Annotated in this window: 53 protein-coding genes; 39 read left to right on the top strand and 14 right to left on the bottom strand. The window is 56.8% G+C overall.

The genetic code is table 11. The features are described 5' to 3' along the window. Nucleotides 1-177 precede the first annotated feature (177 nt). Together ACR0JE_RS12960 and ACR0JE_RS12955 are read left to right on the top strand one after the other, a co-directional pair. Entirely contained in the window at nt 178-1,902 is a 1,725-nt protein-coding gene (locus ACR0JE_RS12960) for a type I secretion system permease/ATPase (protein ID WP_480864446.1), read from the top strand. Continuing rightward, nucleotides 1,899-3,215, top strand: a complete 1,317-nt coding sequence (locus ACR0JE_RS12955) for an HlyD family type I secretion periplasmic adaptor subunit (protein ID WP_480827056.1) — start codon at nt 1,899-1,901, stop codon at nt 3,213-3,215. The genes ACR0JE_RS12960 and ACR0JE_RS12955 overlap by 4 nt, the downstream gene beginning before the upstream one ends. Here the strand turns inward: ACR0JE_RS12955 and ACR0JE_RS12950 are convergent, their stop codons facing one another. Continuing rightward, nucleotides 3,216-3,932 (bottom strand): glutathione S-transferase family protein, encoded by a 717-nt coding sequence (locus ACR0JE_RS12950; RefSeq protein ID WP_480864445.1) that lies wholly within the window; start codon nt 3,930-3,932, stop codon nt 3,216-3,218. 137 nt (nt 3,933-4,069) lie between these two features. Here ACR0JE_RS12950 and ACR0JE_RS12945 point away from each other — a divergent pair, with 137 nt between their 5' ends. Continuing rightward, a complete protein-coding gene (locus tag ACR0JE_RS12945; RefSeq protein ID WP_480864444.1) occupies nt 4,070-4,456 on the top strand; it encodes a winged helix-turn-helix transcriptional regulator in 387 nt (128 codons plus the stop codon). 67 nt (nt 4,457-4,523) lie between these two features. On the opposite strand, the gene ACR0JE_RS12940 is transcribed toward ACR0JE_RS12945, so the two are convergent. Then, complete coding sequence (locus tag ACR0JE_RS12940; protein ID WP_480864443.1) at nt 4,524-6,215, bottom strand: thiamine pyrophosphate-binding protein; 1,692 nt, start codon at nt 6,213-6,215, stop codon at nt 4,524-4,526. 240 nt (nt 6,216-6,455) lie between these two features. On the opposite strand from ACR0JE_RS12940, the gene ACR0JE_RS12935 reads away from it, so the two are divergent. Further along, nucleotides 6,456-8,102: a sulfatase-like hydrolase/transferase gene (locus tag ACR0JE_RS12935; RefSeq protein WP_480864520.1), complete on the top strand. Its 1,647-nt coding sequence runs from the start codon at nt 6,456-6,458 to the stop codon at nt 8,100-8,102. A 12-nt stretch (nt 8,103-8,114) separates the two neighbouring features. On the opposite strand, the gene ACR0JE_RS12930 is transcribed toward ACR0JE_RS12935, so the two are convergent. After that, nucleotides 8,115-9,305 (bottom strand): sterol desaturase family protein, encoded by a 1,191-nt coding sequence (locus ACR0JE_RS12930; RefSeq protein ID WP_480864442.1) that lies wholly within the window; start codon nt 9,303-9,305, stop codon nt 8,115-8,117. A gap of 172 nt (nt 9,306-9,477) precedes the next feature. Here ACR0JE_RS12930 and ACR0JE_RS12925 point away from each other — a divergent pair, with 172 nt between their 5' ends. From ACR0JE_RS12925 to ACR0JE_RS12860, 14 genes are all read left to right on the top strand, one after another. After that, nucleotides 9,478-10,518: a helix-turn-helix domain-containing protein gene (locus ACR0JE_RS12925; RefSeq protein WP_480864441.1), complete on the top strand. Its 1,041-nt coding sequence runs from the start codon at nt 9,478-9,480 to the stop codon at nt 10,516-10,518. Nucleotides 10,519-10,752: 234 nt separating this feature from the next. Continuing rightward, entirely contained in the window at nt 10,753-11,841 is a 1,089-nt protein-coding gene (locus tag ACR0JE_RS12920; RefSeq protein ID WP_480544121.1) for an ABC transporter ATP-binding protein, read from the top strand. Nucleotides 11,842-11,943: 102 nt separating this feature from the next. Then, the gene (locus ACR0JE_RS12915) at nt 11,944-13,035 is read left to right on the top strand and encodes an extracellular solute-binding protein (RefSeq protein ID WP_480543909.1); all 1,092 of its coding nucleotides are present in this window, start codon (nt 11,944-11,946) and stop codon (nt 13,033-13,035) included. A 72-nt stretch (nt 13,036-13,107) separates the two neighbouring features. Further along, nucleotides 13,108-14,382 carry an ABC transporter permease gene (locus ACR0JE_RS12910; RefSeq protein WP_480864440.1) on the top strand — a complete coding sequence of 425 codons (1,275 nt, stop codon included), beginning with the start codon at nt 13,108-13,110 and terminating at the stop codon, nt 14,380-14,382. A 5-nt stretch (nt 14,383-14,387) separates the two neighbouring features. Further along, nucleotides 14,388-15,599, top strand: a complete 1,212-nt coding sequence (locus ACR0JE_RS12905) for an ABC transporter permease (protein WP_480864439.1) — start codon at nt 14,388-14,390, stop codon at nt 15,597-15,599. 165 nt (nt 15,600-15,764) lie between these two features. Next, nucleotides 15,765-16,985, top strand: coding sequence for an aminopeptidase P family protein (locus ACR0JE_RS12900; protein ID WP_480864438.1), 1,221 nt, complete (start codon nt 15,765-15,767; stop codon nt 16,983-16,985). Between the two features lie 290 nt (nt 16,986-17,275). Continuing rightward, nucleotides 17,276-17,989 carry a DNA helicase gene (locus ACR0JE_RS12895; protein ID WP_480864437.1) on the top strand — a complete coding sequence of 238 codons (714 nt, stop codon included), beginning with the start codon at nt 17,276-17,278 and terminating at the stop codon, nt 17,987-17,989. A gap of 357 nt (nt 17,990-18,346) precedes the next feature. Further along, nucleotides 18,347-19,537 carry an L-aspartate--glyoxylate aminotransferase BhcA gene (bhcA, locus tag ACR0JE_RS12890; RefSeq protein ID WP_480864436.1) on the top strand — a complete coding sequence of 397 codons (1,191 nt, stop codon included), beginning with the start codon at nt 18,347-18,349 and terminating at the stop codon, nt 19,535-19,537. Between the two features lie 11 nt (nt 19,538-19,548). Further along, a complete protein-coding gene (gene bhcB / locus ACR0JE_RS12885) occupies nt 19,549-20,523 on the top strand; it encodes a beta-hydroxyaspartate dehydratase BhcB (RefSeq protein WP_480543905.1) in 975 nt (324 codons plus the stop codon). A 10-nt stretch (nt 20,524-20,533) separates the two neighbouring features. Next, a complete protein-coding gene (gene bhcC / locus ACR0JE_RS12880; protein WP_480864435.1) occupies nt 20,534-21,697 on the top strand; it encodes a 3-hydroxy-D-aspartate aldolase BhcC in 1,164 nt (387 codons plus the stop codon). 15 nt (nt 21,698-21,712) lie between these two features. Continuing rightward, complete coding sequence (bhcD, locus tag ACR0JE_RS12875) at nt 21,713-22,702, top strand: iminosuccinate reductase BhcD (protein ID WP_480864434.1); 990 nt, start codon at nt 21,713-21,715, stop codon at nt 22,700-22,702. A gap of 83 nt (nt 22,703-22,785) precedes the next feature. After that, on the top strand, nt 22,786-23,682 hold the full coding sequence (locus ACR0JE_RS12870) for a LysR family transcriptional regulator (protein ID WP_480864433.1): 897 nt from the start codon (nt 22,786-22,788) through the stop codon (nt 23,680-23,682). Beyond that, the gene (locus tag ACR0JE_RS12865; protein WP_480864432.1) at nt 23,672-24,415 is read left to right on the top strand and encodes a sulfite exporter TauE/SafE family protein; all 744 of its coding nucleotides are present in this window, start codon (nt 23,672-23,674) and stop codon (nt 24,413-24,415) included. The genes ACR0JE_RS12870 and ACR0JE_RS12865 overlap by 11 nt, the downstream gene beginning before the upstream one ends. Before the next feature lie 35 nt (nt 24,416-24,450). Continuing rightward, nucleotides 24,451-25,071: a glutathione S-transferase family protein gene (locus tag ACR0JE_RS12860; RefSeq protein WP_480864431.1), complete on the top strand. Its 621-nt coding sequence runs from the start codon at nt 24,451-24,453 to the stop codon at nt 25,069-25,071. Nucleotides 25,072-25,078: 7 nt separating this feature from the next. Here the strand turns inward: ACR0JE_RS12860 and ACR0JE_RS12855 are convergent, their stop codons facing one another. From ACR0JE_RS12855 to ACR0JE_RS12820, 8 genes are read right to left on the bottom strand one after another with little or no spacing between them, the layout of a single operon-like run. Beyond that, complete coding sequence (locus tag ACR0JE_RS12855; RefSeq protein WP_480864430.1) at nt 25,079-25,774, bottom strand: fumarate hydratase C-terminal domain-containing protein; 696 nt, start codon at nt 25,772-25,774, stop codon at nt 25,079-25,081. Then, on the bottom strand, nt 25,741-25,965 hold the full coding sequence (locus tag ACR0JE_RS12850) for a DUF6434 domain-containing protein (protein ID WP_480864429.1): 225 nt from the start codon (nt 25,963-25,965) through the stop codon (nt 25,741-25,743). Before ACR0JE_RS12850 ends, ACR0JE_RS12855 begins: the two co-directional genes overlap by 34 nt. After that, on the bottom strand, nt 25,962-26,918 hold the full coding sequence (locus ACR0JE_RS12845; protein WP_480864428.1) for a fumarate hydratase: 957 nt from the start codon (nt 26,916-26,918) through the stop codon (nt 25,962-25,964). The genes ACR0JE_RS12850 and ACR0JE_RS12845 overlap by 4 nt, the downstream gene beginning before the upstream one ends. After that, a complete protein-coding gene (locus ACR0JE_RS12840) occupies nt 26,915-27,319 on the bottom strand; it encodes a hypothetical protein (RefSeq protein WP_480864427.1) in 405 nt (134 codons plus the stop codon). Before ACR0JE_RS12840 ends, ACR0JE_RS12845 begins: the two co-directional genes overlap by 4 nt. Nucleotides 27,320-27,333: 14 nt before the next feature. Next, nucleotides 27,334-29,088, bottom strand: a complete 1,755-nt coding sequence (locus tag ACR0JE_RS12835) for an L-aspartate oxidase (protein WP_480864426.1) — start codon at nt 29,086-29,088, stop codon at nt 27,334-27,336. 2 nt (nt 29,089-29,090) lie between these two features. Further along, nucleotides 29,091-29,444 carry a succinate dehydrogenase, cytochrome b556 subunit gene (gene sdhC / locus ACR0JE_RS12830; protein ID WP_480864425.1) on the bottom strand — a complete coding sequence of 118 codons (354 nt, stop codon included), beginning with the start codon at nt 29,442-29,444 and terminating at the stop codon, nt 29,091-29,093. Beyond that, complete coding sequence (locus ACR0JE_RS12825) at nt 29,444-29,788, bottom strand: succinate dehydrogenase (RefSeq protein ID WP_480864424.1); 345 nt, start codon at nt 29,786-29,788, stop codon at nt 29,444-29,446. Before ACR0JE_RS12825 ends, sdhC begins: the two co-directional genes overlap by 1 nt. Then, a complete protein-coding gene (locus ACR0JE_RS12820; protein WP_480864423.1) occupies nt 29,788-30,504 on the bottom strand; it encodes a succinate dehydrogenase/fumarate reductase iron-sulfur subunit in 717 nt (238 codons plus the stop codon). Before ACR0JE_RS12820 ends, ACR0JE_RS12825 begins: the two co-directional genes overlap by 1 nt. Nucleotides 30,505-30,621: 117 nt before the next feature. Between ACR0JE_RS12820 and ACR0JE_RS12815 the strand changes: the two genes are divergently transcribed. The 3 genes from ACR0JE_RS12815 to ACR0JE_RS12805 all read left to right on the top strand — a co-directional run bounded on the left by ACR0JE_RS12815 (nt 30,622) and on the right by ACR0JE_RS12805 (nt 35,037). Next, nucleotides 30,622-31,458 carry a nitroreductase family protein gene (locus ACR0JE_RS12815; RefSeq protein ID WP_480864422.1) on the top strand — a complete coding sequence of 279 codons (837 nt, stop codon included), beginning with the start codon at nt 30,622-30,624 and terminating at the stop codon, nt 31,456-31,458. Nucleotides 31,459-31,699: 241 nt separating this feature from the next. Beyond that, nucleotides 31,700-33,331 (top strand): alpha-D-glucose phosphate-specific phosphoglucomutase, encoded by a 1,632-nt coding sequence (locus ACR0JE_RS12810; protein WP_480864421.1) that lies wholly within the window; start codon nt 31,700-31,702, stop codon nt 33,329-33,331. Nucleotides 33,332-33,570: 239 nt separating this feature from the next. Continuing rightward, nucleotides 33,571-35,037: a uracil-xanthine permease family protein gene (locus ACR0JE_RS12805; protein WP_480864420.1), complete on the top strand. Its 1,467-nt coding sequence runs from the start codon at nt 33,571-33,573 to the stop codon at nt 35,035-35,037. Between the two features lie 96 nt (nt 35,038-35,133). Here the strand turns inward: ACR0JE_RS12805 and ACR0JE_RS12800 are convergent, their stop codons facing one another. Then, nucleotides 35,134-35,817 (bottom strand): DnaA N-terminal domain-containing protein, encoded by a 684-nt coding sequence (locus ACR0JE_RS12800; protein ID WP_480864419.1) that lies wholly within the window; start codon nt 35,815-35,817, stop codon nt 35,134-35,136. Nucleotides 35,818-36,284: 467 nt separating this feature from the next. Between ACR0JE_RS12800 and ACR0JE_RS12795 the strand changes: the two genes are divergently transcribed. The 13 genes from ACR0JE_RS12795 (at nt 36,285) to ACR0JE_RS12735 (ending at nt 49,779) form a co-directional block, all read left to right on the top strand. Beyond that, a complete protein-coding gene (locus ACR0JE_RS12795; protein WP_480501703.1) occupies nt 36,285-37,592 on the top strand; it encodes an AAA family ATPase in 1,308 nt (435 codons plus the stop codon). Next, a complete protein-coding gene (locus ACR0JE_RS12790; RefSeq protein ID WP_480864418.1) occupies nt 37,589-38,695 on the top strand; it encodes a ParB/RepB/Spo0J family partition protein in 1,107 nt (368 codons plus the stop codon). The genes ACR0JE_RS12795 and ACR0JE_RS12790 overlap by 4 nt, the downstream gene beginning before the upstream one ends. A 760-nt stretch (nt 38,696-39,455) precedes the next feature. Beyond that, nucleotides 39,456-40,133 carry an IS6 family transposase gene (locus ACR0JE_RS12785; RefSeq protein ID WP_480864519.1) on the top strand — a complete coding sequence of 226 codons (678 nt, stop codon included), beginning with the start codon at nt 39,456-39,458 and terminating at the stop codon, nt 40,131-40,133. Between the two features lie 418 nt (nt 40,134-40,551). Further along, nucleotides 40,552-40,836 carry a CopG family ribbon-helix-helix protein gene (locus tag ACR0JE_RS12780; protein ID WP_480864417.1) on the top strand — a complete coding sequence of 95 codons (285 nt, stop codon included), beginning with the start codon at nt 40,552-40,554 and terminating at the stop codon, nt 40,834-40,836. Further along, entirely contained in the window at nt 40,833-41,114 is a 282-nt protein-coding gene (locus ACR0JE_RS12775) for a type II toxin-antitoxin system RelE/ParE family toxin (protein WP_480864416.1), read from the top strand. Before ACR0JE_RS12780 ends, ACR0JE_RS12775 begins: the two co-directional genes overlap by 4 nt. A 526-nt stretch (nt 41,115-41,640) precedes the next feature. After that, entirely contained in the window at nt 41,641-42,948 is a 1,308-nt protein-coding gene (locus ACR0JE_RS12770) for an ABC transporter substrate-binding protein (RefSeq protein ID WP_480864415.1), read from the top strand. Between the two features lie 113 nt (nt 42,949-43,061). Then, complete coding sequence (locus ACR0JE_RS12765) at nt 43,062-43,949, top strand: carbohydrate ABC transporter permease (protein WP_480864414.1); 888 nt, start codon at nt 43,062-43,064, stop codon at nt 43,947-43,949. Nucleotide 43,950: 1 nt separating this feature from the next. After that, the gene (locus tag ACR0JE_RS12760; RefSeq protein ID WP_480864413.1) at nt 43,951-44,763 is read left to right on the top strand and encodes a carbohydrate ABC transporter permease; all 813 of its coding nucleotides are present in this window, start codon (nt 43,951-43,953) and stop codon (nt 44,761-44,763) included. 104 nt (nt 44,764-44,867) lie between these two features. After that, entirely contained in the window at nt 44,868-45,785 is a 918-nt protein-coding gene (locus ACR0JE_RS12755) for an NAD(P)-dependent oxidoreductase (RefSeq protein WP_480864412.1), read from the top strand. Nucleotides 45,786-45,796: 11 nt separating this feature from the next. Then, nucleotides 45,797-46,801, top strand: a complete 1,005-nt coding sequence (locus ACR0JE_RS12750; RefSeq protein ID WP_480864411.1) for an ABC transporter ATP-binding protein — start codon at nt 45,797-45,799, stop codon at nt 46,799-46,801. 19 nt (nt 46,802-46,820) lie between these two features. Beyond that, nucleotides 46,821-47,867 (top strand): LacI family DNA-binding transcriptional regulator, encoded by a 1,047-nt coding sequence (locus ACR0JE_RS12745; protein ID WP_480864410.1) that lies wholly within the window; start codon nt 46,821-46,823, stop codon nt 47,865-47,867. Between the two features lie 4 nt (nt 47,868-47,871). Then, nucleotides 47,872-48,651 (top strand): ThuA domain-containing protein, encoded by a 780-nt coding sequence (locus tag ACR0JE_RS12740; RefSeq protein WP_480864409.1) that lies wholly within the window; start codon nt 47,872-47,874, stop codon nt 48,649-48,651. Then, complete coding sequence (locus ACR0JE_RS12735; protein WP_480864408.1) at nt 48,652-49,779, top strand: Gfo/Idh/MocA family protein; 1,128 nt, start codon at nt 48,652-48,654, stop codon at nt 49,777-49,779. It abuts the gene before it with no gap. A gap of 240 nt (nt 49,780-50,019) precedes the next feature. Here ACR0JE_RS12735 and ACR0JE_RS12730 read toward each other — a convergent pair whose 3' ends face one another. Then, complete coding sequence (locus tag ACR0JE_RS12730) at nt 50,020-50,700, bottom strand: IS6 family transposase (protein ID WP_480864518.1); 681 nt, start codon at nt 50,698-50,700, stop codon at nt 50,020-50,022. A 90-nt stretch (nt 50,701-50,790) separates the two neighbouring features. Between ACR0JE_RS12730 and ACR0JE_RS12725 the strand changes: the two genes are divergently transcribed. From ACR0JE_RS12725 to ACR0JE_RS12710, 4 genes are all read left to right on the top strand, one after another. Continuing rightward, nucleotides 50,791-51,078, top strand: coding sequence for a (2Fe-2S)-binding protein (locus tag ACR0JE_RS12725; RefSeq protein ID WP_480864407.1), 288 nt, complete (start codon nt 50,791-50,793; stop codon nt 51,076-51,078). A gap of 912 nt (nt 51,079-51,990) precedes the next feature. Beyond that, entirely contained in the window at nt 51,991-52,557 is a 567-nt protein-coding gene (locus tag ACR0JE_RS12720) for a hemerythrin domain-containing protein (RefSeq protein WP_480864406.1), read from the top strand. A gap of 10 nt (nt 52,558-52,567) precedes the next feature. Continuing rightward, nucleotides 52,568-53,590 carry a glutathione S-transferase C-terminal domain-containing protein gene (locus ACR0JE_RS12715; RefSeq protein WP_480864405.1) on the top strand — a complete coding sequence of 341 codons (1,023 nt, stop codon included), beginning with the start codon at nt 52,568-52,570 and terminating at the stop codon, nt 53,588-53,590. 108 nt (nt 53,591-53,698) lie between these two features. Beyond that, nucleotides 53,699-55,066 (top strand): dipeptidase, encoded by a 1,368-nt coding sequence (locus ACR0JE_RS12710; RefSeq protein WP_480864404.1) that lies wholly within the window; start codon nt 53,699-53,701, stop codon nt 55,064-55,066. 20 nt (nt 55,067-55,086) lie between these two features. On the opposite strand, the gene ACR0JE_RS12705 is transcribed toward ACR0JE_RS12710, so the two are convergent. Beyond that, complete coding sequence (locus tag ACR0JE_RS12705) at nt 55,087-55,914, bottom strand: LysR family transcriptional regulator (protein WP_480864403.1); 828 nt, start codon at nt 55,912-55,914, stop codon at nt 55,087-55,089. 81 nt (nt 55,915-55,995) lie between these two features. Here ACR0JE_RS12705 and ACR0JE_RS12700 point away from each other — a divergent pair, with 81 nt between their 5' ends. Continuing rightward, a complete protein-coding gene (locus ACR0JE_RS12700; RefSeq protein ID WP_480864402.1) occupies nt 55,996-56,982 on the top strand; it encodes an aldo/keto reductase in 987 nt (328 codons plus the stop codon). Nucleotides 56,983-57,108: the final 126 nt, after the last annotated feature.

Below are 57,108 nucleotides of genomic sequence, written 5' to 3'. Positions count from 1 at the left end.
TCCGATCTTCACAAATGACACGCTTGGCCGAAAACTGCCTTGTGTCTGCTTTGTTATTCGCGGTTTCTTGCTGGAAGAGAGAAGCATTCTTGGCAATGCAGGCCCGGCTTTTTAAGTCAGAGGCCCGCACCGCCGGACCTGATTGATGTGGAATGCAACTTGAAACCCAAACACAGAATGTCACCCGTCCCACGCCATGAATTGCGCATCGTGCGCAATCAGGGGATCACTTTTCTGGCTTTGGCCTTCCTGTTCAGCATCTTCGTCAATCTTCTGATGCTGACCGGGCCGTTGTTCATGTTGCAGGTCTATGACCGAGTGTTGAGTTCGCGTGCGGTTGAGACGCTGACAGCCCTGTTTATCCTTGTTGCGCTGCTTTATGCGCTGATGGCGATGCTGGATTTTGCCCGCGGTCGCATCGTGGCGCGGTTTGGCGCGCGGTTTCAATCCAAGCTGGATGAACGGGTGTTCGATGCCACGTTGCGGCGGTCACTTAACCCGCAGGCCCGCTCGGCCCCAGCCACTGCTTTGCGCGATCTTGAGTCGATCCAGAACCTGTGCTCGTCGCCTGTGCTGCTTGCAGTGATGGACATCCCGTGGACCCCGGTGTTCCTGGCTGCGATTTTCATATTCCACCCGCTTCTGGGGTGGCTGGCCGTTGCAGGTGGCGGGCTTCTGATTGTCATTGCCTTGCTGAACCAGGGCTTGACCCGCCGCAAGGTGGCCGAGGCGCAGGCTGCATCGGCGCGGGCCAACTCCTTCTCGGAACATGCCCGACAATCGGCCGAGGTTGTTCGATCCCAGGGGATGCAACAGGATGTCACCCTGCGCTGGATGAACCAGCGCACTGATGCGCTGCGTCAGACAATTGCGGCCAGTGACTGGACAGGCAGCTTCACCTCACTGACCAAATCGCTGCGGCTGTTTTTGCAATCGGCCATGTTGGCGCTTGGCGCTTGGCTGGTGTTGCAGAACGAGTTGTCGCCCGGTGCGATGATCGCCGGGTCGATCCTACTGGGTCGGGCGCTGGCCCCTGTCGAACAGGCAGTTGGGCAATGGTCCATGATCGAAAAGGCGCGCACCGCCTGGACCTCGCTCAACCAGTTTCTGGATCAAACCCCGCCCGAACCCAACCGCACCAAGCTGCCCACGCCTGAGGCACGCCTGGCTGCCAAGGCGCTGACAGTGATCCCTCCGGGCGCGGCGGCACCGACCTTGCGCAATGTGACGCTGAAACTGGAGCCCGGAACGGCGCTTGGTGTGATCGGCAAAAGCGGATCAGGCAAGACCACGCTGGCCAAGGCGTTGCTGGGCCTCTGGCACCCTGCCGCCGGGGAAATTCGGCTAGGCGGCGCGACACTGGATCAATATGACCCCACCGATCTGGGTCAGCATATTGGTTATCTGCCACAGCAGGTGACGTTGTTTAACGGGTCAGTCGCGGAAAACATCGCCCGCATGTCACAAAACCCCGATCCGCAGGCTGTGGTCGAGGCGGCCAAAAAGGCCAACGCGCATGAGCTGATCCTGTCTTTGGAGAAGGGATATGACACGTTTCTGGAAGGCAATGACAGCCAGCTGTCGGGCGGTCAGAAACAGCGCATCGCACTGGCGCGGGCCTTGTATGGCGACCCGGTGCTGTTGATCCTGGACGAGCCGAACTCTGCCCTTGATGCGGATGGGACCGAAGCGCTGAACGCTGCAGTGCGCGGGCTGAAAGAGGCGGGAAAAGCAGCCATCATCATGACCCATCGACCCCAGGCCATCTCGGAATGTGATACTTTGGCGGTTGTCGAACAGGGACAGCTGGTCAAGTTCGGCACCCGTGACGAGGTGTTGAACGCGATGGTCCAAAACGCAGGTGCCATCAAACGCAACCTCAATCAGGTGAACGCCGGATGACCGAGCAGACGAAAACCAACGGGCGCACACCCTGGCGGATTACCGTGCCCGCATTAGTGGGTTTCTTGGCCCTTGCCATTCTGGTCGGCGGTCTTGGTATCTGGTCGGTATACACCCAACTGGCGGGTGCAATTGTGTCCTCAGGCTCGATCGAGGTGCAAAGCAACCGTCAGGTGGTGCAGCACCCGGATGGCGGCGTCGTAGGCGAGATTTTTGTGCGCGACGGTGCGGTCGTGTCCAGCGGCGATCTGCTTTTGCGGCTGGACGATACCTTCCTGTCTTCGGAAAAAACCATCGTCGAGGCGCAGCTGTTCGAACTTCTCGCCCGCCGTGCCCGGCTGGAAGCAGAACGGGACAGCGCCACCCCCGAAGACCTGGCCATTCAATTGGACGGCGTTCAGCACGAACATGGCATCCAGCGCGACCTGATCGAAGGTCAACAACGCCTGTTCGAGGCGCGGTTGAATACAATGACTCAGCAAACCGATCAGCTGAAAAAACAGCTGGTTCAAACCGAAAGTGAGATTGACGGCACCGAGGCGCAGCTGGTCTCGCTCCGCCTGCAGGTCGAGCTGATCCGCGAGGAGCTTGAAGATCAACAAAGCCTGCTGAGCCGCGGCCTGACACAGGCCAGCCGGGTCCTGGCCCTGCAACGGGAAGAGGCCAGCCTTAGCGGTGAGATCGGGCGTCTTGAGGCATCCATCGCCCGGCTCAAAGGCCAAATCGCCGCGACCGAAATTCGGATCGTTGAGCTGGACGCCACCCGACGGGAAGAAGCGATTACTACCCTTCGCGACGTGCAATCCCAGGTCGCGGAACTGTCAGAACGGCGGTTGTCTCTGACGGAACGCCTGTCCCGTCTGGACATTCGTGCGCCGGTTTCGGGCACCGTCTATGGCAGTCAGGTTTTTGCCCTGCAATCGGTAATCCAGCCAGCCGAGCCGATGATGTATGTGGTCCCGCAAGATACGCCATTGCTTGTCGCCGCACGGGTGGATGCGATCCATGTGGACCAACTGCATGTGGGCCAACCTGTTGCCCTGCGCTTTCCCGCCTTCAACCAGCGCGAAACGCCTGAACTTGACGGCCACGTGATCAACGTCTCGGCCGATACATTCACCGACGAGCAAACCGGCTTCACCTTCTACCGGGCCGAGCTGGTCCCTGATGAAGGACAGGTCGAACGGCTGAACGGTCAGGTTCTTCTGCCCGGCATGCCGGTCGAGGCGATGATCAAGACCGATGAACGCACGCCGCTGTCCTATCTGGTCAAACCGATGGCCGACTATTTCAACCGTGCCTTCCGCGAGTGATCAGTTTTTGACATCACCCGAGAACCGGGCGGCGTTTTCCTTTGCAAAAGCGCTGGCATCTGCATCGGCATCCCAAAACTGTGGATTCGCCTTTGGAATGGTCAGCGCCTTCTGAACCGCAGGGCGCGCATCGATCCGATCAAACCAGGCGTTCAGATGCGGCAGATCATCCACCTTAACCCGTGCCCAGACATAGGCTCGCGCCCAAGGATATAACATCATGTCCGCAATCGTGTATTCTCCGGCCGCGATCCAATCGCGACACTCAAGCCGATCATTCATAACCTCCATCAGGCGGCGACTTTCGTCGACGTAACGGCGGATGGAAAACGGTTCCTCGTGGCCGTTGGGGGCAGCAATATGCTGGAAATACATTGCCTGCCCCATCATCGGGCCGACGTGACCGACCTGAAACAGCATCCACTGCATAACCTCGGATCGTTTGGTTGGATCTAGGGGCAGGAACTTTCCGTATTTTTCAGCCAGGTGCCACAGGATCGCGCCGCTTTCAAAGATTGCACGCCCTTCGGATCGATCTTCGATTGTCGGGATCTTCCCATTAGGGTTGAGGGCCAGAAACTCCGGCGTCTTCTGCTCTTGTTTTGAAAAGTTGATATGGGTCAGATCATATGGGACGCCCGCTTCTTCCAAAAAAATGACAGGCTTGTAGCCGTTCATGGTGCCAGCGGTGTACAGATGAATTTCGGGTTGAGACATGGTTATCCTCGGCATGTTTCAGATGTCAGGACAGGCTGACCAGGATCATTTTAGTTGTCTGCAAAATCTGAGGATTGAGAGATCAAAAAGCAACCAGTATACTTTTAGTAACCTAGTCCAACTTGTGGGTTCAAAGAATGCAGGCAGTTGTGAAACAGGATGAAAACGGGCGACGCGTCGTAAGCAACGCCTGTGCCGAACCTTGCGCGATTGAGCGCGGAATGCGGATTATCGGCGGCAAGTGGACCGGGTCGATCCTGTGGCATCTCAAGGATGGACCCGTTCGATTCAATGACCTGTCCCGCATGATTGGCGGCGCCAGCAAGAAAATGATCACCGAGCGGCTCAGGCAGCTGGAACATCAAGGCCTTGTGCACCGGCAAGTGATGGATACCGCGCCCATTTCGGTGCAATATTCGATCACCGCCTTGGGCACCACCGCACTTGGTTTTCTGGACGAACTCAGAAAGTGGAGCGATCAGTTGCCGCCCGCATTCGCCCAAACTGATACGTCAAAGGTCTGACCGCGTTCTGTCGGCCACTCATAAATCTCAGCGGTCCTGTGCGATTTAGGCGGCTGGGCCACCTGACCTATGACCCTGCCTTCTGCGCCCCTTCACGCATCTGGCTGAGGGTCTGCCTTGGGGTCAGCGCTTCGGCTGAGATGTTCAGGTCCAGAACAGCCCCTGTATCCGACGCCAGCGCCCTTTCGAACGCGGCCTCGAAATCCTCGGTTCGTTCGACCCGTTCGCCGTGATAGCCATAAGACCGGGCGAGTGCTGCGAAATCGGGGTTTTCTAGCGTGGTCCCCGAAACACGGGCGGGATAGGTTTTTTCCTGATGCATTCGGATGGTGCCATAGGTGCCATTGTTCAGGATCAGCACGATGGGTTGCGCACCTGCCTGCATGGCGGTCCCAAGCTCCTGACAATTCATCTGAAAATCCCCGTCCCCGGCAAAGCAAACAACGGTTCGCTCTGGATGCGCGACTTTGGCGGCAACGGCTGCGGGCAGGCCATACCCCATCGCACCGGATTGCGGGGCCAACAGGCGTTGTTGAGGGCCGTATTTGAAAAACTTGTTCGGCCAGACGGTGAAGTTCCCTGCGCCATTGGTTAGGATTGCATCACTGGGCAGGCGATCCCGCAAATAGGCCGAGACCTTGCCCATATCCACCGGGCTGGGCAGGTCGGGCAGGTCGAAACCAGCCTCATAATCCGCACGTGCCTGCACGCGCCAATCTGCCCATCCTCCACTCGCCACATGCTCGGACAGGGCGGTTGCGAAGGCATTCGGACCGGATTGAATACCCAGATCGGGAATGTAGACCTTGCCAAGCTCTCGGTCCGAGGCGTGCACATGGATCAGCTTCTGTTCCGGCTTGGGCACGCTCAGCAAAGTGTAGCCTTCGGTTGTCATCTCTCCAAACCGCACGCCGATGGCCAGGATCACATCCGCGCCTTGTATCTGCGCCCGTGTGGCCGGTGTCATCCCGGTTCCGGCATCGCCGACATAGCTGGGGGAATGGTTGTCAAACAGGTCCTGAAACCGGAACGCGGCCACAACGGGGATGTCAGAGCTTTCGGCAAAACGCTGCAACGCGGCACTGCCGTCGGCGCGCCAACCCCCGCCGCCAATCAGGATCAATGGGCGATCCGCACCGGACAGGGTCGAGATCACACCAGCGATGGCATCGGGCGTCGGGCCGGGCTCATGTACGACCGCCGGGTCGGTCAGAGCGGGCACATCGGTGACGGCAGTCAGCATATCCTCTGGCAAGGCAACGACGACCGGACCTGGACGGCCCGAGATAGCCGTGGTCCAGGCGCGCGCGATGATTTCTGGGATACGATCTACCGCCTCGATCTCGGTTACCCATTTGGCGACGGTCCCGAAATAGGCGCGATAGTCGATCTCCTGAAACGCTTCGCGCCCTTTCATGTCGGTGCCCACCTGACCCACAAACAGGATCATCGGCGCGCTGTCCTGCATCGCCGTATGCACCCCGATTGAGGCATTGGTCGCCCCCGGACCGCGTGTGACGAAACAGATGCCCGGCTGTCCAGTCAGTTTGCCATAGGCTGCTGCCATAAAGGCCGCGCCACCCTCGTTCCGGCACAGGGTGAAATCCAGCGCACCATTGGCCCCGGCCCGTGCGCTGCCGGTATCATGCAGTGCATCCAGCACCGCCAGATAGCTTTCACCCGGCACACCAAAACTGTGCTGGGCGCCCAGCGCCTGCAAGCATTCCACCAGCACAACGCCACCGTTCCGTTCTGTCATCTCGGGCTTTTCCTTCGAACCGTCCTGTGAAACGCTCGCGTCAGTCCGACATCGAGGGCGTTCCTATCGCGGCCAACTTGGCCGAAGAAGACGTTGAAGGTAAATCCAGAAATCCATGAAATGAGAAAATTATTCGACTGACCAGGCCAGGATCATCTGATAACCCGCTTATCACCCCTCATTGCAAAGACCAGCCCCCTAATCTGGCAGGATTTAAGGAGAGGATCATTGAAGGCTGCCATGAATATCCTGTTCATCATGTATGACCAGCTGCGGTTCGACTATCTCAGCTGCGCCGGGCACCCTCATCTTGACACACCGAACTTTGACCGGGTTGCACGGATGGGCGTGCGTTTCACCAACACATATGTGCAATCGCCGATCTGCGGGGCCAGCCGGATGAGCTGTTACACCGGGCGCTATGCCTCGTCCCATGGTGCGCAATGGAACGGGTATCCGCTGCGCGTCGGCGAGGTCACGCTGGGCGATCACTTAAGGGGCGCGGGTATGGGGTGCTGGCTGATCGGCAAGACCCATATGAAAGCCGACGCTGCCGGAATGGCGCGTTTGGGCTTGTCGCCCGACAGCATCATTGGCGCACGGCAGGCTGAATGCGGATTTGACGTCTGGGTCCGCGATGACGGACTTTGGGCCGAAGGGCCCGACGGGTTCTATGACGAAAAACCCGCGCCCTATAATGACTATCTCAAATCCAAAGGCTATGACGCCCAAAACCCTTGGGCCAATCATGCCAATGCTGGGGTCGAAGATGGTGAGATCGCCAGCGGCTGGCTGTTCCAAAACGCCGACAAAGCCGCCAACATACGCGAGGAAGATAGCGAAACGCCCTGGCTGACGGACCGCGCAATCGACTTCATTGATCAGGCCAAAGGGCCCTGGTGCGCCCATGTCAGCTATATCAAACCGCATTGGCCCTATATTGTGCCAGCCCCCTATCACAATATGTACGGACCAGCCCATGTACCGACCGCAACCCGGGCCGAAATTGAGCGAGAAGATCCCCATCCCGTCTACGCCGCGTTCATGAACAACAAGATCGCCGCCGCCTTTCAGAAGGAAGAGACCCGGCAAAAGGTCATCCCGGCCTATATGGGTTTGATCAAGCAATGCGACGATCACCTTGGTCGCCTGCTGGATCACCTGGAAGCCACGGGCCAGATGCAGAACACGATGATCGTGCTGACATCGGATCATGGCGACTATCTTGGCGATCACTGGCTGGGTGAGAAAGATCTGTTCCACGAGCAATCCGTGAAAGTGCCTCTCATCCTCTACGATCCGCGTCCCGAAGCAGACGGAACGCGCGGCACCACCTGTGATGCACTGGTCGAACAGATTGATCTGGCTCCCACCTTCCTTGAGGTCGCAGGTGGGGAACCGGCAGGCCATATCCTCGAAGGCCGCAGCCTGATGCCGTGGGTGCGTGGGGAAGCACCTGACTGGCGCGACTTTGTGATCAGCGAATATGACTATTGCCTCACACCGATGCGTCAGGCGCTTGGTCTTTCGAACCCGGATGCGCGGTTGTTCATGGTTTTTGACGGACGTTTCAAGATGATCCATGCCGAAGGTGGGTTCCGCCCGATGTTGTTCGATCTGCAAAACGACCCGGACGAGTTTGACGACCTGGGTAAAACAGACAGCCACACAGATCAGATCGACCGCCTGTATGGCATGCTGGCGACATGGGGGCGGCGCATGTCGCAGCGGGTCACCCGGTCCGACGCCGATCTGGATGCGATGCGCGGTCGCTCGCTGCGCCGGGGCATTCTGCCGTTTCTGGTCGATGGGACCGAAGTTCCTGATGAGCTGATGGAAAAGTATCGCGGGCCGGTGTCGCAGGACTTCACCTCAAAAGACAGCTAATCAAGGCTCGGTTCAGGGGTCGAGGCGACCCATGATGCTTTTGAGATATCGCGTCGAATGCCATGTCTGACTGGCGCAGAAGATCCCCGCGCAGCCTCGCAGCTTCAAGCTGACAGCCGAGGCGCTTTGAATCGTTCCCCGATACACACGCCCGGTTTCCGGGTCGCGCAACTGACCCTCCCAAACTTCACCGTTGAACTTCAAACCGGTCAGGATCAGATCACCGATCCGCGCATGCGGCGTATCGGCCTGATCCCAGACCCATAGCAACCGACCACAGGTCGCAGCCGAATCTGAGGGGCAATTTTCAAACCGAACCACCACGCCCAAACCCGGCGAGGCATAGCTGCCGCCCAGATCAAACGCTTGCGCCCGGTCGGCCAGGAATCCCGCAACTAGCGCGACGATCAGACCAACGATGCCCAGCCGGGCCCGCGACAGGCGCGGCGCAGTTTGGGCATAACTCTCATGATATTGCGGATGCTCGGTTTTCATCAACCGATCCCACCATGAGAAGTACAGGCCCAGATTGTACCGCGCATGAGCGTGGTGCAGATCGTGATGCGTGACGGTGGTCATCCAGCCAAAAACTGGCCGCCCATCGGGACGCGCTGGGAACACCTCAACCCCGCAATGCCCCAGCGCATTGCGCAGCATCATATGGGTGACAAAGATGAATAGCGCGACGGGATGCGCGGGCAATATGATCAACAAAAGCGGAAGGTAGATCGCGTTCACGACAGCCTCGCCTACGTCAAAACTGTACGAGGTGAAAGGCGTCGGCTGATGCGACCTGTGATGCAACCGGTGAAACCGCCGGAACAGGGGCGGATGGTGCAGCAGGCGATGGCTCCAGTAAAACCATGCGTCGTGCAAGATGATCAGCGCGGCCACGCTGAACAGAAAATACCACCACCCGCGATCTGCGACCTCGGGATATATCGTCATCAAACCAGCCCGCGCGCCCAACGCGATCGACGTCCCGGCAGCCGCAAAGATCAGAACCGTGCGCAAGCTGGCCAATACTTCGCGCCTGATTTGTCCCTTAGGTGGGTCCGTGGGCCTGATCTTCTGTCGATTTAAGCGGCGTGACAGCAGGATATTGATCAGCAGATAAGTGCCGCCGGCACCGATGACATAGCGCAGAAGGTCTGCACCAAACACCTCGGCATAAAGAGTCATGATGTTCGAAAAGGTCAACATAATAGGCTCCGTCGTCTGAATGGATACGAGCGAAGGCTTGGCATGCGCCACTGCACATGACCTGTCGATTTCAAAGACCGGCGGGTTTTCTTAAGAATCGGCTAGGGTTTTTTGAAATCGACCAGCCCAGACCGTTGACCAGTCAGGAAACGCCCGTTCTGTTGGGATTGGAATGTCCGATCTTGCACTGATTGATATCTTTCTCAGAGGTGCCGCCCTTGGCGCCCTTGTTTTATGCGCCTGTATTTTCCTCAGCGGTCGCGTGAACAGAAAAAACCTTTCTGTGGCAACGCTCTGCTTGTGCCTTTGCCCTTACCTGATCGTATCCACACCAGATATCCCGCTGCACCCGATGGCACAGACCGTACTGATCTGGGTGGCGTCACTGGTACCAGTTCTGCTGTATTGGGCTGCGCTGGAGCTGTTTCAGGATCAAGCGGATGTAAGACCATGGCAGATCAGCCTTGCCGTTATAGTTGTCGCTTCGGCCTGGTTGTCACATCTGCACATTTGGATCGCGGCACTGCGTGGCATCGCTGCGCTTGTACTGCTTTTTCACATGCTCAGTGTGGTGATACGCGGGGACGCGAATGACCTGATCGCCCAGCGCCGCCGATTCCGGCGGTGGTTCTTGGTCTGGGTTCTGGGCCTTGCCAGCGTCATCACCGCCGTTGAGATCCTGCAACTGGACCGCACAATGCCGCGCGGGCTGTTTGTCCTGCAAGCGGGCGTTATATTCCTGTCAGCGGCGTCGTTTCTTGTTTGGTCGGCATATTTGCGCCCGGATATCTGGCGCACCGCGCCATGCGGCGCTTCGGAAAACGCACCGGCCAACCCGACCCAGGCAGCTTTGGCACAACGCATTCAACAAGCTATGGAAAAAGGGTTGTGGCGTCACGAGGGGCTGACCGTGGCCCAGCTTGCGGCGCATCTGCACACGACAGAGCATCGCATCCGGGCCGCGATCAATCAGGGCATGGGGCACCGGAACTTTCCCAGCTACGTCAACACGTTCCGCATCACCGAGGCACAAAAACTACTGACCGAACCCGAAATGGAGGCCCGCACTGTCCTTAGCATCGCCTTCGATGTCGGCTTTTCTTCACTCGGCCCGTTCAACCGCGCGTTTCGGGATCAAACTGGAACAACACCAACGGCGTTCAGAAAACAACATCTAGAGAGAACAATAACGTTGAATGCGAACAATCCCTAAACAGCCGGGACAACACGCAGCGTTCGACTCACCAAATGTTGAAATTGTTCGCCAGGGCGACAATTATTGATCAAATTGTTCGTGAGATTAACATTTTTTGATCGCTGTTATTCAATCCAAGATTTGTTGTTGCATTACGTAACCGCCTTGGTCTTAAATCTTTCAGACAGATCAATGAAATCCGCAAAACGCGGATAATCATTTGACGCTACAGGGGGTCTTGTGACCGAATCTATGAACGACGCCGCGTTTGTCGAATTCCAACGCGTTCAAAAATCTTATGATGGCGAAAACCTCGTTGTCAAAGATCTTAACCTCGCCATGCCAAAAGGTGAATTTCTGACCATGCTGGGCCCCTCGGGCTCGGGCAAGACAACTTGTCTGATGATGTTGGCCGGGTTTGAAACCGCAACTCATGGTGAAATTCTTCTGGATGGCAAGCCGATCAACAACATCCCGCCGCATAAGCGTGGCATCGGCATGGTCTTTCAGAACTACGCCCTGTTCCCGCATATGACCGTGGCCGAGAACCTCTCGTTCCCGCTTGAAGTGCGCAAGCTGGGCAAATCCGAGCGTGAGGAAAAGGTCAAACGCGCGCTCGATATGGTTCAGATGGGGGCCTTTGGCGGCCGCCGCCCGGCGCAACTGTCCGGGGGTCAGCAACAGCGGATCGCGCTCGCGCGTGCGCTGGTGTTTGAGCCCGAGCTGGTCTTGATGGACGAACCGCTGGGCGCGTTGGACAAGCAGCTGCGCGAACATATGCAGTTCGAAATCACCCGCCTTGCGCATGAGCTGGGCATCACGACGGTCTACGTAACCCACGACCAGACCGAAGCTCTGACCATGTCGGACCGGGTTGCAGTATTCGATGATGGCCGCATTCAGCAGTTGGCTCCGCCGGATCAGCTGTATGAGGAACCCGAAAACAGCTTCGTCGCGCAGTTCATCGGTGAAAACAATACGCTGGAAGGCGTGGTGAAATCGATCGACGGTGGCGCTTGCGTCGTGCAGCTGGATGACGGTTCCGAGATTGACGCAGTTCCAATTAATGTGAACGCCCCGGGTGATCGGACCAAAGTGTCCATCCGACCCGAACGCGTCGAATTCAACAAGGACCGTCTGCATGCCGATGCGCATACGCTGAAGGCAACGGTCAAAGAGTTCATCTATATGGGTGATGTGTTCCGCTTCCGTATGTCGGTTGCCGGGAATGACGAGTTCATCGTCAAGACGCGCAACGCCCCCGATGCCATTCGCCTTCAGCCCGGCCAAGAGATCGACATTGGCTGGCTGGCTAAGGATTGTCGTGCGCTTGACGCATAGACCAAACCGCGCAGTACAAGCGCGGTTTCACCGAGGGACCGGCTGGCGAAAACCCGTGCGCCAGCTGACACTACAACAAACGGGACTTACTGGGAGTATCATATGAAACCGACAAAGACACTACTGACGGTGGCCGCGCTTGCGACGGCTGCTGGTGCCGTTTCAGCTCAAGAGATGACAATCGTCTCGTGGGGCGGTGCTTATTCGAAGTCTCAGCTAAAAGCGTATCACGAGCCCTATTCGGAAAAGACCGGCGTCACCATCCTGAATGATGACAGCTCGGCCGAAGCGGTCGCGAAACTGCGCGCCATGAACGAAGCGGGCAACATCACATGGGATGTGGTGGACGTGGTTGCCGCTGATGCGATCCGCCTGTGCGACGAAGGTCTGGCACTGGAAATCGACCCGGATACCATGCTGGCACCGGCACCCGATGGCACACCAGCTTCGGAAGACTTCGGTGACCTGCTGGTCAGCGACTGCTTTATCCCGCAGATCGTTTACTCGACGACCTTCGGCTATCGCACCGACCTGGTTGGCGACACTCCGCCCACCGATGTCTGCGCGGTTTTCGATCTGGAAACCTATCCAGGCAAGCGTTCGCTTGAAAAGCGCCCGATCAACAACATGGAATGGGCTCTGATCTGTGACGGCGTTGCCAAGGACGACGTTTATGACGTGCTGGCCACTGAAGAAGGTCAGAACCAGGCGCTGGCCAAGCTGGACACCATCAAGGACAGCGTTGTCTGGTGGTCTGCCGGTGCCGACACGCCGCAGCTTCTGGCCGATGGCGAAGTTATCATGGGCTCCACCTACAACGGTCGTCTGTTCAGCGTCATCGAAGAGCAGAACCAGCCCGTCGCCATGCTGTGGGACGCGCAGGTGTTCGATCTGGACGGCTGGATCATTCCCGCCGGTCTGAGCGAAGAGCGTCAGCAGCGTGCGTTGGACTACATTATGTTCGCAACCGACACACAGCGTCTGGCAGATCAGGCCAAGTACATCTCGTATGGCCCGGCCCGCGCCTCGTCAGCACCGCTGGTTGGCAAGCATGCCGATCTGGGCATCGACATGGCACCGCATATGCCGACCGATCCGGAAAACGCCAAGAACACATTCCTGTATAACTACGAGTTCTGGGCCGACTACCGTGATGACATCGACGCCAAATTCCAGGCGTGGCTGGCACAATAAGCCGGGCTTGACGTCATAAATCCGTCGGGGGCGGTGCGCCGCCCCCAGACCAAGACAACGCAGGGTACAATGATGACGGACGCAAGCGAAAACGCAGGGCCAATGCTGGCTGCAGACGGTACGCCGCTGAAACAGTCACTGGCGCGGTCATTGCGGCGGCAAAAGCTCAGGGCTTTGATGCTGATCGCCCCGCTGCTTCTGTTTGTCATGTTCTCCTTCATCGTTCCTATCGCTTCGATGCTGTTTCGTTCGGTCGAAAACAGCATTGTCGCCGAAACCCTGCCGCTGACGGTTCAGGCCCTGAACGAGTGGGATGAAAAATCCGGTGAATTGCCGGACGAGGCCGTCTATGACGCCTTTGTCCGCGACATGGTTGTCGCCATCGACAACAAAACGCATACCCGTCTGGGCTCGCGTCTGAACTACGAAGAAACAGGCATGTCTTCGATGTTCCGCCGGTCCGGTCGTCAAATCAAAAAGCTGGACCCCGAAACAGACGGGCCGTTCAAGGATCAGGTCATCGAAATCCACGACGGCTGGGGAGAGCCCAACACCTGGGCGGTCATCAAGACGCACTCGCCTGCAGTGACGAATGGCTATTTTCTGAATGCGGTTGATATGCGCCGCACGCCCGAGGGCGCGCAGGCCCAGCCCGAGGATAAGCAGATCCTGATCAAGCTGTTCGGCCGGACCCTGTTCATGTCGCTGGTGATCACCGCCTCCTGCATCCTGCTGGCCTACCCGGTTAGCTATTTGCTGGCGACCCTGCCGATGCGCGTTTCGAACATATTGATGATATTGGTTCTCCTGCCGTTTTGGACGTCGCTCTTGGTGCGAACCTCAGCGTGGAAGGTCATGCTGCAACAACAGGGGGTGATCAACGAAACCCTTGTCTGGCTTGGTCTGGTGGCCGATGACGCGCGACTTGTGATCATCAACAACCAAATCGGCACGATCATCGCGATGACGCATATCCTGCTGCCGTTCATGATCCTGCCAATGTATTCGGTGATGCAGACCATTCCGCCCTCTTACACCCGCGCCGCGAAATCCATGGGGGCCACCAACTGGACAACCTTCTGGCGCATCTATTTCCCGCAATCCATTCCGGGCATTGGCGCGGGCTCGATCCTCGTGTTCATTCTGGCCATCGGCTACTACATCACGCCGGAAATCGTGGGCGGCACCAAGGGCGTGTTCATCTCGAACCGGATCGCCTACCATATCTCGTCCTCGCTGAACTGGGGACTGGCCGCGGCACTTGGGACCATCCTTCTGGCGGTCGTGCTGCTGCTCTACTGGTGCTACGACAAGATCGTGGGCATTGATAACGTGAAGCTGGGATAATCAAGATGGCCGCACTTACTCCGATATCCCGCAAACCGCTTTCGATGGTCCTGCCCAGCTTGGCATTGGCCGGGGCTTTTGCCGGCGTCTTTGTCGGCGCAGGCAATGGGTCAATTTTCCTGGGTATTTTGATCGGCGCCGCCCTGATCGCCGCGTTGGCCTGGGTCTACATCACCGTCCTAAAAAACGAACAACTGGCGCGCTGGATCAACATCCTGGGCTTCGGAATCGGAGGGTTCCTGATTGCCGGACCCCTCGGCGGTGTCCTGGGCCTGTTGGGCGGGTGGTTTTTTGCCTGGTTCACCTATTGGCTGTATGAAGGCCGGTATCGCCAGAAGTTGCTGCCATACCTGACCGCGAAACAGGTGTTCTATCACTACCTGTTCCGTGTGATCTGTGGTGCGATCTTCGTCTTCCTGATCACACCTATCCTTGTGGTTCTGCCGCTGTCGTTCAACGCCCAGGACTTCTTTACCTTCACGCCGGAGATGCTGCGGCTCGACCCCGAGGGGTATTCGCTCAAGCATTACCGCGATTTCTTCACCAACAATGAATGGCAGCGCAGCTTCAAGAACTCACTGATCATCGCGCCGATTGCGACGGTTCTGTCCGTGACGCTGGGCACGTTGGCTGCCATCGGTCTCAGCCAATCCCACGTGCCGGGACGACGCGCCATCATGGGTATCCTGATTTCCCCCATGATCGTGCCACTGATCATCTCGGCCACAGGCATGTTCTTCTTTTACAGCGACATTGGCCGCTTTCTGGAAGGCACGCTGGGCATGAACAAGAACTTCGTGGGCTATTTGAAGGTCATTCTAGCCCATGCTGTTCTGGGTATTCCGTTCGTCATCATCACCGTGACCGCAACACTGGTGGGCTTTGACCGCTCGCTGACGCGTGCGGCGGCGAATATGGGTGCGGGCCCGGTACGGACGTTCTTCAAGATCCAGATGCCGCTGATCCTGCCGGGCGTGATCTCGGGCGGGCTGTTCGCCTTCATCACCTCGTTTGACGAGGTTGTGGTGGTCCTGTTCGTGGGTTCCGCCAGCCAGAAAACCCTGCCCTGGCAGATGTTCACCGGCCTGCGCGAACAGATCAGCCCGACCATCCTGGCGGTCGCCACGATCCTTGTGGTGCTGTCCATCGCGTTGCTGACCACGGTCGAATTGCTGCGCCGTCGTTCGGAACGTCTGCGGGGGCTTTCCCCCGCTTGACGAAACGCGCCGTCTGATCTAACGATTTCCTTGTTCACCCCCGCTGCGATGGCGTCGCGGCACGTAAGGGGGTGATCGGCTCTCGGACCCCGAGACCGCCTGTCCTGAACGCCGGGACATGTGGCCGGGTTCTTGCTTTTCCCGGCATAGATGAGAGACCGTATGATGAAAGACCTATCCAATCGCCCCGAATTCTTCACCTGCCACAATGGTGACAAGGCCCCCCTGCCCTTTAGCAATGGTGAATATGACCGCCGCCTGACCAAGCTGCGGGCCGTCATGGCACAGCAGGACATTCCCGCCGTCCTGCTGACCTCAATGCAGAACATCGCCTATTACTCGGGCTTTCTGTACTGCGCCTTTGGCCGCCCTTATGGTTGCGTCGTCACGCAAGATGCCTGCACAACCGTGTCCGCCAATATCGATGCGGGTCAGCCCTGGCGTCGCTCGGTCGATGAAAATGTGATCTATACCGACTGGCAGCGCGGCAATTACTGGCGCGCCGTGGCCAGCCTGATCGATGGTGCGAAACGTATCGGCATCGAAGGTGACCACATGACGCTTGCCGCCCGCGATACCGCCCTGCGTATGCTGGATGCACCGGAACTGGTGGATATCGCACCCGACACCATGGCCGCCCGCATGGTCAAATCCGCCGAAGAGATCGAGTTGATCAAAGGCGGCGCGCGCACCGCCGATGTGGGCGGCGCCGCCATCCACGCCGCGATCCGCGAAGGTGCAACCGAGATCGAGATCGCCATGGCAGGCCGCGACGCAATGGAAGAGGAAATCGCCCGCGCCTATCCGCAAGCCGAATACCGCGACACCTGGGTCTGGTTCCAGTCAGGCCTGAACACCGACGGGGCGCATAACCCGGTCACCAAACGCGCGCTGCAAAAGGGCGATATCCTGTCGCTGAACACCTTCCCGATGATCTCGGGCTACTACACCGCACTGGAACGCACCCTGTTCCTGGGCGAGCCCGACGCCGAAAGCTTGCGCCTGTGGCAGGCAAATGTGGCCGCGCATGAGCTTGGCCTCAGCCTGATCAAACCCGGCGCAACTTGTTCTGGCATCACCGCCGAGATCAACCGCTTCTTCGCTCAGGAAGGCCTGCTGGACTACCGCTCCTTCGGCTACGGCCACTCGTTCGGCATCCTCAGCCACTACTACGGGCGCGAGGCCGGTCTGGAACTGCGCGAGGATATCGACACAGTGCTGGAACCCGGCATGGTCGTCTCGATCGAGCCGATGCTGTGGATCCCCGAAGGCCAACCCGGCGCGGGCGGCTATCGCGAACATGACATTCTGATCGTGGGCGACGATGGCGCCGAAAACATCACCGGCTTCCCGTATGGCCCCGGCCACAACATCATCGGCGCCTAAGCCGCTTGGGCGGGGCCCCGGCCCCGCCTTTCCAAGGGCAGGCGCTTCAGATAGTCCACCGCTCTTTAGAATTACCCAACGGGATCAAGGCCGATCACTGTCACTACAAAAGTTGCTTGATTGTTGCCTTATTGAATGCGGTGGGCCACACTCGTCAAAGGCCATCCTCGGGCCTCCGCCCTCCAACCGGGAAGCATATTTCATGTAGAGTGAATTGATGTGAACCTGACTCGTTCGAGCGCTAGCATAAGGAGGGATTGCAGACATCGCTCGAAAGAGGAGGATAACAAATGCAGATCTCTGCTCCTATTTACGTGCTCAAGCGGAAAGCGAAGCTCTTTGCACGAGAAACAGACACTCCTTTACATCGCGCGCTGGACAAGGTTGCCATTCATGAAGGGTACCGAAGTTGGAGCCACCTTGCATCGTCATCAGCAGACACCGCGCCAGCCCGACAAATACTTGATCGACTTCGGCCTGGCGACCTCGCTCTAGTAGGGGCCAGGCCAGGTCAGGGCAAAACACTTCTCGGTTTGGAGCTTGCAGCCAAAGCATCGGGCAAGGGACGCAAAGGCTTCTTTTTCACTCTGGAGTATCATGAACGTGAGGTCACGGATCGTTTCGAAACCATGGGAATTGACCCGTGTTCTAACGACAATTCTGTTGTCATTGATACATCTGACGATGTGTCTGCAGACTATATTATTCGGCGATTGAGATCGGAAGAAAGACCCAAATTCATAGTCGTAGACTATCTCCAACTCCTTGATCAAAAACGTACAAACCCCAGTCTTGATGATCAAATGGCATCTCTCAGGAACTATCTTGATCAAACAGATGCCATTTGCGCTGTCATATCTCAGATTGATCGGTCGTTTGATCTGCAGGGCAAGTCCATGCCGGGTAAGCCAGATATTCGGCTGCCCAACCCGCTGGATCTCACAGTCTTCAACACGTTCTTCTTCATGCACAACGGTAAACTGCTGATTGATCAAGCATCTTAGACAGCCTTCCCACGGATTTGCGGGCACACGAAAAGTGCTCGCGAATCCGGTTTTCGAAAATATCTGCAAATGAGGCAGGCAGGGATTTCAAACCAGTTGTCAGAGCAACTGCAGATCGAATCCCACATCCAATCTTGATCGAATCTCAGCTCAATCTCGGTCAGATTTTCTTCAATCTCACTCGCTTCACGCAAATTTTTTTAATTTGTTCGATTTTAGCCCATTGAAATGAAAAAATAAGCTTCCTCGCATTTTCAGTGATTTACGCGACTTCCTATCCTCCCAAAAAACATTTTCGAGAAAATTGCAGTTCTGACCACCGGATAGGACACTCTTCTCAAAGCGGAGGAAGCAACAATGTCCAACCAGAACCCGGTCTTTATTCCCGGCCCCACCAACATCCCCGACCGTTTGCGCCTGGCGATGCAGGTACAGACTCAGGACCACCGCGCTCCGGATTTCGTTGAGACCTTCGCGCCGGTTCTGGAAGACACCAAAACAGTCTTCGGCACCACGACCGGACAGATCATTACCTTCCCTGCCAGCGGAACTGGCGGGTGGGAGGCCGCAGTGACCAACACGCTCAGCCCCGGCGATACGGTTCTGGTCGCCCGCTATGGCATGTTTAGCCACCGCTGGATCGACCTGTGCCAACGTCATGGGCTGGATGTTCGGATCATAGAATGCGCCTGGGGTAGCGGCGCGCCGGCGGATAAGTTTGCCGAGGCTTTGGCCGTCGACAAAGCCAATGAGATCAAGGCCGTTCTGGTCACCCATAACGAAACCGCAACCGGCGTGCGCTCGGACATCGCCGCCATGCGCAAGGCGATGGATGCCAGCACCCATCCGGCGATGCTGTTTGTGGATTGCGTCAGCTCGCTGGCCTCGATGCCATTCGAATTCGATGACTGGGGTGTTGATATTGCGGTCTCGGGCTCGCAGAAGGGCTTCATGCTAGTCACCGGAATGGCGATCTTGTGTGTCAGCCCCAAGGCGCTGGCAGCGATGGAAACGGCCAAGCTGCCGCGCACCTTCTTTGACTTCCGTGACATGATAAACGCAAACGCGTCGGGGGGCTTTCCGTATACCCCACCGCTACAGCTGATCTACGGCCTGCGCGAAAGCCTGAAAATGCTCTTCGAAGAAGGCCTGGACAATGTTTATGCCCGTCACTTCCGTCTGGCCGAAGGCGTGCGCAAGGCGACCTCAGCCTGGGGACTGGAACTGGTGGCGCAGTCGCCCGAGCTCTACTCGGATACTGTCAGCGCGATCTATGTGCCCGAGGGCTTCGACAGCAATGCGCTCACCGATCATGCCTTCAACGCTTATGGCGTCAGCTTCGGCATCGGGTTGGGAGAGATGAACGGCAAAGCCTTCCGTATCGGCCATCTAGGCAGCCTGACAGATGTGATGGTTCTGTCCGGTCTGGCCACAATCGAAATGGCCATGGCCGATCTGGACTATCCGATCAAGCTGGGCAGCGGTGTTGCGGCGGCACAGGAATACTTCCGTGCAAGCCACGCAGCCCCAATGAAATCCGCAGCGTAAGGAGGGCCCCGATGCTTGACGCGATGACCACTGCCGATTGCCTGACCATCGCCGATATGCGCGAGGCGCATGAGCGGATCAGGCCGCATATCAACCGCACACCGTTGCTGCGCTCGGCCTATCTGGACGATCTGACAGGCGCGCAGCTGTTCTTCAAATGCGAAAACTTTCAGGAGGCCGGGGCCTTCAAGGTGCGCGGCGCCTGCAACGCGGTCTTTGGCCTGAATGATGAGGCCGCCGAACGCGGCGTCTGCACCCATTCCAGCGGCAACCATGCGCTCAGCCTGTCTTATGCCGCTGGCCGTCGGGGTATCCCCTGCAACGTGGTGATGCCGCGCACAGCGCCGCAGGCCAAGAAAGACGCGGTGCGCCGCTATGGCGGGATCATCACCGAATGCGAGCCCTCGACCACCTCGCGCGAGGCGGTGTTTGCCGAGGTGCAGGCGCGCACAGGTGGCGAGTTCGTGCATCCCTATAACGACCCGCGCGTGATTGCGGGGCAAGCGACCTGTTCAGCGGAACTGCTGGAACAGACCGATGGGCTGGACGCGGTGGTTGCGCCCATCGGCGGTGGCGGCATGATCTCGGGCACCTGCCTGACCCTGTCGAACCTGGCCCCTGAGGTGAATATCTATGCCTCGGAGCCGGAACAGGCCGATGACGCCTATCGCAGCTTTAAGGCCGGTCACATCATCGCCGATGACGCGCCGGTCACCATCGCCGACGGGCTGAAAGTGCCGCTGAAGGAAAACACCTGGCACTTCGTGTCGAACTTCGTCAGCGACATCCACACCGCAAGCGAAGACGAGATCATCGCGGCGATGAAGATCACCTGGAAATACTTGCGCATCGTGATGGAGCCCAGCTGCGCCGTGCCGCTGGCCACCATCCTGAAACACCCCGAGGTCTTCAAAGGCAAACGTGTCGGCGTGATCATCACCGGCGGCAATGTGGATCTGGACAAACTGCCCTGGATCAAGGGTTGAGGAGGACATCATGAACAAGCCTGTAAACATCGACCAGCTTGAGGTCGGCTTTGACATCCCCGCCGCCATCGGCATGGACGCATCCGACATCCAGACCCCGGCTCTGGTGCTGGATCTGGACGCGCTAGAGCGCAACATCAAGAAAATGGGCGATTACGCCAAAGCCCACGGCATGCGCCACCGGGTGCATGGCAAGATGCACAAATCCGTCGAAGTGGCGCGGCTGCAGGTCGAGATGGGCGGCGCCTGCGGTGTCTGTTGCCAAAAAGTGTCCGAGGCCGAAGTCTTTGCCCGTGGCGGCATCAAGGACGTGCTTGTGTCCAATCAGGTGCGTGACCCGGCCAAGATCGACCGGTTGGCGCGGATGCCCAAGCTGGGTGCGCGGACCATCTGCTGCGTCGACGATATCGACAATGTCGCCGACCTGTCCGAGGCCGCGCAGCGCCACGGCACCCAGATCGAATGCCTGGTCGAGATCGATTGCGGCGCAGGCCGGTGCGGCGTGACCACCACGCCCGAGGTCATCGCTATCGCCAAAGCCATCGACGCAGCCCCGGGTCTCAAGTTTGCTGGCATCCAGGCCTATCAGGGTGCGATGCAGCACATGGACCTCTACGAGGATCGCAAAGCCAAGATCGACATCGCCGTGGCACAGGTCAAAGACGCCGTAGACGGGCTCAAGGCCGAAGGGCTGGACTGCGACATCGTCGGCGGCGGCGGCACCGGGTCTTACTACTTCGAAAGCACCTCGGGCGTGTATAACGAACTCCAGTGCGGCTCCTACGCCTTTATGGATGCCGACTATGGCCGCATCCTCGATGAACAGGGCAACCGCATCGACCGGGGCGAGTGGGAGAACGCCTTCTTCATCCTGACCAGCGTCATGAGCCACGCCAAGGCCGACAAAGCCATCGTGGATGCCGGGCTCAAGGCCCAGTCGGTCGACAGCGGCCTGCCGGTGATCTTCGGACGCACGGATGTGGAATATGTCAAATGCTCGGACGAGCACGGCGTGGTCGCAGACCCCGAGGGCGTTCTGAAGGTCAATGACAAGCTGCATCTGGTGCCCGGTCACTGTGACCCGACTGCAAATGTGCATGATTGGTATGTGGGTGTGCGGGGCGGCAAGGTCGAAACCCTCTGGCCCGTTTCCGCGCGCGGCAAAGCCTTCTGAACCGGGGAAAGGATCATGAAAGATATGACAGACAAACCCCTGCTGATCGTCGGAGAAGACCTCTGCCAGCAACTGGTTGGCCGCGCTGAGGCATTCGAAGCTGTGCAAGACGTCTTCGCTGCCATGGCGCGCGGCGACGCCTATAACTTCCCGGTCATCCGCGAGGCCATCGGCTATGCCGACGCGCTTTACGGCTTTAAATCCGGCTTCGACCGCGCCGGTCAGGTGCTGGGCGTCAAATCCGGCGGCTACTGGCCGGGTAACATGGACAAGGGGTTGACCAACCACCAGTCCACCGTCTTTCTGTTCGATCCCGATACCGGGCGGCTCTCGGCGCTGGTCGGCGGCAATTACCTGACCGCCGTGCGCACCGCCGCGTCCTCAGCTGTCTCCATCGCCCATCTGGCACGCAAAGATGCCAAGGTTCTGGGAATGGTTGGCGCAGGCCATCAATCCACCTTCCAGCTGCGCGCAGCCGCCGAACAGCGCGACTTTGAAAAAGTCGTCGCCTGGAACCCGCACCCCGAGATGCTGCCCCGCCTAGGCGCAGTCGCGACCGAGCTGGGGCTGGGTTTCGAGGCGGTCAGTCAAGAAGACCTGGGCGCACAGGCAGATGTGATCATCACCATCACCTCGGCCTTTGAACCGCTTTTGATGAAAGACTGGATCAAACCCGGCACGCATCTGGCCTGCATGGGCACTGACACCAAAGGCAAGCAGGAGGTCGACCCCGCTCTGGTCGCTTCGGCCAGCGTCTTCACCGACGAGGTCGCACAGTCCATCACCATTGGCGAGGCGCAACATGCCATCGCAAACGGCACATTGACCGAGGATCAGATCACGCCCGTCGGGGCCGTCATCAACGGCGATCATCTGGGACGCAGCAGCAATGACGAGATCACGCTGTTCGACGGCACCGGCGTGGGCCTTCAAGACCTGGCCGTCGCCTCGGTCGCAGCGCGGATGGCCGACGAGGCCGGGCTGGCGGAACGCGCCATTCTCTAGATACAAGCCTTTTCAAAACGGCCCCAAAACAGGTTAACCTGTTGGCACCTCTCAGTTCAAAGGTGCCGACTGTGACCATCCGAATGCTGCGCAAACTTGTGGCGATTGCAGATACCAAAACCTTCAGCGCGGCGGCAGATGTGGTGCATGTCACCCACGCCGCTGTCAGCCAACAGATGCAAGTGCTTGAGGCTGATCTTGGGGTCACCCTGTTTGATCGCAGCACCCGCACGCCCGAGCTGACCCCGATCGCGCATCAAGTGGTCGAAAAAGCCCGCAAGATCATCGCGGATTACGACAGTTTGGTGCCCTCACTTCATGAACAAGGCGAGCTAGCCAGTACCATACGGCTTGGTGTCCTGCGCACCACGCTGACAGGTCTGGCCCCGCAGGCCATGGCCCGACTGAAGGCGCAACAACCTAAACTGGGTCTGCATCTGAAACCCGGCCTCACCGGTACGCTATTGGCGGAACTCGCGCGCGGAAATTTGGATGCAGCTCTGGTTACCAGACCCACCGTGATGCCTCAGGGCGTCATCTTTCGAACGCTGGTCGAGGAACCGATGCAACTGATCACGGCCCGTGAAGAAGTCGGGCAAGATCCGATCACCCTGTTAAAAACGAGGCCCTTTATCCGGTTCAACCGAACCGCCGTTGTGGGTGCGCTGATTGACAACTGGATTCTGTCAAAACGCATCCGCGTTAATGAGGCGATGGAGCTTGATGGGTTAGACGCCATCGCCAGCATGGTCCACGCAAATCTGGGTGTTTCCATCGTGCCGCAACTTGCGGTCCAACCTCTGGACCCTCTGCCGGTCAACCAGCTCAGCCTTGGCGCAGACGCACCCCGCAGAATATTGGGTCTGATCTACCCGAAGGCTCAAACAAAGGTGACGGCGATGGATGCGCTTTTCAATGCTTTGGATGGTGTGATAGCTGCGTCCAAAAGCACCGGACACACGCCTGCGCATGACATTTGAAACGGTTTCCTATCTGATCCTCGGCGCAGCTGCGGGCGGGTTCATCAACGGGCTTGCGGGCACCGGGACTGCGCTGTTTGCCCTTGGGTTCTACCTTGTTGTCCTGCCGCCAGTGACTTCGGTCGCAATCGTTGCGCTCATGTCCGTTCTCGCCGGATTGCAAGGGCTTTGGATCGTCAGGGCCGACATTCTTGCCCAGCCGCGCAGATTGCTGCGCTTTCTTGTACCGGGCCTGATCGGCGTGCCGCTTGGGTTGGCCCTTCTGAACCAAATCGACGCTGGCACTTTACGGATCGGTGTGGCAGCGTTTCTGATCCTCTATGGCGGTTACTTTGGCTTTCGCGCGACCCTTCCGGCTTTCGAACGGCGCACACCCTGGCTGGATTCCGGGGTTGGTCTGACCGGCGGCATTCTGGGTGGGGCCGCCGCTGTTTCAGGTGCGATCCCTGCGATGTGGCTATCTTTGCGTCCCTGGACCAAGTCCGAAACCCGCGCGGTTTTACAGCCGTTCAATGTGGTGATCCTCAGCACCACGATTTTTCTGCTGTTTATGAAGGGCGCGTATGATGGCGCCGCCGTGAAAGCACTGCTGGTGACCGTTCCTTGCGGTCTGATCGCGGCGCAAATCGGCATCATGGTGTTTCGGAGGCTCAGCGATACCGGGTTTCGGCGGCTTTTGATCTTGTTGACGCTGCTGGTCGGGTTGGGCGTAATGGCAAGCGAGGTCTTATAGTCCACCCGCAAGACCAACAGGAAGGGCCGACCGGGATGCTCACATTCTACTATTCTAAAGGCTCATCTGCACTTGCAGCACATATCCTTTTGGTCGAGGCCGGGGCGGATTTCACAGCGGTCGAAATCTCAATCCCCGGCGGGGCGCATCGCAGCCGGGATTTCTTGCAGAAGACCCCCAAGGGTCGCATTCCGGTTCTGGAAACGCCCGAGGGGCTTCTGACCGAAAACCCCGCCATTCTGGAGTACATTGCAGCCACCCATTCTAAGGCGGGTCTGATGCCCGATGGCGACTTTGCGCAGGCACAGGCGCGATCTCTCTGCGCCTATCTCTGTTCGACCGTACATGTCGGATTTGCTCATCTCAAACGTGGCAGCCGGTGGGTGGATCAGGACGCCTCGCTACAGGATATGCGTCGCGTAGCCCCGCGCAATCTTGCGGCCTCAGCGACGCTATTGGAGCAGCAACTGGAGATGACCCCTTGGGCGATGGGCGCGCAGTTCAGCTTTTGCGACCCTTATCTGTTCCTGTTGCAGCACTGGATGGCAGCAGCCGATCTGTCACTGGACCAATATCCCAAACTGGCCGCACATAACAAAGCCATGCGCGCCCGACCGGCAACGCAATCTGTTCTGGAATTGTACGCGTCGCAGTAAGTCGGCCTTATATCACTTCATCACGGCGGTCGTCGCTTTCACCGTAGCGCTTCATGACGGCAGGTTTCGTGCCCTCATAGACCTGTTCAATAGTCTCGGCGATCTTGGCGTTTTCGCGTTCGAACAAACAATCTCCGTCCATATCCGAGGCCACGATGAACGGCCCCATCCGTTTGCACCGGATCACCCACATCGCCTGCGCCAGACCGAGTTCCTCGTTCCAATGCACCGCCTCGACGTTTTCCACACCACGCCCCAGCAACGCCCCGGTTCCGTAGCCGACGGTGGACAGGTAAACCGCCCCATTCGGCACGAAATACTCTTTGTAATCCTTCGAGGACATACCGCCCTTTCCAACGATCAATCGCGCCCCGGTCTTTGCAATCCATTCCGGCAACCATTTGGCAAAGCGAAACGACGCGGTCGCCGTTACTGCGCCCATATCAAAGGACCCATCCGCATTGATGCGCGCCGCAGGTGAGCAATGAAAATTGGCGGCACTTTCCGAGGGCAGTTCCATCGGGATATTAGCCTTATCCTCCAGCGCGCGCATATAGACACCTTCGCGGGCGGTATACATCAGCCCGGTCAGGTAGACGATATCCCCAAGCCGCAGATCGGCGATGTCGTCTGCACTTGGTGTGGTGGACAGCTCGATTTCACGCAAACTCATCTGGTCGCCCCATTTTGCATCTCGCGCCATACCCCGCAGGCTTCTTTGAGGGTTTTGCCGGAGTTGTCTTTCATCCAGGCCATAAAGTTTCGGTTCATCTTGAAATCATCACCCAAGCGGCTTTTGAAGTAGCGCCTGACGTTCTGAGTGTTGCGGTACTTCGCATCAATGACGGTGTCGTCGCTCAGCGAGGCGGAATGCCAGTCTAAATCGCCACTCATTCCGCCGCCTCCCGCACCGGATCCCAGTCCACCGTTTCACGGCGCTGATACGGCGTAAACCAATCTGGGTCGGTGCGGTGCTCAACCCGGCCATCCGCATGGATGCGCGCGACGGCCCGGCGCGATGAAAGGCAGAATGCATGGACCGACATGGGCATCCCGCCGGTGTGGCAATAGCCAACCTCGATATTGCAATCGATCACCATGTTCTTTCCTACAAATCCCATGGCGCCCATGCCGATGGAATTGCCCAGTTCCTTAAACTCGTCCTCCATCTCGGCAATACGCGGGTCAGAGTTACGGCTGCCCACGATCCGAAGGGTCGAGGCCCTCTTGCCCAGCGTCATGCAGATATCCTTAGACCCGCCCAGACCGATCCCGATGATCGCCGGCTGACAGGCCAGACCGCGTTTGCCAAAAGCCATCAGGCTGTCGAGGTAAAAGCGCTTGATCCCCTGAATGCCATCCGAGGGGAACAACATCCGGTAGTCGGTGCCAAATAGCCCGCCTTTATGCACGGTGATCAGATCAATCCACGCGCCCTCGGGCTCGAACCCATATTCAATCTCAGGCGCACCGATGCCGACATTGTTGTCATGATCCGTGCGCCACAACGGATGCACCCGGTTGGGGCGCAAAGGCACGCCGTTGGTGGCATTTGCAGTCGCACGCCTCAGCGCGGCTTCCAGCGCGACCATGCCGCCTTCAACCTGCGCCTCATTGCCCAGTTTGACGAACCACCGCGGCACGCCGGTGTCACCGCACATGGCCCGGCGATCTTCCTTGGCGGCCTCGTAGTTCTCCAGCATGGCTTTCAGCACAAAGGACGACAGGTCGCCATCCTCGGTCCTTGCCGCCGTCTTCAGCCCGTCGAGGTAATCCTGCGGGATCTCAATCGCCGCCTTGTCCATCAGCGTTTCTGCGGTGGATTGAATAAGAGAGATGGGGATCATGTTTTCTTCACCAGCCGATGCGTATTTTTCTTCAGCAATCCCCACCGTTCCAGTTTGTCTGGGTCTTCCCTAAGCGGGTCGTTTGGGTCACGGTCAGACGGGGATTGTTGGAACGCGATGGCACCTGACCGCACAAGCAATCGGCGCAACTCGTCATCCTCGAACCCTCGGATATGCGACTTGATGGTGTAAAAACTTCGCAACTCCCATCCCTGGCGGTCCAGTAGATGAATGATCGCCGCCTCGGTCGAGGTTTCAAGCTTTAGCTCTTCGCGTATTCTGACATGCTCGTGCCGCGATTGGTAATGCGCGGTGAGATAGGCAACGATGATCGAGGCAAGGATCGCGACGAACCACTGATTTTTCGAAAGCCACTCCCAAACCATGTTTAGCCAATCCATGTCTTCACCTTCTGCTACTGGGCCACCAAAGTCTCGGGCGCACCCTTTGGTAAGATCGTTTCTCCCGGCTTCACAATGGTGAATTGCACAGCCTCCTGCGAAACCTCCACGGCCCCATCGACCTGTTTTGCAACCGTATACGCGCTTTCCTCCATCGCGCCCGGCTCGGGGAAGTCTTCGCGGTAATGCGCGCCACGCGAGTTTTTGCGCGCCAGCCCGGCCCGGGTGATGACCTCGGATATATCACAAAGCGAGCGCAGGTTCAGCCAGTCATGCCAGGTCAGATTGAAGGCCAGATTGCGATCGTCCACACCAACATCCATCAGCGCATCAGACACCTGAGCAATCCCTTGCAATCCGCGCGACATACCCGCCTCGGTGCGCATCACGCCCACATCCTCCCACATCAGGTCCTGCAATCGTTTGCGCAGCGGCAGAACAAGGTCGGCTTTGCGTGACAGAGGGTGGGTGGCGCGGTCAAGCTCGGCGGTCAGGGCTGCCTCATCCGGGTCGCGCAGGGACATGGCCCTTACATCCGCGCCCATCACATCCCCCGCAATACCGCCATAAACCGTTGAATTTGCAACGCCATTGCCGCCCAATCGGTTCGACCCATGCGCGCCCCCGGCATCCTCACCCGCAACATACAAGCCTTCCATCGCCGTGCGCGTGTCCACATCGACAACCACGCCGCCCATGAAATAATGCGCAGTTGGCACAACCTCGACCTTGCCTGCCGCCAGATCGAAGCCGCTGTCAGCGCAGCGTTTCACCATCCCTTTGAACTTCTGGCGCACAGTCTCGGGGCCCAGATGGGACATCGAGATAAACACCCCCTCCTGCCCCGGATCGTTGGTCTTGCGCATCTCGGCATAGATGCCGCGGCTGACCACATCCCGCGTGGCCCGCTCACCCTTAGGGTCATAGTCGAACATGAAGCGCTGGCCCGCGTGGTTCAGCAACTGCCCGCCCGCGCCTCGCAGCCCCTCTTCCAGCACTGTACCGGTCATGCGCGTGTGATCCCCCGCCAGCAGGCCGGTCGGATGAAACTGCACCATCTCCATATCGCGCAGCGGCAACCCAACCCGAAGCGCCATGGCCAACCCGTCCATCGTCTTGTCCCCGGAGGGCGTGTGATAGCGGTACATGGTCGGCCCGCCGCCCGTGGCCATCAACACACATTTGGCGCGGACAAAACGGAAGTGACCGGTGCGCATGTCGATCATCAGAACACCGGACAAGGCGCTGCCGTCTTTACTGGGGATCAGACCAATCGCGCGATGCTCCTGTAGCTTTTCGACACCGCTGGCCAGAACTTTTTCCATCAGCCGATTGATGATCTCGATCCCGGTCAGATCGCCTTTGTGCACTGTGCGATCTGCGGTCTGACCGGCAAACGCCTTCTGGTGTAACGAGCCGTCAGGGTTTCGGTCGAAGAAACACCCGACCTCGTTTTCCAGCTCTCGAATACGCACCACCGCCTGTTCGCATAATCGCCAGGCCATGTCCTGATTGGGCAACCATTTGCCTCCGTGAATGGTGTCCATGAAATGGCGTTCAACTGTATCACCGCCGCCTAAAGCGACGTTGTAGCCACCCTGCACCATCCGCGTGCAGCCGCATTTGCCGATCAGGCCTTTGACGGCGATAGTAATCCTTGTGCCCTGGGGCGCAGTTTGCTGGGCATGCAGCGCCGCAAACAAGCCCGCTCCCCCGCTGCCAAGGATCAGGATATCGGTATCGTGACGGTCGATCCCTGAATGCCGCATCCCTATATCGCCCGCATGAAAAACAGGGCCGCCAGGAAAAACGAAACCGCCGCTGCCCCGGCTGCCAGTGTTTTCTGTGATGGGCGCCACGGCAGCCATTCCAGCGCCATCAGTCGCAAGCCGCCGAACATGTGCACCGCGAGCAGAAAGACGAGGCCGAATTCCACCAGTTTCACGCCGGTGGCCTCGGTCATTGCCAATGCCGCATCCAACCGCGTCGAGCCGGTCAGGGCCATCGCCAAAACCCAGAAATGAACCGGAAGAAACAGCGCCAGGGCAACGCCAGACAGCCGGTGCAGGATATAAGCCAACCACAGCGGATGAGCACGAGACCGGATATCGCGCGCAGTCCTCATTACGAAGCCCCCACCGCAAACGTAAACGCCCACACCGCACGTGCGCCTAACGCGAACAGGACCAAACCGACCGCCCACATGAATACATCCAAAGCGCGTCCCTTCAGACCGCCCCATTCAAAGACAATCACCCGCAGACCGATGGCTCCGTGAACGGAGACAGCCACGACAAACAGCCCGTAGAACAGAAACCAGATGAGCGACCCCTGAGTGCGCCCCAGGATTTCGGCGGCGCTCAGCCCCCCTTGAATGGCATAGACCATCACCGCCAAGTGCCCCACTACCAGCGGGGCCATCAACAGCGCTGTCACGCGTTGCAACATATAAAGGCGCAGATTCAGCATCAGCGCTTTCTCCGAAATATCGAACCAGCGGTTTCTCGCTTCAGCCCCGAAATTGCTGACATCGGATCTAACTCGTTCGGACAATAGGTCGTGCAGGACCCTATCGAATGGCAATTGTGACACCCACCGTGCCCGGAAACGGCCTCCAGTATTTCTGTGTGCCCGGCGTCCCGACTGTCATTCACCAAGGTCCAAGCCCGTTGCAACGCGGCGGGTCCTATGTAATCCGGATGCGCTGCCACAGTATCGCAGGCCGCATAGCACACCGCACAGTTGATACATTCGATCCCGGCATTGGCCTCAACCCGCTCGGCGCTGGTTTCGTCGACCAGAGCAACAGGGTCATCACGTGTCAGGGCACCATGATGCACACCCTCAGCCGCAACCCATTTGTCAAAAAACGGGTCCATGTCGACAACCAGGTCCTTGATCACTGGAAGATTGCGTAACGGGCCGATGGTGACGCTGTCGCCCTCGGTCACTTTCGAGATATGGGTCCGACACGTCCAGCGCGGCACGCCATTGACCATCATCGCGCATGACCCGCACATACCAACGCGACAAGCGAACCGATAGCTGAGTGTCGGATCGGCATTTTGCTGAATCCACGAAACCACATCCAGAACGGTTTGACTATCGTAAGCAGGCACGTCGAACGCCTCGACGCGCTCTGCGCCCCGTTCGATGCGAACCGTAAGCTGTGCCTTTGAATTCATACCCAAGCGCTTTCAGGTGATGTATTGCTGAAAGAAACCATAACCGACAGCTCACCTTAATGAATGCCAAAAATCCTTAAGGTTTTTGTTAGAAATTATTTCGAAAGAGGTGCCGTCTTGGCCGATCACATACCGTCCGATCTGAAAACCGCGTTGCGCGCCCGTTTTTCCGATGCCCCGGAGACGGTACCAAAGGGTACAGAGCTGTTGCAGTCCATGGCCACCCGAAGCTCTTGTCGCAGTTTCCGCGATCAGGAGGTTGCGACCAGCCTTTTGGATACTCTCTGTGCCGTCGCCTTGTCCGCTCCCACGAAAAGCGACCTGCAACAGCGCGATATCATCCTGCTGCATTCAGGCACACAGCGGCGGAAGCTGGCCGATTTAATACCCGGTCAGGATTGGGTGGCCAAAGCTCCTATGATCCTGATCTTCTGCGGCAACAATCGGCGTCAACGCCTGTTGCATGATTGGACGGGTTTGCCCTTTGCGAACGATCATCTAGACGCCTTCTTCAACGCTATAACGGATGCCGCTATTGCACTTGGGGCATTCGTGACAGCAGCAGAGGCAAGCGGCCTTGGGTGTTGTCCGATCAGCGCGGTGCGGAATGAGGCGAGTGCAGTAAGTGATCTGCTTGGTTTACCACAACACGTGTTTCCACTGGCAGGTCTGGCGCTTGGCTATCCGGCGGCCCCTGCCCCAATCTCTCAGCGCCTGCCATTGCAGGTGACCTGTCACACCGACAGCTATCAGGAAACTGCGTTACGTGATACGATTGAAACCTATGCGCAGGACCGTGCCGCCGCCCAGCCTTATGTTCGCCAAAGGGGCATCGGCCAGTTCGGCACCGACGCAGGTTACACTTGGATTGACGACAAGACGCGGCAATACAGCCACGCGGAACGCAAAACCTTCGGCGATTATATCCGCGCGCAGGGATTCATCCTGACATAGGCAAATACGATGGTTGGCAACGACGAGTCATGCAGCGCAGGCCACGCTCAGCGAAGCATGGCCTCGGCGGGACACACGAAGACAGATCGCCCTAGTGTAACCAACAGGCTTGTGACCTACAGCCCCCCTACCCTATCACTTCACCATCGAAGCCCGATACCTGACCCGTGTGGGGATTGCACATTTTTTGGGACCCGGCGCGCACCACTTGCGTCATTGTTCAGAATAAGGAATTTGAAACATGCCGATCGTGACACAGCCCTGCACCGCCTTTGCGGGCCAAAAGCCCGGAACCTCGGGACTGCGCAAAAAGACACGGGTGTTTATGGAACCGGGCTATCTGGAGTGTTTTGTCCAGTCGATCTTCAACGCCATTGACGGTGGCGCGGGCAAAACGCTGATCATCGGCGGCGACGGTCGGTTCTTCAATGCCGAGGCGATCCAGATCATCCTGCGTATGGCAGCGGCCAACGGCACTGCCCGTGTTATCGTCGGCCAGAATGGTCTACTGTCCACACCAGCCGCGTCGAACCTGATCCGCAAACGAAAGGCTGATGGCGGCTTCATCCTGTCGGCCAGTCATAATCCCGGTGGCATCGATGCGGATTTCGGTCTGAAGTTCAACGGCAGCAATGGCGGCCCGGCCTCGGAAAGTCTGACCGAAAAATTCTATGCGCAGTCGCAGACCATCACCCAGTATCACACGCTGACAGCTGATGATGCCGACCTTAGCCAGATTGGCACATCTGTGCTTGAGGAGATGCAGGTCGAAATCGTCGACCCAGTTGCCGATTATGCAGAGCTGATGCGCGAGCTGTTTGATTTTGACGCGATTAGATCGCTTCTGTCCGAGGGCTTCTCCTTACGCTTTGACGCGATGCATGCGGTGACGGGACCTTATGCGACTGCGATTCTTGAACAGGAATTGGGCGCGCCAACAGGCTCGGTGCTGAACGCGGTGCCCTCGGTTGATTTCGGCAAAGGACATCCGGACCCCAATCCGATCTGGGCCAAGCCTCTGGTCGATCTGATCATGTCCCCTGATGGCCCGGATTTTGCCGCAGCCTCCGACGGCGATGGCGACCGCAACATGATCCTGGGCAAAGGCATCTACGTTACCCCATCGGACAGTCTGGCGGTTCTGGCCGCCAATGCGCACCTCGCTCCGGCCTATGCCAAGGGGTTGTCCGGAGTGGCCCGATCCATGCCCACCAGCACCGCTGTGGACCGCGTGGCCAGCCATCTTGGACTTGATTGTTATGAAACCCCAACGGGCTGGAAGTTCTTTGGTAATCTGCTCGACGCAGGTCGGATCACCTTGTGCGGAGAAGAGAGTGCAGGGACCGGATCAGATCACGTGCGCGAAAAAGACGGATTATGGGCAGTACTCCTGTGGCTGAATATTCTAGCAAAACGCCGGGTTTCCGTCCGGCAGATCATGGAAGACCACTGGCAGACCTATGGGCGCAACTATTACTCGCGCCATGACTACGAGGCCGTGGACAGTGCCAAGGCCGATCAGATGATGTCAGAGCTTATCGCACGGCTACCAACCCTCCCCGGCAGCGGTATAGGAGAGCTTGTGGTCGCAACCGCAGATCAGTTTTCCTATCACGATCCGGTCGATGGATCGGTCAGCCACAATCAGGGCATTCGCATCGTTTTTGAAAACGGCAGCCGCGGTGTGATCCGCCTCTCTGGCACGGGAACCGACAATGCCACCATCCGGATTTATCTGGAAAGCTTCACGCCAAAGGACGGCGACTTGGGTGCTGATCCGCAAAGCGCCCTGAGTGGGGTTGCCAACGCCATCGCCGCGATCACCAAGTTGCAAGAGATTTGCGGGCGGTCTTCTCCGGATGTCATAACCTGATCATCCAACCCTCGCTGCCAAAGACCGCAAGATCAACTAGATCTGCTCAGATTTTAGCACACCCCTCTTGCAGCTCGGATTGCAAGGGGCATGCAGAACCTTTTGAGTATTTTTGATAATCGCCAACCCTAGTGTGGACTATCGTTAACTTACTTTGAACGGCTGCAGATCAAACACACGAATAAACAGAACCGGCACCCGCTCAGAGACGACTCCATTGGTCCTACAGGAGGAACCTCATGACGACGTCACCAATCGGGACACCGGAACAACTTCGAGACCCGAATTACTTTCCTGCCATCTATCGCGCGGTACCCTTGGGTATTCAGCACGTGCTGGCCATGTTCGTATCAAACGTGACCCCGGCCATCATCGTTGCGGGCGCAGCCGGGTTTGGCTTTGGTTCGAACAGCCCTGATTTTCCCGAACTGCTGTATCTGATTCAGATGTCGATGTTGTTTGCGGGTGTGGCCACGCTATTGCAAACCGTCACTCTCGGGCCTGTCGGGGCCGCGTTGCCCATCGTTCAGGGCACGTCGTTTGCATTTATTCCCATCATGATCCCGTTGGTCGCCGGGAAAGGCGTGGATGGGCTGGCCGCTTTGTTTGGCGGCGTACTCATTGGCGGCCTGTTCCATGCGCTTCTGGGCACGGTAATCGGCCGGATACGCTTTGCTTTGCCGCCGCTTGTGACCGGCCTCGTCGTTACCATGATCGGTCTGGCACTGGTGAAAGTAGGTATCGAATACGCAGCTGGTGGTGTTCCGGCCAAGGCTTCGGGCGCGGAAAGCTATGGCTCTTTGTCCAGCTGGGCCCCTGCTTTAATCGTGGTCGTTGTCACACTAGGGCTGAAGTTCTTTGCTCGCGGGATGCTGTCGATCTCGGCGGTTTTAATCGGTATTCTAGTGGGTTACGTCTATTGCATCCTGGTTGGAAAACTGCCACTCGATGCGATTTCTGGCTCGTGGGAACGTTCTGCCGCCTTCGCCTTACCGCAACCTTTCAAATACGGGTTCGAGTTCTCTTTGGCCGCTGTAATCGGCTTCTGCCTCATGGCCTTTGTATCGGCGATCGAGACCGTTGGCGACGTCTCAGGCATCACCAAGGGTGGCGCCGGGCGCGAAGCCACCGACAAAGAGATACAAGGCGCAACCTATGCTGACGGTTTCGGCACAGCGCTTGCCGGTATCTTTGGAGGCTTTCCGAATACTTCGTTCAGCCAAAACGTGGGCCTGATCGCGATGACCGGCGTAATGAGCCGCTATGTCGTCACCATTGGCGCTATTTTCCTGATCATTTGCGGGCTTGTCCCCAAGGTCGGCGGCCTGATCCGTACCGTCCCGATTGAGGTTTTGGGCGGTGGTGTGATCGTGATGTTCGGCATGGTTGTCGCGGCAGGTGTCTCAATGCTGTCAGACGTGGTCTGGAACCGTCGGAATATGGTTATCTTTGCGGTGTCCCTGTCCATAGGTCTGGGTCTTCAGCTTGAAGTCATGAACGTCGCACCGGGCTCAGCCAATGCGCTGCAGCATTTACCGGATACGCTGCGCATCCTGGGGGCCTCGGGGATCTTGCCGGCCGCGCTGATTGCAATTGTTTTGAACCTTATCCTGCCCGAAACACTGGCCGATGAGGCAACCGAAGAAGTCTCAGGCGGTCTGGCAGGACATGGCCGGGGCGAGCTGGTGAAAGACGATCACGTCTAAGCAAATCGATGCGGCGGGAAACTACCGCATCTCTGCCTTCGATCAAGACTACAAAATAGAGCTTGATCGAGGGCCCATTCCCCGAGCATCTCCGGCCTATTCCGAGGTTTCAAAGCGTAGCCTGCGTATGTCCGGATCAACCCGGCTATAAGCTGCCAGCAATCGTGCGCTCCATTTCTGGGCAATGTAGTCCGCCATGAAACGCGAGGGGGCAATCAGCGTCGCCACGCCCCCTGCCCTTTCGGCCTCGCTTAGATGTTGGAACCAACTTGCCCAAAGCTCGGGGTCTCGGCCATGCAAAATGGCCTGCACTTGCGTCCAGACATCATCTTCGGTCCCGTCAGGTAACGCCGCTTTGACCTTGAATGGCACAATATTAGTGGCCGCTTCGGGTTCATCGGTCATACGCGCCTGGAAATCCGTGCCAATCACAGGCCAGACCTCTGAGGTATCCAGCATCAGTTGCTTTAGATCCAGCTCGTATACCGCCACGCGCCCTCGGGCAGCGGGTCGTTTGACCACAACCCAGCCCATCGCGCGAAACTTAGCCATTTCTCGTTTCACCGTGCGTTCATTCACCGACCACAGCCGCGAGATTTCTTCTCGCCCAATCGAAAGCTCATTGCTGCGCCAGTTATACCGCGTGGTGATCAGGGCTACGATACGTAGAATACTGCGCTGACGATGCTTGTCGCCCGATAGCGCATGCACCGTCAGCGCCGATAGAATATCGTACTTGAGGGCCGGTGCATTTCGCCCGACCGGTTTTGCAAGCTGCATCCTCGTTCTCACCGCTCTGGTCTGCCTCATGCGGTTCTTACCGCCGTGTCACGCTGTTTGCCAACGCTTTTCATCATCTTGCAGTGATTAGCGTCCAAAGCTTCGATTCTGTCAAGCAGAGTCTCATTTCAGGCCAGTTTGGGCTTGGGTTCAGATCAATTCAATAAAAGAAATTTGGTGAAGTATTGGTGATGGGGGACATGCAAGATGACCCCCTATTTGGCCATTCTGTCCCCCTAAATGGGGTTGGTCTCCTATTGGTGGCCCCCTAAATGTGGGTGGAGCAGCGATGCGCTACCGCGGATTTCAGTACCCTTGTCTCCGAATCGCTCAGCGTTGCGCTGGCCCTTGTTTTCTTACCCACGGGTAAGTTTCATCTTCATGATATTTTCTTTTGCGTAAAGTGCAAATCGGGCGTAAATAGAAAAAAGATAACAAATAGCGTCCGAAGGAACGAGAGCTGAGGCATGTATACGCACGAAGATCTAAACGCATTGCGCAATCAATCGCTGAAACTGCAGGGCTGGATACGGCAGCAGACCTTCAGCCCCGAGATGGAGAAGACGCTCCGCCGCTTCTCTAGTTGGGAAGTGTCCGAGCTGATCTTTCGGATCAACCAGTCGACCTTCCGCGGTAAGCTTGCCGCTGATCCTTCACTGCCCGGTGGTGAGGTCGAGCCAGATGGCCGACAGCGCTGGTTCAGCCTCGAAGAGGTGAACGAGCTGCGCCGCCGGCTCAAAGTCAACCGCAAATCCCTGATGCCGCCCCGCCCCGCCGGCAAACGCGCCATGCGTGCAGCTGTTGCCAATTTCAAAGGGGGTGCCGGCAAATCGACCGTTGCTTTGCATCTGGCGCATGCGGCAGCACTGGATGGCTATCGGGTACTGGTTGTAGATTTCGACCCCCAGGCGACGCTTAGCCATTCGATGGGCCTGACCGATGTGGCAGAGGATTTCACTGTCTGGGGTATTATGGCGCGCGATCTGATCCGTGAAACAGAGCGGATGAACAACCGCCCGGCCGCTGCCGAATCCGGCACCGCCCTGCCCCGCCGCGAGCTGCCACCCTCGATCACAGGTATGGGTCTGGGTGATCTGCGGGTCGCTGACTTTATTCGGCAAACCTCCTGGTCGACGATTGATGTGATTCCGTCCTGTGCGAACGCTGCCTTTGTTGAGTTTGCGTCGGCCCAGTATCGGCACCTGAATCCTGAATGGTCGTTCTTTGCAGCGGTGTCGCGCTACCTGGATCAGATCCCGGATGATGCCTATGACCTGATCCTCTTCGATTGCCCGCCCGCGATTGGCTATCAGTCCATGAATGCGGTCTTTGCGGCGGACATGCTCTATATCCCCTCCGGGCCAGGATATTGGGAATACGACTCGACCACCTCTTTCATTGGTCAGCTGGCCGAAGCGCTCGAGGATTTGGCCTATGGGTTCGACAAGACCTTACCCACGGGTAAGATCGGTCTTCCCAAAACCTTCTGCGAACTTCGTTTCCTGCTGACGCGATACGAGCCGGGCAACGCTCTGCACCTTGCGATGTTCGAGGCGTTCCGCAAGGTCTTCGGCGACAACGTTGCGCAGCACCCGGTAGAGATGACCCGCGCCGTAGAACAGTCGGGCCGCTTCCTAAGCTCGGTCTACGAGATGGATTACCGAGAGATGACGCGCGAGACTTGGCGGCGCGCACGATCGACCTTTGATAACGTCTATGAGGAATTCCGGGATGTCATGCTGACGGCCTGGGACAAGCTGGAGGATGACGCATGAGCCGTAAACGCAGAATGTTTGACATCGATATGCCGGCAATGGAGGACATCCCCGTCGGTAAAGTTCCAGACAAGGTGCTGGAGAAAAGGCGCGGTCCGATGGCTGCAGCGATCTCAGAGAACGCAGATGCCCTGCGCGACCAGCAATCAACCGAAGATACGATCCGCGCCGAAAATGACCGATTGGCGCATGAACTGGTGCGGCTACGGTCTGAAGGTTTGGTGACCGAGCGTGTGGCGCTTTCGAATGTCGTCACCGAAAAGCTGACACGCGATCGGAAGGCTGGTCCGGATGACGAGTTGGATGAATTGAAGGATTCGATCCGCGACATTGGTCTGTCAAACCCAATTCGGTTGGAACGTCGCTCGGATGGTCGATTTGATCTGATACAAGGTATGCGGCGCTTGTCTGCTTATCGCGCCTTGTATGAGGAAACCGGCGATGAGATTTACGCTGAAATCCCGGCGGGCATTTCGGATGCCGCGGATATCAATGACAGCTACCGGCGCATGGTGGATGAAAACCTCATCCGCAAGGATATCTCATTTGCGGAGATGGGTACCTTGGCGCGCGCCTACGCAGAAGATCCGGCAAATGATTGTGCGGATGTGGATAAGGCGGTGGCGATCCTGTTCAAATCAGCCAGCTACACAAAGCGCAGTTATATCCGTGCGTTTGCCAGTTTGTTGATGATGTTGGACAAGGTGCTGATGCACCCAAATGACATCCCGCGCAATCTGGGGGTCACGCTCAAACGCAAGCTCGATGCTGATCCTGGTTTGGTACGTCAGGTGAGCACCGCCGTGATGAGCGAACCGGAGCGGGACAGCGCTCGCGAGATGGCAATCTTGCGATCGTTTATAGAGGTTCAGACAGGAGCCGAAAAGAAACCGGCACCCAGCAGTTCAGGAAAAACCCGCCGCGCCAAAACGACGTTTCAAGTGTCGGGAAGGGCAGGGGTCGCCCGATGCTCGGCTTCGAACGGGCGCATAGAACTGAAATATGATCTGGATTTCACGCGTGTAGATCGTAGCAAGCTGGAACAGGCTGTCGCGGTGCTGCTTGATGATCTTCAGGAAGAGGATGATCTTACCCACGGGTAAGAAACTGCCATCTTAGACCAGACCAAGCACCGGGCTATCAGCCCGGTGTTTTGCGTATAGAGCGAGTGTCAACACATTCATCACAAGGCCATCTGCATGGTCTACGCAAACCCGTTGGGTCTGTAACTGGATCCAGGCGCTGGTTTGTTTCAACAAGGGCGTGCCCGCTTGCAAGGCGAGCTACTTTGTCAAGCAAAGCTCCCGCCAGGATGTGACGCTCCGGTCCAAGTCGAGCCCAGTCGGGCAAGCCAGTGTCTTGCGCAGGCATTGCGCGACTGAGACCATTGTTGTCTGACGCCGTTGTTCTCGTTTGAGATGCCGCCGATGTCGCGAGGGCCGGAGGCAATCAAGGCCAACGCCGTTGCCTTGTTCATGGGCCCAGCGATCATGGAAGGTGCACACAGATCAAAGACCATTCCACGGACTTATTGTGAGAGGGCAGGGGGGCAGGGCAGGGAACTAAGGTGTTTGGGCTTCAACGCCATTTCTGTGCCCAATTCCTGATAGAGCTCGCCTTAGGACGAATTGGGATGCAAATCGGGTGACAACAGTGATTTTGAGGGTTGCGGATACAGTGCTCAAAATGTCTAAATAAAGATCATTACAAAGTTACTGCTGAGCCTATGAAAAAACATATGAGGTGTGTTGCAGAAGGGTTTGAGGGTTCAGTTTTGGTTTTGTCGCAAACTTTGTTCCCACCTGTCTGTTCAAGCTTAGTTTTGGTAGCGCATGCTCCAAATTACAGGGGCAGACCGAGACAATCTCATTCAAGGATGCACACTTTCCGAAAGAAGTGATCTTGTATGCTGTTTTCTTCTATCTCCGATACCGCGTGTCTGACCGGGGTCTGGAAGAAATCATGGCTGAACGTGGCGTTGAACTGGATCACGCGACGCTGAACCGTTGGGTGAGTCGATATGCCGGTCTTGTAGCTGATGCTTCACGGTACAAAAAGCGCCCTGCCGACCGTTCATGGCGCATGGATGAGAGCTATGTGAAAGTGAAGGGTGAATGGGCTTATCTCTACCTGGCCATCGATAAATACGGCAAGACCTTGGACTTCATGCTATCCAAACGCCGGAATAAAGCTTCGGCAATAAAGTTCTTCGCTCATGTGCTTGAGGCAAACGGGTTGCCACGGTCGATTGTCATCGACAAAGGCGAGGCCAACACTGCTGGCATCAAAGCAACAAACAAGATGCCGAGAGGCTTTGGTTGTTCGGTACCGATTGAGATGGTCAGACGAAAGTATCTCAACAACATCATTGAACAAGACCATCGCTTTATAAAACGTCGCAGCTGGCCAATGCTGTGTTTCAAATCTTTCTCTTCAGCTGCATCTACCCTAGCCGGTATCGAACTGGTTAACATGATCCGCAAAGATCAGTTCACGCCCGGACTCCGTCCGTTTCAGCAGTTTGTTCAACTGGCAGGATAATGAACCCGCCTGCGCCATCTCTCCAGCCTTCAATGAAAATTGCGACAGAACCTTGTGACCGTCTTATGGGTGATATAGCCAAATACCTACGATTTGGTCAGACTTGGTATGCTACGAAATCTACACATAGCTCTGCTCTCCGTTTCATGGTTCTAGGATATATTTTCGAACGAGCGGAGAACATAAAATCCCACCAAGCCTATTTGATTTCTATGACCTCCAAAATCGATCGGGGAGACATGCGGCCATTCGCTTTGTTGAAACAAAATTCAACGAAACCACAGAAGAGAGGGCCGTACCTGTGAATTCTCATCTCGCTGATGAGCTCAGAGCAACAGATATCGTTCATGCCATCGTCTATTGTGAATAGAGTGCCGCTGTATTACTTTGTACTACATACTGGAAACAGGTGATTGCGATGAGTACCAGCCCATATTCAATCCGTCTCGATGAAGACTTGAGAAAGTCCCTGGAACGCGAAGCTGCGATCGAAGATCGACCGCCAGCACAACTCGCGGTACGGGCAATCAGAATGATGCTGGAGTCCAAGGCAGCAAAACGTGCAGCCATTGATGCGGCCGTTAAGAAAGCAGATCAAGGAAAGTTCATCGCGGCTGACGAGATGAATGCCTGGATAGACAGCTGGGATACCGAGAATGAGCTCTCTGCTCCGGTAGCAAGCGAGCAATCCAATAGCCAATGAAAATTGTATTTCTCGAAGATACGGTCCGGGACATTCAATGGTTCCGTTACTACTACACGTCAGTATTTCCTGAAGGTAGCGAAAGGGCACGAGCTCAGCTCAAAGCTATTCAGCTTACTCTAGCAGCCAACCCTTATACAGGTCACCCAAGTGACACACTCCAATATGTACGGGAGCTTTCAGTACCGCGAACCCCTTTCACGCTAATCTATCGCGTAGTGCCGACTCAGATAGAAATTCTGCGTCTCTGGGATACGCGGCAGGGCACGGAATACTGAAACCAGGAGTTTAAATTGGTGGCTTCAGCCCGGCAGGGTAGTGGGCAATCAACCGAACGTATTTTGTTATTTGATCACTAGCTTCTGCACAGATGGCGGGAAGCAGTCATGCGCTGCATTTAGTGCCAACGACCGTATTGCGGGACGAAGCGGCCCTATGCAGATGCGGCTATTGCTGACGCAGCATCCGTTTGCAGACGCGGAAAGTATATTTTTGCAACGTAGCGGTCGAAATCGTAGGAGCGGTCATTCCAAGTGCTGAGAGAATGCAGATTGCGGAACACCTCTGCTCCGCATGTGAGAGAGGGGATGCGCAGTCGCATAACGTTTGAGAGAATCGCTGCAAATATACGTGGTGACGCCAGGCTAAGTCTTAGCGCCTCTCGATGCTCCTCAGAGCTATGGAAAGCCGTACGGAAGCCAATTAGTAGCTTTTTGCCAGACGTTTAGGCAATAAAATGTATTCGTTTACAGAAAAGATGTAATCGAATACATTATTGTTCAGCCACATCGAATGGAGGATAAGATGAGGAAGTTTATTGGCGCTGCATCGACCTTTGGATTGCTGAGCGTGTTGCCTATCACAGCATTTGCACAAGCCGAAGTTGTCGTTTGGGTCGCAGGAGAGCCCGGCCAGGCGACGGTCTATGATGAACTGGCCGAGGCGTATAATGCGGCCCAATCAGACGCGACGATCACGATCGTCAAAAACTCGTCTGATCTGTTCAACCCTGCGCTTGTGCCTGCCTTGTCCGCTGGCGAGGGGCCTGATCTGTTCACATTCGGAACGGGTCCTGGTCAGCCCGCGGCGTTGATCGCAGGCGGTCTGGTAGCTGACCTGACAGACGCTTACCGTCAGAACGGATGGGACGAGATTATTCCGGAAGGCATCGTTGTGCAGACGTCCAGCGACGGTAAGCTCTGGGCATTCGGCAATGAAGTCGAAACGACCGGCATGTTCTACAACAAGACGATCTTTAACGAGGTCGGTGTTTCCGTCCCGACAACTTGGGCCGAGATGGAAGCTACGGTCGCTGCCCTACAAGAGGCGGGATACGACACGCCCATCGGGCTGGCCGGTGCTGATAAATGGCCTGTGTCGCATTGGCAGTCGATGATGTTTGGTCGCTACGCAGGCCCTGACGGTATCGAAAATGTCCTGTTTGGCGACGGCCAGTGGACCGATGCCCCGTTTGTCGCAGCTTCGGCGAAACTGCAGGAAATGGGTCAAAACGGCTGGTTCGGCCCGACGCCTGTCGCAATTGGATATGGCGAGCTGATGGACAGCTTCTGGGCCGGCGAGGTGCCCATGACGTTCACTGGCCCCTGGGTCATCGGTGGCGGCATTGACGCCGCGGGTGATCGGATCGGCGACTACAGCGTCTTTGCTGTACCCCCCTTTGAGGACGGTCAGATGATACATCCGACCAATTCTATCGGTAGCGGCTGGTACATCCGAGAAGGGTCTGAGGTTAAAGACCATGCAATTGCTTTCCTGAACAGCATGTTCATCGAGACGGGTGGTCGTGCAGCACTGTTGAATTCCGGCACTATTCCTGTCGGTTCCTTGGACGAGGCGTTGGCTCAGGCAGACATGTCTCAACTGGCGCAAGACATCTGGAAAACGTCGGATGATCACGCGGCGAACGGCTCTGTGCCCGCGTTCCTTGACACAATCACACCGGGCGGTCTGACGACTGTGTCGTATGACGGCCTGCAGGGGCTGTTGCTCAACGTGATGTCCCCTGAGGACTTCACTGCTGAGATGCAAAGCGCATGGGCTGAGGCCAAAGAGGCGGGCGAGATCATGCTGCCCGGCGGCATCGCCGAGTAGCGCGAAAGCGGGACTCGCCAAGGCGGTTTCTGGGCGCATTCCCCGCTCGGGAACCGCTTACCGTCCTCACACTCGAACTATGCCCTGTCCCTCACCTTTGCGGAGAAGACGACATGTTTCTCGATCCGAATTCGAAACTGGCGCAGCGTTTGAACCTCGTGTTGTTCTTGCTGCCCGCCCTGTCGATCTACATTCTTTTTGCCATCTACCCGACAATTTCGGTGGTCGAGTACTCATTCACGGATTGGGACGGGATCAGCCCGCAACGCAACTATATCGGACTGGAAAACTACCAGAAGATGTTCTCGGACAAGATTTTCTGGGAGGCATTTCGCAACACTTTTGTTTGGTCCGGCGTCATCCTATTGATCAATGTAGGGCTAGGACTGGTCATCGCAGCGATGCTGGCGCGGGTTTGGAAAGCGCGCCTGTTGATACAAACCTGCATCGTTCTGCCCGTCGTCATTTCGCCAATGGCGGTCGCAACTATCTGGCGCTGGATGTACCAGCCAAAGGGGGTGATCAATCAGCTTCTGGACGGCGTCGGTCTCGATGCGCTGACCCGACCATGGCTGGGTGACCCGCAGGTTGTGCTATACGCGCTTGCCTTTGCGCATAGCTGGTCGACCATAGGGCTCAGCGTCATCATCTTTCTTGCGGGACTGCAGGCCGTTGATGAAGACCTGTATGAGGCCTCGAAGGTCGATGGCGCAACCCCGGTTCAGCAGTTCCGCTTTGTAACGATGCCTGCTTTGCGTCCGGTAACAGCCGTGGTATTCATCCTGACGTTGACGCAATCCTTCAAGGTGTTCGACATAGTCTGGGCTACGACCCAGGGCGGGCCAATCCGATTCAGCGAAATTCTCTCGACCTACATGTATAAGCGCGGCGCGCTGGAGAACGACTACGGCTATGGCTCCGCGATTGGCGTAGCTTTGCTGGTGATCGTCAGCTTCGCCACGATCATTTACCTGCAAATTCAAAACCGGAAGGATCAGTGACATGGCGCGCAAATGGATCCTTTTGTTCATCCTGGGCGTCATCGCAATTTTGATGGTCGCACCGCTGATTTTGACGCTTTTTACATCGCTCAAGCCAACTACAGAACTGGTGAACCCTGCATGGGCGCCGCCCATGAACCTAACGTTCGAACACTATGTTCGCGTTTGGACAGAAGGCGGGTTCAGTGGGTATTTCTTCAACACCCTGGTCATTTCGGTTGTGGATGCAATTGTTATGATCATCATCGCCTCGCTTGCGGCCTATGCGATGGTCTTCATGCAGTTTCGCGGCAAGATGCTGTTGCAATTGTTGTTTGTGCTCGGCCTGATGATCCCCGTGACGGCGGTGGTGTTGCCCCTCTTCCAGATCGTGCGCTCACTGGGTTTGCTCAATACGCACTTAGGTGTGATCTTGGCCGACCTGGCCTTGGCCCTCTCGGTCTTTGTCTTCATGTTCACGTCTTATTTCACGGGTGTTCCGAAGGCCTTGCACGAAGCTGCGCGGATCGACGGCGCAACCGAGTTTCAGATCTATCGCCGGGTCGTCATGCCAATTGCAACGCCCGCGGTCGTCACAACAGCGCTGCTGGAGTTCCTGTGGAGTTGGAACGACCTGTTGTTGCGGCTGCTGTTGCTGACGCGCGATGAAATGCGGACATTGTCTGTCGGTCTTCTGAATTTTCAAGGAACAATGACTCGCGACGTGACCGGCCTGTCGGCAGGCACCGTGATCATGGCGGTCCCCGTGGTCCTGTTGTTCCTGGTGTTCCAGCGCAGCTTCACGCGCGGGATGACAGCAGGGGCAGTAAAATGAATAAACCTTTCCTGATTATGGATCAACACTTTCGGCACATCGAAGAACTGTTCCGCCCCTCGGCGTACAAAAAGCTGACGAATATCTGTGACATCGCAGGCGGTGTGAACTGGCCGATGTCGCGAGAGACCTTCCTCAAGCATCTGCCGCTTGCAGAATACGTGATCGCGGCAAAGCCGCAGTTGACTCGGGAAGAGCTCGATGGTGCTCAGAATCTGCGTGCCGTGATCGAAGTTTCAGGCACCTTTCAAACTGGCTTGGACTATGAGGCCTGTTTTTCGCGCGGCATTGAAGTACTGTCCTGCGCGCCCGGTTTTCGCTATTCAGTTGCTGAGATGACTTTGGGTCTGATGCTTGCTGGCGCGCGCGGAATTGTAGAGGAGCACGAGAGGTTTCGCTCAGGATCCGAGCGCTGGCTGGCCGACAATATCGGTTCGGATTTTTCACTTTACGGACAATCCATCGGCTTTGTCGGCTATGGCTCTATCGCGCGAGAAGTCGCCCGGCTGCTCGCGCCATTCTCACCGAAAATCAAGGCTTTTGATCCTTGGCTGCAAGCTTCTGAACAAAAAAACGACATTAACTTCTGCGAATTGGAAGACGCCGTCACGACATGCCGGTGCGTGGTCATCGCCGCCACACCGACCGAAGAGAATTTTCATCTCGTGTCGAAGGAACTTATCCGAAAAATTCCTCAGGGCACATTGGTCGTTGTCGTCAGTCGCGCCCACTTGGTGGATTTCGACGCACTGCTTGAGGCGGCCGAAAGCGGGCAATTGCGGATCGCCAGCGACGTGTTCCCAATCGAACCTGTGTCCAAGCGCGATCCGCTGAGGCAAGCTGAAAATGTCATATGGTCACCCCATCGCGCAGCAGCCGTTGAGGGCGGACGCCATCCAATTGGCGACATGATTGTCCATGACATCGCCGCCATGCAGGAAAACCGCACCGAGCGCCAGCTTCAAGCTGCATCGGTGGAAACCGTACAGAAGATCATCCGCGCACCATTGGTCGCGAGCTAAGGGAGGGCCGCATGGCTGGACTAGAGCTAAATAACCTATCGAAAGCCTACGGACAGACCGAGGTCTTGCACGACATCAACCTTTCTATCGCCGACGGTGAATTCATCGTCTTTGTTGGCCCTTCAGGTTGCGGCAAATCCACCTTGCTGCGCATGATCGCAGGGTTGGAGGAGATCACCGGCGGAGAGCTTCAGATCGGTGGCGCACGCGCGAACGAACTTTCACCCAAGCAGCGCGATATCGCGATGGTGTTCCAATCCTACGCGCTTTACCCACAGATGACGGTTGCCGAAAACATGGGGTTCTCGCTGAGCCTCGAGCGAAGGTCCAAAGCCGAGATTGCCGAGAAAGTGAAAGAGGCCGCCGACGCCCTGCAACTCGGCCCCTATCTCGATCGCAAACCGGGGCAATTGTCCGGGGGTCAGCGCCAGCGCGTCGCTATTGGCCGCGCAATTGTTCGCAAGCCCAAAGTCTTCCTCCTGGACGAACCTCTATCCAACCTCGACGCGGCTTTGCGGTCGGAGACCCGCGTTGAAATTAGCGAACTGCACCAGCGCATGGAAACGACCATGATCTACGTGACCCATGATCAGGTTGAAGCCATGACAATGGCGGACCGGATCGTTGTCCTGAACGGCGGCTATATCGAACAGGTCGGCAGCCCGATGGACCTCTACAACCATCCTGCCTCGGAATTTGTTGCAGGCTTTATCGGGTCACCGAAGATGAACTTCATCAAAGGCGCACATGCCCAAGCGGCAGGTGCCACGACACTGGGTGTGCGGCCCGAACACTTCATCATGGGGCAAAGCGACGATTCATGGGAAGGCAGGGTTGGGCTGGTCGAACGTTTGGGCCATGACACCGTGCTCTACGTAAATGTTGATGGCGCAGGTGCTTTGACCGTTAATCTTAGCGGACAACACGATCAAAAGGTTGGCGAGACCGTTTACCTGAAGCCAAATCCGCAGTTCATTCATAAATTCGACCAAGAAGGTCGACCGCTGGTGGCATGATCCTATGAATGTGGTGCGAATGACGAAGAAACCGACTGTAAAAGATGTGGCACGCGAGGCTGGTGTATCTATAGCCACCGTTTCGCGAGCGATGTCCAAACCGGATGATGTGAAATCCGAGACGCGCGACGCAGTCTTTGACGCGATGAAACGAATTGGCTATCGCGCCAATCAAGCGGCTGCCGAGCTGCGCAGAGGCAGCTCCAAAACCATTCTGGTTCTGGTGTCCGACATTACCAACGCTTTTTTTGCGTCGTTCTTCAAAGGTATCGAAGAAGAAGCGCGCGAGCACGGCTATGTCGTGCTGATCGGCGATACTTCCGAGGACACAGAAACCGAACGCGTCTATACCGATATGTTGTTAATGAATCAGGCCGGCGGTATGATCCTTAACACCCTCAGCATTCCCGAAGATCTGCTGCCAAGCGACGACAAAGGCGTCTATTCCGGCCCGCCCTTGGTATCCTGTGGGGGGCATCGTGAACTGGAATTGCCGACCGTGCGCACGGGTGACGAATTGGGCGGGCGTCTTGCAGCAGAACACCTGATCGGATTGGGTCACACTAATATCGTTCAGGTCTGCGGGTCTCTCAACGTTCCGGGTTTCGAGCGGCGGTATCTGGGCTTTCGCGACGCGCTTCTGAAAGCTGGCATCGACCCTCAGGATGAGCGACGGATATTTGGCGATCTATCGATCGAGTTTGGTCAAAGCGCAGCAAAGTCGCTGACAGCTTCGGGAAATTTGCCGACGGCCGTCTTTGTGCATAATGATGAAACCGCGACAGGCTTGCTACACGGCTTGTCTCAGGCGGGTCTGAAGGTGCCCGACGATATCTCTGTCATCGGGTATGATGACATGCCCTATTCGGCCGTCTTCAATCCAGGTCTATCGTCGATCCGGCTGCCGCGACGGGAGTGGGGAAGATTGGCGGCCCGCAAACTTATCGCGGTTCTTGAGAACCAGCCGGGCGCGAAAGAAGCGCAAATCATTAAACCGGAACTGATCGTGCGCGACAGTACCGCAGCCCCGCGTGGCGAAGCGCACACTGTTGCAAAACCAGGATAGCCCAATGATCCGAGCCATTGTCTGGGGCGAGAACGTCCATGAAAAAAAGAGCAAGATCGTAGCTGATCTTTACCCTGACGGGATGCATAACTGCATTGCCGACACCTTAAAGAGGGGCGGGATCGATGCCAGCACCGCAACCTTGCAAGACTCCGAACACGGTTTGCCGCAATCACGTCTGGACGAAACGGATGTCTTGATCTGGTGGGGCCACGCTGCACACGGCGAAGTTGACGATGTAGTTGTCGAGCGCGTGGCAGATGCGGTCTATGGTGGGATGGGTTTGATCCTGTTGCACTCCGCCCATTTCTCCAAGATTTTCAAGAAACTGATGGGGACGCCCTGCAACCTGACATGGCGGGAAGCGGGCGAGCGCGAACGCCTGTGGGTAACGTCCCGCCACCATCCCATTGCGCGAGGGCTGCCTGAGCATTTCGAGTTGGAGCAGGAAGAGATGTACGGGGAGCCTTTTGCTGTTCCCGAGCCTCTTGAAACGGTATTTATCAGCTGGTTCCAGGGCGGAGAAGTCTTCCGGTCAGGCCTGACCTATCGGCGCGGCGCGGGCAACGTGTTCTACTTCCGACCCGGCCACGAGGCGTATCCGACCTATTACGACACCAACGTTCAGAAAGTGTTGGTGAACGCCGTCAAGTGGGCCACGAACACAGAGGTCCGTATAGCAGACGTTCATGGTGCCCCAAACATTGATGTTGCACAGTCGCATGAGCCGATTACCGCACGCGGACCCAAGCTGCACGCAGATGGCGAAGAAGGGTTCCGCTAAATGGCCGACAGAATTCGTCTTGGTATGGTTGGCGGCGGACAGGGGGCCTTCATTGGCGCCGTTCATCGCATCGCGGCACGGATGGATGACCAATTTGAACTGGTCGCCGGCGCATTGTCGTCCAACGCCGAACGCGCCCAGATCTCTGCCGCTGCACTTGGTCTCGACCCGGATCGCAGCTATTCCGACTTCCGCGCTATGGCAAAGGCCGAAGGTTCCCGGCCCGATGGGATCGAAGCCGTTTCCATTGTCACGCCGAACCATATGCACGCTGATCCCATTATTGCTTTCCTTGAAGAAGACATCCACGTGGTCAGCGACAAACCCCTTGCTTCGACAGTCGAAGACGCACAAAGGATCGAAGCAGCTGTTGCAGCGTCCAAGGCGCAGTTTGTCCTAACTCATAACTATACAGGTTATCCTCTAATCCGACATGCCAAACGGATCATCGACGCCGGAGAAATAGGCGCCGTGCGCATCGTTCAGGTGGAATACGCGCAAGACTGGCTGGCAGAGCCGTTGGAAGAATCTGGCAACAAACAAGCCACGTGGCGCACCGACCCGGCAAAGTCCGGTGCGGGTGGCGCGATCGGAGATATTGGCACCCATGCGTTCAACCTATTGTCTTTTGTCACGGGCTTGAAAATCCAGGCCTTGGCCGCTGACTTGCACTGCTTCTTTGAAGGGCGACGGTTGGATGACAATGCCCACATCATGTTGCGGCTGGAAGGCGGCGCCAAGGGGATGATTTGGGCCAGCCAGGTCGCTGTCGGCTGCGAGAACGGGCTTCGGCTGCGCATCTTTGGAGAAATCGGTTCGCTGGAGTGGGCCCAAGAACACCCAAACGAGCTTCACCTCGCCACACTCGGCAAACCCCGTCAGGTTCTGACACGCGGTGGCTATGGGCTGGGTGATCAGGCGGCGAATTGGACGCGCATACCACCCGGCCATCCCGAGGGCTATCTTGAAGGGTTTGCAAACATCTACAGTGAGGCGGCCAAGCTGATCCGAGGTGAAGAGCTGGATGTTTCTCTTCCGGGCATCAGTGAAGGGATGTCAGGTATGGCATTTATCGAAACTTGCATCGCTTCGAACATGTCAGATGGCAATTGGGTCACAGTCCCTTAGCCTCAAGAGGAATGAATCTGCCTCGGTGGATTCCGTCCGCGTAACAGGTAGTTCTGTGCAGGCCTCAGAGAGTGCCCCGCCACAAGGATGGTGGTGGGCTGTGCATTCTAGATGGCATCTAGGTTTTGGACCCATTAATTTGGTTGTGGTCATCTTGCCTACGTGATTCATACCCGTGAGTTTCAGGAGGATCTGTTGCGAAGTTTTAACTGGCGATAGCGATAGCATTGTACCGGCGGGCTAAGCGGCCAGCTCTGCAAATTGCCGAAACGGACAGACTCCGGGCGTGATTTGACCTTTGCGGATCATGTGTGCCACTTCGATTCCGTCGAGGGTTGCCGCCGCTGCAGCGAACGCCTTGAACCCTAGCATTGGCCGGACGCGTCTTTTGATGAAACGATGGTCCTGTTCCAAGATGTTGTTCAGGTATTTCCACCTCACCATCTCAATCGAGATCGGGCAGCCAAAGCCTTTCAGCATATTGTTGATCGCCTTGATACCAGCTGTTTTGGCTCCGCTTCTGTCAACGACAATTTTTTGCGGTAGACCAATGAGCTCCAACATCCGGGTGAAGAATTTGGTGGCGGCAGGCTTGCTCCGACGGTGTGAAAGCATGAAATCGAAAGTTTTGCCGTGTTTGTCGACCCCTCGGTAGAGGTAAACCCATGATCCCTCTACTATAGTATACGTTTCGTCCATTCGCCAGGAGCGGTTGCATTTGCCTTTGCGGCGGCGTGCCGTTTCAGCGATTGCGCAAGAGTACCGTGTCACCCAGCGGTTCTGCGTTGTGTGATCGACGGAAACACCTCGCTCTGCCATGATCTCTTCCAGATCGCGGTAGGAAACGCCGTATCGAACGTAGAAGAATACCGCGAATAGGATCACATCTTTCGGATACTGTGCACCTTTGAAAGAAATCATGAGCTGGCTTTCGACTTGATACGACCGACGAGTCATTCACTCGTCAATTCCGAAAGCGTCAATGGTCGAAAGTTTGCAACGGAACCCTAATTGGCAACTTTACCCGAGGTTGCGCCTCAGCAGATTCTGTCGTGCCAGTCATCTGTTGATTCTGAGGACTGCGGGCCGATCGTCTGTTCGTGTTTCGAGGTTGGCCTAACGACCATTGTCCGCGCCATTCATGACAAGCGTTTGATCAGTGTGGACGATATCGGAGACGCCCTTAGCGCGGGAACGAACTGCGGTTCATGTCGGCCAGAGTTGGCTGACTTGGTTAAGGCGCATTCGAAATTGATCCGCAACAAGCCGAAGAAATGCCCGCAAGAACAATTGGGGTAGTCTCAAGGTTCTCGTTGCAGGATTGTTGTATATTGTGTTTGAGCAGCAAAATTCGTCTCAGACGTCACGCGCAATAGCGATGATGCTTATCGACCAAGAGCAGTTCCGGGCCGGACTCGGCGGCAAGGCGACAAATGTCGCTATTCGTTGAACAGGTTTGACAGATACCCTGTGGTCTGAGACGATCCCAACATTCGCGAAGGAGATACTGACAATGGACCAGCATACTTTCTGATCCCGCCGCGCACTGGCCCGAAATGGCAGAATGCGCACCGAAACACTCCTGCGGAGGACTCTGACAATGGACTCACGACGCTAGCCCCTTGTGGGCGTTCGTAGTCGTACATCTGTGCGACTTAAGCTGCTTTTTGTCATGAGGTGCAATATGCCCTTCAAGCCACCAAAATTTACCCGTGAGGGAACCCTTCCTGCTGTGGAGGACACACTGAAATCTGCGAAGCCTGTGGAGACCAAAGCCAAACTACCGCGTGATCTGCGCAAGAAAGTGCCACGGCGAGCGGCCAAGCGGATGAACATGCCCGGGAAAGCGGGCGGTCGTTAGAGACTGGTGCGGGGCGCGTTTTTCGCCCCGCACTTTTAATCTGAATGGTCCACGGCGCAGCACGCGCCCAAGAGCGCATTGCAAACCAGTGTTTGCAATACAGGTTGGTGCAGAACAGTTCGCGCGAAACTCTGGTGCAAGTGCTTAGTTTATGCAGGTCTACGCTGGCGTTTGCGGCAAAGACAGCCTGTCTGTCTTCATGCAACCTGACATCACCAACTTAGATACGCGATCGCTGATCAGGGCGGCATGAACTTTGCGGGGGTTCGCTGACGCATAGTCACTGTGCGTTTTGCGCTACTGGTGAGACTGATCCGAATTCCCACCTATGTCACGAAAGGAGACGACCGATGCTCGATACATACACCATCCGCCAAGACGATATGCCGAAAGAGATGCGGTTTCTCTTGGAAAAATATCCCCGCGACAGCTGGGATGCGCACCCTGGGTTCAAGGAAAAAACCAGGCATTGGCTCGGGGCACACCAGATGTTCCGCCGCCTGGCGGAACGTATTCAATTGGATACGGAAGATGTGTTGAACAACGATATGGGGTTGGACGATTATGCTGGTCGGCTGTCCTACCATGGCGGCAATCTGGTTGGGAGCCTGCATGGTCATCACGGCTGGGAAGATCGCAGCTATTTCCCTGAATTGTCGGCTGCAGACCCGCGATTTGATGCGGGGCTTGAGCTTCTGGAACAGGATCACGCGGATCTAGACAAGGTATTGGATGATTTCACCCGTATAGCGAACCGTGTGATCAAACTGTCTGCTCTGGATGAGTCCCAAGCCTATGATGAGGCCGGGCAGCTCCATGCGACAAGCAAAACGATCAAAGCGTTTCTGGAACGCCATTTGAGTGATGAGGAAGAATTGGCCGTACCAATTATCTTGCATCACAGACTCAGAGGATGATGCTGACCTCATGACCGACACATCAACTGAAGAAGACCAGACTGCCATCGCTGAGCGCCGCGCACGAGGTGAATTTGTGCGCGGCGTCAGTGGCTTTCGTCATGCCATTGGTGATCCTGAGTTTCCTGCAGAACCCCACCGGTATCACCTGTTCGTGGCGCTGAATTGTCCGTGGTGTCATCGCGTGACCTTGGCGCGCAGTGTTCTGGGGTTGCACGACAGTGTCACGATGGATGTAGCCTTCCCCAACCGCACTGGCGAAGACGATCCAGAGGGACCGAACCTGTGGGAGTTTACGCCTGACCGCATTGCCTCGCTCACAGGCGAGACCTTGCCGGAGTGCACCGGAGAGACCGGAACCGGCAGAGGACTTCGCCTTGCTAAAGGTATTTACCGTGCCGAAGGCTCCGATGAGCAATCCCTTCCGATCCTTTATGATAAGAAATCAGGCCAAATCGTGAGCAACGAAAGCGCCGAAATTATCCGCATGTTGGATGTCTGTGCAGAGGCCCTTGGCGGCACCATCCCGGCAAATAGGCGCGTGAGGCTTTACCCGGACGACGAAGTACTGCGTCAACACATCCATAACTTGAATGACTTGATCTACACGGCAATCAATAACGGCGCCTACAAGGCCGGGTTTTCATCTGATCAAACGATCTATGCCGCAGCATTTGACGCCTATTTCGAGGCACTTGAACAATTGGAGCAGCTCCTTTCTGATGGCAGGCCCTTTTTAACGGGCATTCACTTCTCAGAGGCCGATCTGCGCCTGTTCCCCACTCTTTATCGCCATGATCCCGTCTACTATGTGCGGATGAAGCTTAACGGAGCGCGGATATTGGATTATCCGCATTTATGGCGTTGGCTATGCCGTGTGTATGCACTGCCTGGCGTTGCCAACTCCGGATCCCTTGTCCATTGCCGCCAGGGATATTTCGGGCGCAGTTGGAATGGCGTCGTTCCCCGTGGTCCATCTAAACCAATGTCTTACCCTGAAGCCTATCTACGTCCTGATCTCGCAGTGCTGTAGGCGTCGTCAGTTTGGCTGTACATTGGGGTCGGGATGCACTGATTTCCGCAGGCTTGCGGGCCACGTCCAGTTTCGTAAGTTAGGCGCCAGCATCAGAGAGGGCATGGAATGAGCTGGACCGAATATCTCGACACACACCAATCGCGCTTTGTTGAAGAGCTGTGCGACTTCATTCGTATTCCATCGGTTTCAGCCAAACCCGAAAACGCGGGCGATGTTCGAAAGGCCGGGCAGTGGGTGGTTGATCGGTTGGTTGCGGCGGGAATGGAAAACGTTCAGATGATGGAGACTGCCGGTCATCCGGTGGTCTGTGCCGATTGGCTGCATGCCGGGCCTGATGTGCCTACGATTCTGATCTATGGCCATTTTGACGTGCAACCAGCCGAACCATTTGAGCTCTGGTCTTCGCCTCCGTTCGAGCCGACGATCCGCGGAGATCGGATTTATGGGCGTGGGGCGACCGACGACAAAGGTGCCATGTTCATCCCGATCCTTGCGGCTGAGGCTTTGCTGGCGGAAACCGGGAAACTGCCAGTCAATGTGCGGTTTTTCTTTGAGGGCCAGGAAGAGATCGGATCGCCCGACCTTCCGCCCTTTATCGAGGCAAATCTCGACCGGCTTCAGGCCGATATGATCTTTTCTGCCGATGGCAGCCAGTGGGATACCGAGACGCCGCAACTTGTCCTCGGTCTGAAAGGGCTCACCTCACTTGAGATCTCGGTTCAGGGCGCCAAATCCGATTTGCATTCTGGTATGCATGGCGGCGGCGTCGCAAACCCGGCGATGGCGCTGGCCCAGTTGCTTGCCAGTATGAAATCGACCGATGGTCGCATCACGGTGGATGGTTTCTACGACGATGTCGTCGAGCTGACAGATGAAGACCGTGCGGCAATTGCGCGGGTGCCCTGGGACGAGGCGGCCTATCTGGCCCAGACCGGAGCGCCAGCGACCTTGGGCGAGCCGGGATATTCCACACGTGAAAACCTATGGGCGCGCCCGACGCTTGAGGTCAACGGGTTGACCAGTGGTTGGCAAGGGGAAGGCACAAAGACCGTTTTGCCCGCAGTTGCTTCGGCCAAGATCACGTGTCGCTTGGTGGCCGATCAGAACCCCGAAAAGATCTTTGATCTGATCTCGGCCCATGTTGAGGCTTATTGCCCGCCGGGTGTCACTGCTGAGGTATCGCGCAACCCAGGGCGCGCGGACCCGTTCCTTGTACCGGCAGGACACAACGCAACCGCAATCGCGGGACAGGTTCTCGAAGAGGTTTACGGCAAACCGGCGTACAAACCCCGCGTTGGTGGCTCGATCCCTGTCATGTCGACCTTGCTGGATGAGTTGGGTCTGCATGCTGTCATGTTTGCCTTTGGACATGAGGATGAAAACCAACACGCCCCTGACGAGTTCTTCCGTCTGCCAACCTTCAGACGTGGCCAAACGGCTTACGCCCGGTTGATGGAACGGTTGGGCGAATAGTGCTAACAGCCAACATCGGTTCAACCGTTTTCACACGCTTCCGTCATCACTGCATAGGTGCGATCTATGACATGCCGCACCTCAGCGAGAAACCGATCTTCATGATGCGTGACGAGCCATTGATCATGTTCCAGATCGTCAATCAAAGGTGACACTGGTTTCAGGCCCGGCTGCGTGTTTCCAATGAAAGTTGGCAGAACCGCTCGGGCAAGACCTGCATTTGCAAGCTCAAGCGCATTCTGTGGCGCCGTCACTTCGATGGCGTCGTCCTCTTGCGAATGTTCTTTCACCCATCTGGCCGAGGGTGTTTTGGACATGACGCGCACCCAGGTCGAAATGCCTTCTTCCGCAGCATAGACTGCAAACCGAACCCGCCCGATCTTGCGACCGGCCAAGCCGATCTCTTCTGGCCGGTGGTTTCGAATGCCGATCGCGGCTTCCCGGTGTCCGATGTTCAATAGGTCTTCTGACGAGATGAAACGCAGCCGGACTGGCATTGATCCCTTAAGTCTTGCGAGAGCGCCAATCAAAATTCTTGTTACCCAGGTCCCGGCCGAAATTTTGACTAATGGTGGCGCAGTAGCAAGGCCGCTTTCCGTGACAGGTCGGACGCGCGCTTCGATGCTTTCGACTTTTTTCAAAAGCGCTTGTCCGTCTTCGGTCAAGTCATACCCTCGCGGTTTACGGTGAAACAGCTCGGTTCCGAGGTTGCGCTCAAGCTCGATCATGCGCCGACCCAGCGTGGGTGCGCTCTTGCCGGTCTGTTCAGCTGCTGGCCCAAGCCCGCCCGCTCTGGCAACCGCAAGGAAAAGCCGCAGGTTGTCCCAGTCAAAGTTACTTTCATACATGAAATGAAGGTTACATTTTGTGTTGTTGATGAAAAGGCTGTGATGGCGTTTTTTCTGAAGGATCAGTCAGGAGACTCACAGATGAACTTTCTCGAAACCGAAATCTCACCCCTTGGCATGGGGTGCTGGCCGATTGGTGGCAAAATGTACTGTGGTAAGCAGTCGTTGGGTTACACCCGATCGGACGACGGTGCCTCCATTCGTACGATCCACGCGGCACTGGACGGTGGGATCACACTTTTTGACACCGCTGCCGCCTACGGCGCTGGGCATTCGGAACGTTTGTTGGGCAAAGCGCTAAAGCATCGACCCGACGCCCTGATTGTCACAAAGATAGGGGTTGGGATCGATGAAGCGAGCAGACAGATTTCATTTGACCCCTTCACCCCCGATCAGGTTGGCCCTGCTGTAGATGGGTGCCTGTCGCGGCTGGAACGGGATCGGATCGATCTCTTGCTGTTGCATGTGAACGATATGCCAATTGACGAGGCCGAGGCGGTGTTTGACGAACTGGACCGGCAAAAAGAGGCCGGGAAACTACGTGCCTACGGTTGGAGCACCGACTATTCCGAAAGCGCCCGGGCAGCCGCATCCAGGGATGGCTTCAGTGCAGTGGAATACGTGTTGAACGTCTTTTTCGACGCGCCCCGCATGCAACAGGTGGTCCAAGAGGAAGGATTGTTGTCCCTTATCCGCTCACCGCTTGCGATGGGGCTGCTTACAGGGAAATACAATCGGAATACCATTATGGCGTCTGATGATGTGCGTGCATCCGGCGAAAGCTGGATGGAGTACTATACGGATGGCCGGGTAAATCCAGATTTCATGCGACAGCTCGATACGGTTCGCGATTTACTCACCACAAATGGTCGAACGCTTGTGCAGGGGGCTCTTGGGTGGATATGGGGCCAATCTGAAACATATGTACCGATTCCGGGCGCACGGACAGAAGAACAAATTGAGGGCATTTCAGGCGCACTGACCTTCGGTGCTTTGCCGGATGAAGTAATGAACGAAATTGAAAGCTTGATTGCACGCAAAACTAAAGAACCAGACCGCGCGAGGTAGGGTGAGGATGCATTGATTTTCGCTGCGCTGCGAGATTCACAGCTCCGAAAACGGAGCGATGAAATGAGCGACCTTTATTGGCTTACAGATGAGCAGATGGCCAAGCTTTCCCCTTTCTTCCCGAAG

The organism is Ruegeria sp. H3, assembly GCF_056533095.1.
Note: the sequence above shows the minus strand (reverse complement) of the source record. Positions and strands in the feature narration are given on the sequence as shown.

Excerpts from the sequence above, each read along its gene's own strand:
- bhcB (WP_480543905.1), top strand. The coding sequence starts at position 19,549 with ATGCTTGACGCGATGACCACTGCCGATTGCCTGACCATCGCCGATATG.
- ACR0JE_RS12770 (WP_480864415.1), top strand. The coding sequence starts at position 41,641 with ATGAGGAAGTTTATTGGCGCTGCATCGACCTTTGGATTGCTGAGCGTG.
- ACR0JE_RS12960 (WP_480864446.1), top strand. The coding sequence starts at position 178 with ATGTCACCCGTCCCACGCCATGAATTGCGCATCGTGCGCAATCAGGGG.
- ACR0JE_RS12730 (WP_480864518.1), bottom strand. The coding sequence starts at position 50,700 with ATGATTTCTTTCAAAGGTGCACAGTATCCGAAAGATGTGATCCTATTC.
- ACR0JE_RS12800 (WP_480864419.1), bottom strand. The coding sequence starts at position 35,817 with ATGCAGCTTGCAAAACCGGTCGGGCGAAATGCACCGGCCCTCAAGTAC.
- ACR0JE_RS12910 (WP_480864440.1), top strand. The coding sequence starts at position 13,108 with ATGACGGACGCAAGCGAAAACGCAGGGCCAATGCTGGCTGCAGACGGT.
- ACR0JE_RS12765 (WP_480864414.1), top strand. The coding sequence starts at position 43,062 with ATGTTTCTCGATCCGAATTCGAAACTGGCGCAGCGTTTGAACCTCGTG.
- ACR0JE_RS12700 (WP_480864402.1), top strand. The coding sequence starts at position 55,996 with ATGAACTTTCTCGAAACCGAAATCTCACCCCTTGGCATGGGGTGCTGG.
- ACR0JE_RS12895 (WP_480864437.1), top strand. The coding sequence starts at position 17,276 with ATGCAGATCTCTGCTCCTATTTACGTGCTCAAGCGGAAAGCGAAGCTC.
- ACR0JE_RS12955 (WP_480827056.1), top strand. The coding sequence starts at position 1,899 with ATGACCGAGCAGACGAAAACCAACGGGCGCACACCCTGGCGGATTACC.
- ACR0JE_RS12715 (WP_480864405.1), top strand. The coding sequence starts at position 52,568 with ATGACCGACACATCAACTGAAGAAGACCAGACTGCCATCGCTGAGCGC.
- ACR0JE_RS12795 (WP_480501703.1), top strand. The coding sequence starts at position 36,285 with ATGTATACGCACGAAGATCTAAACGCATTGCGCAATCAATCGCTGAAA.
- ACR0JE_RS12790 (WP_480864418.1), top strand. The coding sequence starts at position 37,589 with ATGAGCCGTAAACGCAGAATGTTTGACATCGATATGCCGGCAATGGAG.
- ACR0JE_RS12805 (WP_480864420.1), top strand. The coding sequence starts at position 33,571 with ATGACGACGTCACCAATCGGGACACCGGAACAACTTCGAGACCCGAAT.
- ACR0JE_RS12925 (WP_480864441.1), top strand. The coding sequence starts at position 9,478 with ATGTCCGATCTTGCACTGATTGATATCTTTCTCAGAGGTGCCGCCCTT.
- ACR0JE_RS12745 (WP_480864410.1), top strand. The coding sequence starts at position 46,821 with ATGACGAAGAAACCGACTGTAAAAGATGTGGCACGCGAGGCTGGTGTA.
- ACR0JE_RS12870 (WP_480864433.1), top strand. The coding sequence starts at position 22,786 with ATGCTGCGCAAACTTGTGGCGATTGCAGATACCAAAACCTTCAGCGCG.
- ACR0JE_RS12810 (WP_480864421.1), top strand. The coding sequence starts at position 31,700 with ATGCCGATCGTGACACAGCCCTGCACCGCCTTTGCGGGCCAAAAGCCC.
- ACR0JE_RS12940 (WP_480864443.1), bottom strand. The coding sequence starts at position 6,215 with ATGACAGAACGGAACGGTGGCGTTGTGCTGGTGGAATGCTTGCAGGCG.
- ACR0JE_RS12900 (WP_480864438.1), top strand. The coding sequence starts at position 15,765 with ATGAAAGACCTATCCAATCGCCCCGAATTCTTCACCTGCCACAATGGT.
- ACR0JE_RS12950 (WP_480864445.1), bottom strand. The coding sequence starts at position 3,932 with ATGTCTCAACCCGAAATTCATCTGTACACCGCTGGCACCATGAACGGC.
- ACR0JE_RS12920 (WP_480544121.1), top strand. The coding sequence starts at position 10,753 with ATGAACGACGCCGCGTTTGTCGAATTCCAACGCGTTCAAAAATCTTAT.
- ACR0JE_RS12845 (WP_480864428.1), bottom strand. The coding sequence starts at position 26,918 with ATGATCCCCATCTCTCTTATTCAATCCACCGCAGAAACGCTGATGGAC.
- ACR0JE_RS12760 (WP_480864413.1), top strand. The coding sequence starts at position 43,951 with ATGGCGCGCAAATGGATCCTTTTGTTCATCCTGGGCGTCATCGCAATT.
- ACR0JE_RS12855 (WP_480864430.1), bottom strand. The coding sequence starts at position 25,774 with ATGGCGCGAGATGCAAAATGGGGCGACCAGATGAGTTTGCGTGAAATC.
- ACR0JE_RS12860 (WP_480864431.1), top strand. The coding sequence starts at position 24,451 with ATGCTCACATTCTACTATTCTAAAGGCTCATCTGCACTTGCAGCACAT.
- ACR0JE_RS12825 (WP_480864424.1), bottom strand. The coding sequence starts at position 29,788 with ATGCTGAATCTGCGCCTTTATATGTTGCAACGCGTGACAGCGCTGTTG.
- ACR0JE_RS12735 (WP_480864408.1), top strand. The coding sequence starts at position 48,652 with ATGGCCGACAGAATTCGTCTTGGTATGGTTGGCGGCGGACAGGGGGCC.
- ACR0JE_RS12865 (WP_480864432.1), top strand. The coding sequence starts at position 23,672 with ATGACATTTGAAACGGTTTCCTATCTGATCCTCGGCGCAGCTGCGGGC.
- bhcA (WP_480864436.1), top strand. The coding sequence starts at position 18,347 with ATGTCCAACCAGAACCCGGTCTTTATTCCCGGCCCCACCAACATCCCC.
- bhcD (WP_480864434.1), top strand. The coding sequence starts at position 21,713 with ATGAAAGATATGACAGACAAACCCCTGCTGATCGTCGGAGAAGACCTC.
- ACR0JE_RS12905 (WP_480864439.1), top strand. The coding sequence starts at position 14,388 with ATGGCCGCACTTACTCCGATATCCCGCAAACCGCTTTCGATGGTCCTG.
- ACR0JE_RS12750 (WP_480864411.1), top strand. The coding sequence starts at position 45,797 with ATGGCTGGACTAGAGCTAAATAACCTATCGAAAGCCTACGGACAGACC.
- ACR0JE_RS12915 (WP_480543909.1), top strand. The coding sequence starts at position 11,944 with ATGAAACCGACAAAGACACTACTGACGGTGGCCGCGCTTGCGACGGCT.
- ACR0JE_RS12820 (WP_480864423.1), bottom strand. The coding sequence starts at position 30,504 with ATGAATTCAAAGGCACAGCTTACGGTTCGCATCGAACGGGGCGCAGAG.
- ACR0JE_RS12705 (WP_480864403.1), bottom strand. The coding sequence starts at position 55,914 with ATGTATGAAAGTAACTTTGACTGGGACAACCTGCGGCTTTTCCTTGCG.
- ACR0JE_RS12780 (WP_480864417.1), top strand. The coding sequence starts at position 40,552 with ATGAGTACCAGCCCATATTCAATCCGTCTCGATGAAGACTTGAGAAAG.
- ACR0JE_RS12840 (WP_480864427.1), bottom strand. The coding sequence starts at position 27,319 with ATGGATTGGCTAAACATGGTTTGGGAGTGGCTTTCGAAAAATCAGTGG.
- bhcC (WP_480864435.1), top strand. The coding sequence starts at position 20,534 with ATGAACAAGCCTGTAAACATCGACCAGCTTGAGGTCGGCTTTGACATC.
- ACR0JE_RS12710 (WP_480864404.1), top strand. The coding sequence starts at position 53,699 with ATGAGCTGGACCGAATATCTCGACACACACCAATCGCGCTTTGTTGAA.
- ACR0JE_RS12850 (WP_480864429.1), bottom strand. The coding sequence starts at position 25,965 with ATGAGTGGCGATTTAGACTGGCATTCCGCCTCGCTGAGCGACGACACC.
- ACR0JE_RS12775 (WP_480864416.1), top strand. The coding sequence starts at position 40,833 with ATGAAAATTGTATTTCTCGAAGATACGGTCCGGGACATTCAATGGTTC.
- sdhC (WP_480864425.1), bottom strand. The coding sequence starts at position 29,444 with ATGAGGACTGCGCGCGATATCCGGTCTCGTGCTCATCCGCTGTGGTTG.
- ACR0JE_RS12935 (WP_480864520.1), top strand. The coding sequence starts at position 6,456 with ATGAATATCCTGTTCATCATGTATGACCAGCTGCGGTTCGACTATCTC.
- ACR0JE_RS12720 (WP_480864406.1), top strand. The coding sequence starts at position 51,991 with ATGCTCGATACATACACCATCCGCCAAGACGATATGCCGAAAGAGATG.
- ACR0JE_RS12930 (WP_480864442.1), bottom strand. The coding sequence starts at position 9,305 with ATGTTGACCTTTTCGAACATCATGACTCTTTATGCCGAGGTGTTTGGT.
- ACR0JE_RS12945 (WP_480864444.1), top strand. The coding sequence starts at position 4,070 with ATGCAGGCAGTTGTGAAACAGGATGAAAACGGGCGACGCGTCGTAAGC.
- ACR0JE_RS12835 (WP_480864426.1), bottom strand. The coding sequence starts at position 29,088 with ATGCGGCATTCAGGGATCGACCGTCACGATACCGATATCCTGATCCTT.
- ACR0JE_RS12740 (WP_480864409.1), top strand. The coding sequence starts at position 47,872 with ATGATCCGAGCCATTGTCTGGGGCGAGAACGTCCATGAAAAAAAGAGC.